The sequence below is a fragment of the Streptomyces sp. NPDC048483 genome (assembly GCF_040651455.1).
Classification (GTDB): domain Bacteria; phylum Actinomycetota; class Actinomycetes; order Streptomycetales; family Streptomycetaceae; genus Streptomyces.
In genome coordinates this window covers 1-57,671 of the sequence record NZ_JBEZJZ010000037.1, presented here as the reverse complement: position 1 = coordinate 57,671, position 57,671 = coordinate 1, and the positions used below count along the sequence as shown (strand labels likewise).

The following is a 57,671-nucleotide window of genomic DNA, read 5'->3' as shown; positions in this document are numbered from 1 at the left end:
GTAGCCGATCGTTTCGCCCACCCAGTAGCCGTTGTTGAGGATGTTGTGGTGGGAGAGGGTGGCGCCCTTGGGGAAGCCGGTGGTGCCGGAGGTGTACTGGATGTTGACCGGGTCGTCGGCGGTCAGGGTCTGCGCGCATTCGGCGAGCCGGGCGGCCGGGACGGCGGCGCCGGTGGCCAGCAGGCCGCCCCAGGACGTCGGGTCGCCGATATAGATGACGTCGCGCAGCGCCGGGCAGTCGGCCCGTACCTGCTCGATCATCCGCCGGTAGTCACTCGTCCTGTGCTGGACCGCGGAGACCAGGACGCCGATACCCGCCTGCCGCAGGACATACGCCAACTCATGGACGCGATAAGCCGGGTTGACGTTCACCAGAATGGCGCCGACCTTGGCCGTGGCGTACTGGACCAGGACCCACTCGGCGCAGTTCGGGGACCAGATACCGACCCGGTCCCCCTTGCCGACCCCCTTGGCGAGCAGGCCGAGCGCCACCTCGTCCACCGCGCGCCCCAGTTCGGCGTACGTCCAGCGGCGGCCGCTCGCCACCTCGACCAGCGCCTCGCGGTCACCGAAGCGCGCGATGGTACGGGCGAGATCGGCGCCGATCGTACGGCCGAGCAGGGGCAGCTCGGCGGCCCCGCTCGCGTACGAGAGCTCCGGCTGATGTGATGCCGCTGTCTCCTGCAGACTGCTCATCGGTGATTCTCCTCGGACGATCGGGGGCCTCCGGCCATGGTGCAGTCTCGCGCCACACCCTCTCTCATCCCTCACGGTGCACCCGCACATTCCCGGTTCCTTCCCGTGTTCGGAGCCGCGCGGGATCATTGACGAAGCGTCGACGGTCCGCTGACTGCGGGGAACGCCTGTTGCACCGCGGCGATCCAGGCATCTACCTCGTCGTGGGAGGTCCGGATGGCGCTGATCAGCTCTTCGATGACATCCAGCTTCGGCTCGCGGACATTCCTGTGGAGCTGCTCCATCGACACCTCTTGGTACGGCACGCTCAACTGCCACCAGAACCGCATGAGAGAGCGGCACTCTTGCTGCTCCTGGTCGTCCGCCAGCCGGTCATGGATCACTGCCTGGACACGCCGTCGCTGATCGACGTCACGAAAGCCCTCGCTGAGGTCCGTCAAAGTCACGGTCGGAACCTACCCCCGCACGCCGGCCACTCGTCGCGGAGGTGCTCGGCCACGTGGTCGCGTACGTCGTCGCGGACGGCTTCGGCGTCCCGCTTGGCGCGGCTCAACGGGTGCATCATGCCGTCCCGGACACCGGCCGTCCTACCCGTCGGCGGGGATCAAGGTGCGCACGCGGCACCGGCGTTGACGCAATCAAGGTCGCACGGCCGGAAAACCGTCCGCCGGCGTGTTCGGCATTCGGCATCTGCCATCGACACAGAGGGAGTGGCGAGAAGCTACGCGACCTGCGAAGGACCGTGATCGGCAAGTCCGTTGAGGACTGAGGGACGGTTGAGAGGGCCGAGCAAGGGCCGGAGTCGGACACAGGATCCGACCACCCATCTCCGCTGCTGAAGCAAGCAGCGTTCTTCACCGAGTCCGTTATGCATACTCCCACCATGACGCCTTTTCCGTCATCCTCGCCTCAGCGGGTTTGAAATGGCAGCCGTCACTCGATTGCGCCCTCCTGCTATGGATCTATTGTCGCCTCCCGACAGCCCTGCATATCGTGAGGGCCGTTGCGCGAATCGATGAGGCAGTTAATGGATTCGCGTATCCGTAAATGCCGCAGCCTGCGAGACGAGAGGAAGAAATAATGTCCGAGGACCTCAAGAACCATAAGTTCCACGCCCTCTTCCAGCTGTTCGACACGACCGGTCAGGGATATCTCACGCAGGACGGGTTCCGCCTTTTCACCGACGCGGTGACGGGGCTGGTACCGAGCGACGACATCGAGAACGCGGCAGCGATGCGGCAGGCATTTGAGAGGTGGTGGGGGCTGCTTCTGCCGTCCGCCGACACCGACGGTGACGGGCGGATCGACCGGCAGGAATTCGTCAGCGCCATGCGGTCCCGTGTCATTTCTCCGGGAAATCTGGAGGCGGCCGTACTGGAAATCGCCGATTCTTTGATGCGGGCCTGGGACACAAACAAGGACGGGGTTCTGAGCAAGGACGAGTATCTCCGCATCTGCACCCAGGTCGGTCTCGATGCCGCACTTTCCAGCGACGCATTCAGCAGGCTCGACAGGGATGGCGACGGCGTCATCAGCCACGACGAGTTTCGTACCGCGGTGACGGAGTTCTATCTGAGCGATGACGAAACCGCGCCGGGAAACTGGCTGCTGGGGCCATTGCTGTCGGCCGGCCAGTAGAGATCCCCGTCCGACTTCTCGTGAGGCACCCGCCGGATATCCCCGGCGGGTGCCCGCAAGCGGCCTCGCGTACGGGGCCGCGGTCAGTTGACTCCCCGGTCGAGGTCGGACCAGTACGGCCGGCGGAGCTTGAACTTCTGGATCTTGCCGGTGGCCGTGCGGGGGATGGCGTCGCGGAACTCGACGGACGTGGGTGCCTTGTAGCCCGCCATGCGCTGCTTGCAGTGGGCGATGATGTCGGACTCCAGCGCCGTGGCTCCCTCGGCGAGGACCACAAGGGCCTTGACCGTCTCGCCCCACTTCTCGTGCGGCACCCCGATGACGGCGACCTCGGCGACCGCCGGGTGACTGAAGATCGTGTCCTCCACCTCGATCGACGACACGTTCTCGCCCCCGGTGATGATCACGTCCTTCTTCCGGTCCGAGATCGTCAAGTGGCCGTCTGCGTCATCGATGGTGCCGCCGTCGCCCGTGTGGAACCAGCCTTCCTCAAGGGCCTCCGATGTCTCCTCCGGCTTGTCCCAGTAGCCGTCGAGCACCGTGTTCGAGCGGGCCAGGACCTCGCCGGACCCGGAGACCTTCAGCTTGACCCCGAGTGCGGGCAGCCCCGCGCGGGACAGTTTGCGCGCCCGCTCCTCGGCGGGCAGTTCCGCGTCGGCGGGCCGGGTCCGGTTGAAGGTGAGCAGCGGCGAGGTCTCGGTCAGGCCGTAGATCTGGGTGAACTCCCAGCCCAGTTCCTCTCCCACGCGCTGGATCGTCCTGCTCGGCGGCGGGGCTCCCGCGCAGACGATCCGCACGCGATCGCGTCCCGGGATCTCGCCGTCCCACTTCGCCGCCGCGTCCAGCACCGCGTTCCATACCGCGGGCGCACCGCACATGAGCGTGACGCCGTGTTCTTCGACGCGGCGGAGGATTTCCGCGCCGTCGACCTTGCGCAGCACCACCTGTTTGACGCCGAGTCCGGCCATCACGTACGGCATTCCCCAGCCGTTGCAGTGGAACATCGGCAGCGTGTGCAGGTAGACGTCGCGCTCCCACACGCGCGTGTGCAGACCGAAGGTCAGGCCGTTGACCCAGATGTTGCGGTGGGTCAGCTCTACGCCCTTGGGCCGGGCCGTTGTTCCCGACGTGTAGTTGATCGTGGCGGTGGCGTCCTCGTCCGGGTTCGACCACGGGCGCGGCTCGACGCCGAACCGCATCAGCCCGGTCTCGGTCTGCTCGCCGAGAACGAACCGGTGGCGTGCCGTGACGCCGGACAGCGCGTCATCCAGTTCCGGGTCGATGAGCAGGACCGAGGCGCCGCTCTGCTGCACCACGTATGCGACCTCTTCGGGCTTGAGTCGGAAGTTCACCGGAACGCAGATCCGGCCGCTCATCGGCACCGCGAACAGCAGCTCCAGCAGCCGCGCGGAGTTGTGGCTGGCCACCGCCACCCGTTCGCCCTCGCCGACCCCGAGCGCATCCAGCCCCGCCTGCCAGGCCCGAACGCGTTCGCCCAACCGCCCGTACGTCAACTCGGGCACCGGCGGGCCGGGCTGATACGGCTCGTCGACCACCCCCGGACTGGTGCGGAAGCCCATCTCGGCACGGTCGAGGAAGTCCGCAATCGTCATCGGTGTCCGCATCGCTCTCGTTCTCGCTCTCTCTCGCATGTGGACGCCGACGAGTGGACGCCGGCAGATGAGCGTCGGCGGATGAATGTCGGCGGATGAAGCGGCAGCAGACGGAGCGCCGGCTTCCGCAGCTTCCGCAACGGTAGCGATCAAGCGGCCAAGACGTCAGGGGCAGGTCGTCCGTTGCAACGGCTCGCTGTCGTCGGACGGGGCGCCGGTGACCGGGGCCGGGGAGGGCGGGGGCACTGCCGTAGCGCCCCCGCCCGCCCTGCCTACTTGTCAGCGGTCAGCTTGCCCGCCGCGCCCCAGCTGTCGGCGGGCACCTCCTGAATCCAGACCTGCACACTCTCGGCAGGAATCTTGTACGAGTCCACGAACGCGTCGGTGATCTGCTTGACCAGCTCCCGCTTGAGCTCGACGCTGCGCGGGCCCTGCTGGACGGTGACGATCGGCATGGCTGAACTCCCTTGTCAGTGACTGCGATGGGGATGAATCCCGTCCCGGCTCTCGGGCTTTTGGGCGCCGGCTCCGGGTGGCTCACCGGCGTGGGAACAGTCCATCGCGTACAGGCCAGGCAACCAAGAAGCGGTTCGTGCACGCTGCGATCACTGATGGAGATGGGTGGGCGGGGGCGGGAGCAGCGGTCGGGGGGGCAGCAGTGGTCGCGGTCCGGATCATCGCTCTAGCGACGTGCCGCGCATGCCTGCAGCAGCAGATCGACGCCCGCGGGCGGGGCGGTGCGCTGGACGGCGAGGGACGTGGTGAGTTCCATGCCCGGGTTGCGGAACGGAAGGTAGTCCACCCTTGGGGTGCTGAGGCGCTGGGCGTGGGCGGCGTAGACGACGGTCCACAGGGCGTCGGACGGGCCGCAGGCGCCGATTGCGGTGAGGGTGTTGTCCAGGCTGCCGGGTTGCGGGCCCGGTACGGGGGCGAAGCCGGCGTCGTGGCAGGCGGAGACGACCAGGTCGACGAGGGGACGGTTGTTGCGGCGTGCGGTCAGGACCAGGGGGACGTCCGCGAGGTCGGCGAGGGCGACGGTGCCGGGCGAGGAGGCGAGGGGGTGGCGGGCGGGGACAGCCGCCACCAAGGGGTCCTGCCACAGCGGTACGAAGGTGAGGCCCGCGCGGCCCTCCCCTCTTGCCTTGACGGCAGGAGAGGAACCCCCGTCCTCCGCATCGCCCCGTACGAACGCCGCGTCCAGTTCGCCGGCCGCGACCCGTTCGAGGCGTTCCCGGGCCGGGGCGGCGACCAGTTCGACGCGGATCTCCGGGGCGAGTTCGGCGAGCGCGTCCAGTACGCGGTCCAGGTGGGCGCCCAGGCCCGTACTCGTCCCCACCCGCAGGACCCCCGCGCGGGTGGCGGCCAGGTCCGCGACGACGGCACGGGCCCGCTCCTCGGCGGCGAGCAGCGCCCGCGCCTCGGGCAGGAACCGCTCGCCGACGGGCGTCAGCCGCACCTGGCGCGCCGACCGGTCGAACAGGTCGGCCTTCAACTCCCGCTCCAGCCGACGGACTTGCTGACTGACCGCCGACTGCACAATGTGCAGCCGGTCCGCCGCCCGCCCGAAGTGCAGCTCCTGCGCGACCATGACGAAATACCGCACCTGCCTGAGTTCCATGCCCTCCCCCGTCCTGGTCGGTTCCCGGTGGATTCTCGCTTGGTTCCGCTTGCTTGCTTCCGCTGGGTTCGCTTGGTTCCGCGTGATGTCCGATGGCGCGGCGTCCGCCACCCGGACATCATCTTCCCAAGCCGGCTGCCGCTTCGTCGTCGTGCCTGGTGAACGGCGGCCGGGCCGGCTCTCGTGGCCCACCCGGACGACGGGCCACTCCCGCGGCGCGCTCGACGACAACAAGGCCGACCGCCCCGAACCCCGCAGCCGGGCGCCGCTCAGTGGTCACCGCCGATGGGCGCAGGCACCGCTCAGTCGTCATCCCCCGTGGCCGGCAGCCACTCCGTCTCCAGGGCCGCGTCCAGGCGACGGGCCGCGCCGGGGGTGTGTTCGGTGGCCAGGCCGGCGCGCACGAGGTCCCGTAGCCGGGTGCCGCCCAGGTAGCAGGCGGCCAGCTCCCGTGCGTCCAGGGTGATGTCGGGTGCGGAGGTGGTGGGTGTGCAGTGGGCGCCGTCCGGGGTGGCGGTCAGGTGGAGGCGGCCCGCGTTGGCGGGGAGTTCGGTGTCCCGGACGTCGAGGACGAGGTCGACGGGGGCCGCCCAGGAGCGGGCCGTGAGGGCGGCGGGGACATCGACCAGGCGGAGCCAGAGGCAGGGGACGGTGCCGGTGATGCGTACCCGGTCGCGGTCGGCGGCCAGGTGGAACAGGGGGTCGTCGGCCGGGCGGGCGCCGGCCCGGACCGTTGTCGTCAGGTCTATGCCGGCGAGGTAGGACCACAGCGCGGCGGCGGCCGGTGCGTCGTCCGCCTCCAGTTCGCGTACGGAGACCGCGCCGGGCGCCCCGCTGCCCTCCTGGAAGCCGCGGGTGCGGTAGACGGCGTAGCCGCCGGGGGTCTCGCCCGGGGCGCCGAGCACCACGACCCGCGGGGCGCCGAATCCCTCAGCGGCGTCGTCGTCGGCGTCCAGGGCCAGGACCGAGGTGCGCCACCGGCGCTCGTCGCGGCGGAACCGTCCGGCGCGGCGGGCGCGGCTGGCTTCGTAGAGGGGGTCGAGCACGGCGGGCGCGTCGGCCGGGTCGATCAGGCGCAGCGGGCGGGGGTCGGGGGCGATGCGGAGGTCGAGGGGGCGGGTGGCGTCGATCTCGATGCGGTCGGCCTCGGTGGCGGACGCGAAGCCGTAGCGGCCGTAGATGGCGCTCTCCGAGGCCCAGAGGCTGGCCAGCGGCTGTCCGGCGGCGGCGCAGCGGCTCCAGAAGGCGCCGATCATCGCGGTGAGCAGTCCGCGCCGCCGGTGGGTGGGGGCGACGGAAACGAAGTCGAGGACGGCGCAGGGGAGTTCGCCGCCGGGGAGGGAGAGGGTGAAGGGGTGCGCTGCCACCAGCCCGACCAGTTGGTCATCCTCGTACGCGCCGATCCTGGTGCATTTCGCGAGCAGGGCGCGATGGTATGCACGGGTCTTGGCCGGGGGCTTGAGGTGGTGGGCGAGGTAGGTCAGGTCGAGGGCCTGGTCGAGGTGGGACTCGGGGATGTCCCGGATATCGGTGGTGGGGGGCTCCACCGCGGTCGCGCTCGTGGTCGTGCCGGTCGTCGCGGTCGTCGTGGTCGTGGTCGTGGTCACCGGGGGACGCTAACTTGGCCGGCTCCCACCGGCATCTGTATTTCCGGCGGAGCGCTACGACGCCGCCCCCGCCGGGCGCCCGGCGACCTGCCCGTAGCGGATGTCGTACGCGGCCTCCGGCGCCGTCATCCGCAGCACCCCGCTCGCCTCCTCCTCGACCGCCGTGCGCTCGGCGCGGGTGAGCGGGGCGAACGGCTCGACGGTCAACTGGGCGGTACCGGAGCCCAGTTGGATGCTCCACAGACCGCGGATGGTGCCGTCGAGGAGGAGGGCGCGGTAGGCGGTGTTACGTGCCCAGGTGCGGCCCTGGTGTTCGGGGGCGATGATCCGGGTGCGGTCGGCGTGCGAGAGGGCGACGTTGTCGAACTCGGGGAGGAAGCGGACGGGGGCCTCGGTGTCGCGGTCGGGGCGGGGCGCGTCGGGCAGGTCGAAGAGTTCGGTGCCGTTCTCGTCGCGGAAGGTGCGCAGGCGGGGGCGCAGCGGGTCGACGACCTCGCGGAGCCGGGTCAGGCCACACCAGGTCTGCATGTCTTTTACGGAGGCCGGGCCGAAGGCCGCCAGGTAGCGGAGGAGGACGGCCGGGAGAGAGTCCTGCACATCCGGGGCCGGATCCTGGCAGCCGGGGCCGTCGACGGCGCCCTCCCCCAGCCAGGCCTCCAGGGTGGTGTGCGCGGCCTGCCCGCTGCGGCCCCACAGGGCGCGCGGAGTGACCTGCACCAGCGGCAACAGCTGACGGGCCGCCATCGACAGCGGCCAACGCTCGTGTTCCGGCCACTGTTCCTGGAGCCGCTCCCCCAGCTCCTTGAACGTCATCGGCCGTTCCTCGACGAGCGTATGGGCCGCCTCGGCGAGCCGGTCGAGGTCGACGCCGGCCAGCTGTTTGCCGAAGCTGCCGCGCAGGCCGCGGTCGTGCACCGGGCGGGTGAGCGGCCGCAGCAGCCGGGCGTCGCGGGCGCTGAGCAGGTGGAGGGTGGAGCGCATCGCGGAGATCCGTACGGCCTGCCGGGTCTCCAGGAGTGCGGACAGCTCCTGCGGGCGGAAGCCGGCGAGGCGGGCGGCGAGCGCATAGTAGGGCGGGCGCGGCGACTGGGCCTGGAGTCCGAGGAGCCGCTCCACGGCTTCCAGTGCGGTCAACTCGGCCCGTTCCAGGAGGAGTTGACGGGCCAGGGTGGCGCGTCCGAGGGCGCGGGCGGTGAGGAGTGGAGCGGCGGCGGGTGCGGTGGTGGATCGCTGCGTCATGCGGCGAGAGTAGGGGGCGTTGCGGACAGGTTCGGTCCGCAACAGCAGCGATGGCGTTCACCCCGGAGAACCGGAGAACCGGAGAGCCAGAGAGCCGGACAGCCGGACAGCCGGACAGCCAAATGGTGCGGGCGCGGTCCCCATCGGGTTCCGCGCCCGCACCCGGGCGGCCGTGCGTGCCGCCCGCCTTCAGGACCGGCGGTTTCAGGGTCCGCCGGCCCCGTAGGAACAGATGCCCTTACAGCCCCTACAGCCCCTACAGCCCGTGCCGCCCCCTACGCCACCGACCCGATCCGCCCGACCGTCCGGGCCGCCGCGTCGTGGTGGATGGGCGTATGGGCGCCGGTCAGCGGGGTGCCGGTGCCGCCGCGGCGGTTGGCGACGATTTCGGCGGCGATGGACAGGGCGGTCTCTTCGGGGGTGCGGGCGCCGAGGTCGAGGCCGATGGGCGAGCGCAGCCTGTTGAGTTCGAGTTCGGTCAGGCCGACGTCGCGCAGGCGCTGCTGGCGGTCGAGGTGGGTGCGGCGCGAGCCCATGGCGCCGACGTAGGCGACCGGGAGCTTGAGCGCGCGCTCCAGCAGGGGGACGTCGAACTTGGCGTCATGGGTCAGCACGCACAGGACCGTACGCGAGTCCAGCTCCTGGGAGTCGAGGTAGCGGTGCGGCCAGTCGACGACGATCTCGTCGGCGTCCGGGAAACGGGTTTTGGTGGCGAAGACGGGGCGTGCGTCGCAGACGGTGACGTGGTAGTTGAGGAATTTGCCGACCCGGACGAGCGCGGAGGCGAAGTCGATGGCGCCGAAGACGATCATGCGGGGGGCGGGGACGGAGGATTCGACGAGGAGGACGACGGGCCGGCCGCACTGCGAGCCGTCGGCGCCGATCTCCATCGTCGTCGTACGTCCGGCGTCCAGCAGGGCGCGGGTCTCCTCGACGGCCGTACGGTCGAGGGCCGGGTGGCCGCCCAGGGTGCCGGTGTGGCTGCCGTCGGGGCGGACGAGCAGGGCGCGGCCGACCAGTTCGGCCGGGCCCTCGATGATCCGCGCGACAGCCGCCGCCTCCCCAAAGGCAGCGGCGGCCAGCGCGGCGGCGAGCGTCTCGGCAGTGCTGTCCACCGGGGCGCCGGCGGATCCGCTGTCGGCGGCGGATCCACGGCCGCTCGTCCGTACCGGGGTGACGAGGATGTCGATGATCCCGCCGCAGGTCAGGCCCACGGCGAAGGCATCCTCGTCGCTGTAGCCGAAGCGTTCGAGGACCGGCTCACCGGTCTCCAGCGCCTCCTGGCACAGCTCGTAGACCGCGCCCTCCACGCATCCGCCGGAGACCGACCCGATCGCCGTGCCGTCGGTGTCGACGGCAAGGGCGGCTCCGGGCTGCCGGGGCGCGCTTCCGTTGGTGGCCACCACGGTGGCCACCGCGAAATCGCGTCCCTGCTCGACCCACCGGTTCAACTCTTCGGCGATGTCCAGCATGTCCAGCTCCTTGTCTGCGGTTGCGCGAAGGGCCACTGCGGTCCTTCGCCCGGGCTCGGTGCCCGGCGCGGGTCAGGGTGTCCCCTAATGCCCGACGTCGATAAAGGCGAAGTTGAAGATGAACACCGCCGTGAGGATCCACATCAGTGGTCCGGGCTCGCGCCACTTGCCCTGCGCGAGCTTGATCGCGCAGTACGAGATGACGCCGGCGGCGACGCCGTTGACGATCGAGTACGTGAACGGCATCAGGACCACGGTCAGGAAGACCGGGATCGCGATGGAGCGGTCCTTCCAGTCCACATGCCGGGCGTTCTGCATCATCATCGAGCCGATGACGACCAGCGCGGCGGATGCGACCTGGGCGGGCACGATCTCGGCGAGCGGGGTGAAGAGCAGCGCCGCGCCGAAGAGCAGACCGGTGACGGTGGCCGACAGGCCCGTACGGGCGCCCTCGCCGACACCGCTGGCGGACTCGATGAAGACGGTCTGGCCGGAGGAGCCGGAGATGCCGCCGATCGCGCCGCCCGCACCGTCGATGAGCAGGGCCTTGTTCAGACCGGGCATCCGGCCGAGGTTGTCGGCGAGCTTGGCCTCCTGGCCGACGGCGATGATGGTGGCCATCGCGTCGAAGAATCCGGCCAGGACGAGGGTGAAGACGACCATGCTGACGGTGGCGGCGCCCAGTTCGGCGAAGCCACCGAACTCGACCTTGCCGAGCAGGCCGAAGTCGGGCTGGGACGTGACGCTGTCGGGGAGCTTGGGGGTGGAAAGACCCCACTGCTTGGCGCCCAGCCCGAAGATCGGGGTGACGACGAGCGAGAAGACGGTACCGATGGCGATACCGATCAGGATCGCACCGGGGATGTTGCGGGCCAGCAGCATGAAGATGGCGATCACGGTGATGCAGAAGGCCAGCACCGGCCAGCCGGCGAGGTGACCGCCGACGCCGAGGGTGACCGGCGCGCCGGGATTGCCGATACCGACGAATCCGGCCTTCACCAGGCCGATCATGGTGACGAACAGTCCGATGCCGATGGTGATGGCGTGCTTGAGGCCCATCGGGATGGCGTTCATGATCTTCTCGCGCAGCCCGCTGACCACCAGGAGCATGATCACGGCGCCGTAGATCACGCACATGCCCATGGCCTGCGGCCAGGTCATCTCCTTGATCACCTGGGTGCCGATCACACCGGACACGCTCAGGCCCGCGGCGAGCGCGAGCGGGACCTTCCCGACCATGCCCATCACCAGGGTGGTCAGCGCGGCCGCGGCCGCGGTGGCCGTGATCACCATGGCGGGGGCGAGCGAGTTGCCCGCCGCATCCTTGCCGCTGAGCAGGACGGGGTTGAGCAGCAGGATGTACGCCATCGCCATGAAGGTGGTGATGCCGCCGCGGAGTTCCCTGCCGAGGGTGGAACCGCGTTCGGATATGTGGAAGTACCGGTCGAGCCAGGAGCGGCCGGCGGGCGGACGCGAGCCGGTGCCCGCGTCTTCCGCCGCCGTCTGCGGCTCAGTGGACTGCTGGGTCATGGTGCCTTACTCCCAAGGTTCACAGGGACACTCGCATCGGATGCGAGATTTGGGATGGATCTGAGGCTGCACGACCCGGGGGACGGCCCGAGACGAACGTGGGGTACTGGCCCGGTGGGGGAACCGGACAGCGACTGCGTAGCGCGGGGTGATGCGGGGTGATGCGGGGTTGAGCTGGGATCCGGGCGGTACGCGGAGGAGGACGGACAGGGACACCCCTGGTCACGCACCGCCCGGAACCGAGGTCTGGGGGTCGCCCCCCAGACGGATCAGGTACCGGTGAGATGCTCGGGGCGTACCGGCGTCTTGTTGAGCTCCAGCCCGGTCGCGTTCCGGATCGCCGCGAGGACGGCCGGAGTGGACGACAGGGTCGGGGCCTCGCCGATGCCCCGCAGCCCGTAGGGGGCCGCTTCGTCGGCGAGTTCGAGCACATCGACCGGGATGGTCGGGGTGTCGAGGATCGTGGGGATCAGGTAGTCCGTGAAGGAGGGGTTGCGCACCTTCGCGGTCTTGGGGTCGACGATGATCTCTTCCATGACCGCCACGCCCAGGCCCTGGGTGGTACCACCCTGGATCTGGCCGACGACGGACAGCGGGTTGAGCGCCTTGCCGACGTCCTGGGCGACGGCCAGCTCGATGACCTTGACCAGGCCGAGCTCGGTGTCCACCTCCACGACCGCGCGGTGGGCCGCGAAGGAGTACTGGACGTGGCCGTTGCCCTGGCCGGTGACCAGGTCGAACGCCTCGGTGGGCCGGTGCCGGAACTCCAGCTCCAGGTCGACCGCCTCGCCCTCCAGGACGTCCGCGATCTCGGCCAGGACCTCGCCGCCGTCGGTGACGACCTTGCCGCCCTCCAGCAGCAGCTCGGCGGTGGCCCACGCGGGGTGGTACGTGCCGAACTTGCGGCGGCCGATCTCCAGGACCTTCTCGCGGACGTTCTCGCAGGTGTTCTTCACCGCGCCGCCGGTCATGTAGGTCTGCCGGGAGGCGGAGGTGGAGCCGGCCGAGCCGACCTGGGTGTCGGCGGGGTGGATGGTGACCTGCTCGACGCCCAGCTCGGTGCGGGCGATCTGGGCGTGCACGGTGATGCCGCCCTGGCCGACCTCCGCCATCGCGGTGTGGACGGTGGCGACCGGCTCGCCGTTGATGACCTCCATCCGCACCCGGGCGGTGGAGTAGTCGTCGAAGCCCTCGGAGAAGCCGACGTTCTTGATGCCGACGGCGTAGCCGATACCGCGGACCACGCCCTCGCCGTGGGTGGTGTTGGACAGACCGCCGGGCAGGGCGCGGACGTCCGCGCCCTCGCCGGCCGCCAGCCACTGCTGCTCCGGGGGAAGCGGCATCGCCTTGATGCGGCGCAGGATTTCGGCGACCGGGGCCGGGGAGTCGACCGGCTGCCCGGTCGGCATGATCGTGCCCTGCTCCATGGCGTTGAGCTGCCGGAAGGCGACCGGGTCCATGCCCAGCTTCTTGGCGAGCTTGTCCATCTGCGCCTCGTAGGCGAAGCACGCCTGGACCGCGCCGAAGCCGCGCATCGCGCCGCAGGGCGGGTTGTTGGAGTAGAGCGCGACGGCCTCGATCTCGACGTCGTCGACGACGTACGGGCCGACCGCCAGGGACGAGGCGTTGCCGACGACGGCCGGGGAGGCGGAGGCGTAGGCGCCGCCGTCCAGCACGATGCGGCACTTCAGGTGTGTGAGCTTGCCGTCCTTGGTGGCGCCGTGCTCGTACCAGAGCTTCGCCGGGTGCCGGTGGACGTGCCCGAAGAAGGACTCGAAGCGGTTGTAGACGATCTTGACGGGCTTGCCGGTGCGCAGCGCCAGGAGGCTGGCGTGGATCTGCATCGAGATGTCTTCGCGGCCGCCGAACGCGCCGCCGACGCCGGAGAGCGTCATGCGCACCTTCTCCTCGGGCAGACCGAGGACCGGGGCGATCTGCTTGAGGTCGGAGTGCAGCCACTGGGTGGCGACGTACAGGTCGACGCCGCCGTCCTCGCCGGGCACCGCCAGGCCGGACTCCGGGCCGAGGAAGGCCTGGTCCTGCATGCCGAAGACATACTCGCCGGAGACGATGACATCGGCCTTCTTGGCGGCCTCGTCGGCGTTGCCGCGGATGATCGGCTGACGGTGGACGATGTTCGGGTGCGGTACGTGGCCCGAGTGGTGGTCGTCGCGGCCCTCGTGGATCAGCGGCGCGCCCTCGGCGGTCGCGGAGGCCTCGTCGGTGACGACCGGCAGCTCGACGTACTCGATCTTGATCTTGGCGGCGGCGCGGCGCGCGGTCTCCGGGTGATCGGCGGCGACGAGCGCGACCGGCTCACCGTGGTGACGCACCTTGCCGTGCGCGAGAACCGGCGTGTCCTGGATCTCCAGGCCGTAGTTCTTCACCTCGGTGGGCAGGTCGTCGTAGGTCAGGACCGAGTAGACACCGGAGGTCGCCAGCGCCTCGGAGATGTCGATCGACTTGATCTCGGCGTGCGCGACGGTGGAGCGGAGCGTGTGGCCCCACAGCATGTCCTCGTGCCACATGTCCGAGGAGTAGGCGAATTCACCGGTCACCTTGAGGGTGCCGTCGGGGCGGAGCGTGGACGCGCCGATTCCGGCGTCGGTCTTGCCGCCCTGGGTGAGATTGGTGGGTGTACGAGTGGCACCAGCCATCGTGATCAGGCCCCCTGTCCGGCGGTCTGGGATGCGCCGCGGGCGGCCGCCAGCCGGACCGCGTCGAGGATCTTCTCGTAGCCCGTGCAGCGGCACAGGTTGCCCGACAGCGCCTCACGGATGTCGCCGTCCGACGGGGAGTCGTTGCGCTCCAGCAGCTCGTCCGCGGCGACCAGCAGGCCCGGGGTGCAGAAACCGCACTGGACCGCGCCGGCGTCGATGAACGCCTGCTGGATCGGGGAGAGGTCGGTGTTCTCGCCGGTCTGCGAGTCGGCGGGCTTGGCCTGCCACTGCTTGGCGGCGTCCACGCTGGTGCCGCAGGCACCGGAGGCACAGCCGCCGTGCTCGGCGCGCTGCTTGGCGAAGTCCGCCAGGCCCTCGACGGTGACGACCTCGCGGCCCTCGACCTGGCCGGCGGCGACGAGGCAGGAACAGACCGGCACGCCGTCCAGGCGGACCGTACAGGAACCGCATTCGCCCTGCTCACAGGCGTTCTTGGAACCCGGCAGGCCCATCCGCTCGCGGAGGACGTACAGCAGGCTCTCGCCTTCCCAGACATCGTCGGCCTCCTGCTGGCGGCCGTTGACGGTGAATGTCACGCGCACTGTGCGCTCCTCTCGTTTCCGCGGTAGGACTCCCAGGTCCAGCCGAGGGTGCGGCGCGCCATGATTCCCACCGCGTGCCGGCGGTACTTGGCGCTGCCGCGCACATCGTCGATCGGGTTGCAGGCGCCGGAGGCGAGCTGCGCGAACTGCTTGGCGACGGACGGCGGGATCGGGGCACCCGACTCCCAGAAGCCGCCGTCCTCCAGCGCCGCGGCGAGGAAGACCTCGGCCTCCTTGGCGCGTACCGGGGTCGGCGCGGCCGAGCCGATGCCGGTGCGGACCGTACGGGTCTCGGGGTGCAGCGCGATACCGAACGCGCAGACGGCGATGACCATGGCGTTACGGGTGCCGACCTTGGAGAACTGCTGCGGGCCGTCGGCCTTGGGCAGATGCACCGAACGGATCAGCTCGTCGGCCTGCAGGGCGTTGCGCTTGACGCCGAGGTAGAACTCGTCGATGGGAATCATCCGACGGCCGCGGACCGACTCGACCTCGACCTCGCAGCCGGAGGCGAGCAGCGCGGGGTGCGCGTCGCCGGCAGGGGAGGCGCAGCCGAGGTTGCCGCCGACGCCGCCGCGGTTGCGGATCTGCGGGGAGGCGACAGTGTGCGACGCCAGGGCCAGGCCCGGGAGTTCGGCCCGCAGATTCTCCATGATCTTGGTGTAGGGAACGGAGGCGCCCAGTCGTACGGTCTTCTCTCCGACCTCCCACTCGCTCAGGTCACCGATACGGTTCAGGTCGAGCAGGTACTCGGGGCGGCGGTGGTCGAAGTTGATCTCGACCATCACGTCCGTGCCGCCCGCGATGGGCACAGCGGTCGGGTGCTCTGCCTTAGCGGCGAGCGCCTCCTCCCAGCTGGCGGGGCGAAGGAAGTCCATGGGTGGCCTCTTCTACGAAATCGGGTCGTTCGCTGCTCATGGTGAGGACCCTGGGCCCTCTTCGCCACGGAGCTTGTTCACGTCTTGTTAACGCGGTTGGGCCAAGTGAACGCTCACTGCACCCACCCGGTGCAGTCACCGAAACCATGAAGCGGTTGGCTGGCCAAGCCACCTGTCTTGTAGATTCGAACGAAAGACGAGGCTCAGAAACCTCGCGGCATTCCACCGGCCACACAAGACAGCAAAGAACGGCGGGCGAGGTCATGCGGCTCCGCGCACTCCTGGAAACCGACACTCTGGGCCTTCGGCTGCTCGGAAACGAGGACGAGCTGGACCGAACGGTACGGGGTGTGATGACGACCGACCTCCGCGACCCCAGCCGATATCTCTCCGGCGGTGAGCTGGTACTGACCGGCCTCGCCTGGCGCCGCGAGCCGGAGGACTCCGAACGGTTCGTACGGATCCTGGCCTCCGCCGGGGTCGCCGGGCTCGCGGCCGGCGAGGCGGAACTCGGCGCGGTCCCCGACGATCTCGTACAGGCCTGTACGCGGCACCGGCTGCCGCTGTTCTCGGTCGTCGAGGACGTGTCGTTCGCCTCCATCACCGAGTACGTCGTGCGCCAGGTCTCCAGCGAGCGGGCCGGTGACCTGGCCGCCGTGGTGGACCGCCACCGGCGCCTGATGACGTCCGGGCCCGCGGGCGGCGGTCCGGAGGTCGTCCTGGACCTGCTGGGCTCGGATCTCGATCTGCGGGCCTGGGTGCTCTCCCCCACCGGCCGCCAGATCGCCGGATCGACGCTGGCGGACTCCGGCCCGGAGCTGCCCGGCGTAATCGGCGCCCGGCTCGCCGGCGAGCACCTGGCCGCCTCCCGCAGCGGCCGCCGCGGCCCGCACCGGGTCACCCTCGCCGGCGTGACGTACTCCCTCTTCCCGATCCGCTACGACGGCCGTGACCTGCGCGAAACGGTGCTCTCGGACTGGCTGCTGGCCGTCGAGGCGGACGCCGGCGACTGGTCCGACGAGCGGCTGGATCTGCTCAACGGCGTCACCCAGCTGATCGCCGTGGAACGCGACCGGCGCGACGCCGCCCGTACGGTGCGCCGACGCCTCGCCCAGGAGGTCCTGGAACTCGTCCAGACCGGCGCCCCGCCCGCCGAGATCGCGGCCCGGCTGCGGGTCGCCGCGCCGGTGCTGCTGCCGGGCCTGGGCAGCGCCCCGCACTGGCAGATCGTGGTGGCCCGGGTCGAGTGGGCCAGCGGCGAGGTCCCCGGCGGGCCGGTGGCGCAGGCGCTGCTGGAGGAGGTGCTGGTCGATCCCGGTACGTTCGGGCCCGAACCGTCGGACCGGATCGCGGTCGCGCACACCGGCGACGAGGCGGTGGCGCTGGTGCCGCTGCCCGCGACGCCGGACGAGTCGGGGGAGACCACCGTCACCGGGCTGCACGCCGATGACCTGCTCACCGTCGTCCAGGAGCCGCTCGGCCGGGGCCTGGCGGACGACGGCCGGCTCACCATCGGTGTCAGCGCCGCCGTGCATTCCGCCGAGGGCCTGCGCGGCGCGCTGGAGGAGGCCCGGCACGCCCGCCGGGTCGCCGCCGCCCGCAACGGCCGGGTCTGCGCCGCCGGGCACGAGGAGCTGGCCTCGCACGTCCTGCTGCTGCCGTTCGTCCCGGACGACGTCCGCCGCGCCTTCACCGCCCGCCTCCTGGACCCGCTGCGCGACTACGACCGCCGCCACCGCGCCGAGCTGATCCCCACGCTGGAGGCGTTCCTGGACTGCGACGGCTCCTGGACCCGCTGCGCCACCCGCCTCCACCTGCACGTCAACACCCTCCGCTACCGGGTCGGCCGCATCGAGCAGCTGACCGGCCGCGATCTGTCGCGCCTCGAGGACAAGCTCGACTTCTTCCTCGCGCTGCGGATGAGCTGAGCGCGCCCGGCGCTGCGGATGAGCTGAGCGCGCCTGCCAGTACGGATGAGCTGAGCGCGCCGCGTGTCACCGCGTCGCGAAGCGACTCGTTCCGGGGTGGTGGCGGGCGACGGGCGGGCGGATCCCGTCGCCCCGCGGCGGGATCCGCCGCTTTTGGGGGCGGCCGGGCGCCGCGGAGCACTCTTCGGGTGAACGCACCGCGCTACGCCATTCGGGGTACCTCGTTCGGGCGTCATGGCGTCAACGGCGTTCCGGCGCGCGGCAGCCGCGCTGATCTGCCGCGCCGCCGATCAGGGCCGCCGTACAGGTCCCGGCCAACCTTTCGGCGATTGTGAAATCATTCACCTACCCCCTTGGCCGCGCCACGGAATTCGTGCTGAGATTCGCCCACTGCATCCGACTTCCAGCTCAATGGCGCGCTCGGGGAGGGCAATGTGGCGGATACCGCCATGCCAGGGTCCGCGGAATCCGCGGATTCCGTTTCGTCCGCAGAACCGGAATCCTCATCGGTTCCTGAATCCACAGCGGTACCGGCCGTCGCACCACTGGTGCCGGCTGTCGCACCACTCGTACCGGCCGCCAGACCGGGCGCGGACGACGACGATCCCCTGGACCGCGCCGTATGGCGGCTGCGCTCCCGCGGCTGCTGGGACGACGCGGCCGCGCTGCTGGAGCCGCACGCCGTCCGGCACGCCTGTGCCGCACTGCGCCGCGCCGCGCTCCTCGTGGAGCGCTGCATGTTCACCGCCACCGGGTGGGCCGCCGCGGAGGACGCCCTGCGCAGCGCCGAGGCGCTCGCGGCCGACGACGACGAGCGGGGCGGCGCGGCCTGCGAGCGCGGGCATCTCGCGTACGCGGCAACGGTGTTGGGCGTACGCGACCGGGCGGACGAGGCCCGTTCGGCGCTCGGCCGGGCCGCCGCGCTGCTGGCCCCCGCCGCGGTGGGGCGGCCGCTGCTGGACTTCCGCCGCGGGCTGATGGCCGAGCATGTCGCCGACAGCCCGGACGCGGCGCGCGCCGCCTACCGCCGCGCGCACGCCGGCGCCACCGCCCAGGGCGACTCCCTGCTGCTGTCCTTCACCTGGCGCCATCTGGCCGGGCTCGCCCTGCGCGACGGCGAGCTGGCCGAGGCCCGGCACGGTTTCGCCGAGTCGCTGCGGATCCGGGAGGAGCTGGGCTTCCTGGTCGGTACGGCGCCCGCGCTGGCCGCGCTGGCCGATGCCGCGCCGGAGGAGGACGCGCCCAGGCTGCGCGCCGAGGCGGCCCGGCTGTTCCGTCTCATGGGGGGCGTGCCCACGTGGCTCGCCGATCACCTCTCGCCGCATCCGGCGGCCACGTAGACCGGGCGGGGCGGGGCGGACGGCCGTTCGTACAGCGCGCGACCGACCGCCCCGTCAACCCCTCGTCGTCAGCCATGCGGGCTACGGCGCCGATTGGCCGAAAATGTGCGGCCACTGCGGCGGATCGGCCGGGGTGCGGTGGCTGTTCCCTTGTGCGAGGCTCGGACGCAGGTGCCGCACCGCTGCCTCATGCGCCCCGAGAATGGCCGCAAGTCGCAGTGCGAGGCGGCAGCTGGGCCTGAATGCTGTTGCGGGACCAGCACCCTTTGGCCGAGCCTTTCAGGAGGCCCACTGTGGCAGCAGGAGTGTCCAACACCACCGCCTCAACCGACTGGGGCAAGGCGGATTTCGAGGCGATCTACAACTGCCCGGATCCGCGTAGGTACTTCACCACTCTGCAACCGCTGGACTACCAGATTCCGCATCACGGCCAGGCGGTCTTCCGCGCCGTGACCGAAGCCCTGCAGCGCCGCCGCAGCGACCGTCCGCCGCTGAGCGTCATCGACCTGTGCTGCTCATACGGGGTGAACGCCGCGCTGCTCAACCACCGGCTGTCCCTCACCGACCTCTACAGCCGCTACACCGGGCTCGCCACCCGAACCCCGGCGACGGCGCAACTCGCTCAGGAGGACCGGACATTCTTCGCCACTCGGCGCCGCCCCGAGGCGGCGCGGGTGATCGGCCTCGACTCGGCGGAAGCGGCCGTCGAGTACGCCGAGTCGGCCGGGCTCCTCGACCGCGGCTTCTCGGAGAACCTGGAACTCGTCGACCCCAGTGAAGAGTTTCGGCAGTCGCTGGCCGGCATCGACCTGATCACCGTCACGGGCGGCGTCGGCTATATCTCCGAGCGCACCTACGCCCGCCTCCTCGACTGCATGTCCTCGCCGCCCTGGGTCGCCTCCTTCGTGCTCCGCACGGTCCCCTACGAACAGATCTCCGCGCTGCTCGCCCGCGCCGGGCTGGTGACGGAGAAGCTCACCACCCGGACCTTCCGCCAGCGCCGGTTCGCCGACGGCGACGAGCGGCGGGCGACGTTCGCCGCGCTGGCCGCGCGCGGGCTGTCCACCGTCGGCAAGGAGGCCGACGGCTTCTACCACGCCGAGCTGTACCTCTCCCGGCCCGCCGCCGATGCCGCGGCGCTGCCGCTGGCGGAGCTGCTGCCCGGCTGAGCCGGCAGGCCCGGCCGGTCAGTGCGGGTGCCGCGTACCCGACAGATGCCCGCGGGCGATGCGCTCGGCGACCCCGTACTCCTGGGCGATCAGTGCGTCCAGCAGCGCCGTGTGCTCGGAGGCGTCCGCCAGCAGCTCGGCGGTGCGCAGCCGGGAGCCGCCGGCCGGCCACTGGGTGCCGCGCAGCAGGTCATCGGTGACCTGGGTCAGCCGGCGGTTTCCGGTGAGTGAGATCAGCGCATGGTGGAAGGCCCGGTCCGCCTCGGCGTAACCGACCCGGTCGCCGTGTGCGGCGGCGCTCACCCCGGCGTCGGCGAGCGGACGCAGCTCCTCCCAGCGCTCCGGCGGCAGCGCCCTGGCCAGCCGGATGATCGCGGGGACCTCGAGCATGGCGCGCACCTCGGCCAGCTCGGCCAGGTCGCGGGAGCTGCGTTCGCAGACCCGGAAACCGCGGTTGGGCACGACCTCGACGGCGCCCTCGCCCGCGAGCTGCTGCATCGCCTCGCGGACCGGGGTCGCGGAGACGCCGTAGCGCCCGGCGAGCACCGGCGCGGAGTAGACCTCGCCCGGCGCCAGCTCCCCGCCGACCAGCGCCTCGCGCAGTGCGGTGAGCACCTGGCCGCGTACGGAGTGGCGCTGCGGCCGGGCCAGCTGCCGGGGCACGGTCGGCTGCGGCACGGCGGAACCGGCGTGCGCGGGCACCCACGCGCGTGCGCGCTGCTCCTGTTCCGCTGTGCCCTGCTCCATGGTGCTTCCCCAAGAATGTGACTGACGGGTTTCCAGCACCATAGGCGCCCGCGGCGCCAGTTCACACCTCAGCGGGCCTGGGTAGGCTCTTCCGATAAGGTAAGCCTTACCTGCTAACGATCGTGATTCGGTGGTCTCCCGATGACGTCAGCCCCCGCCGCCCCGCCGCTCACGCAGCCCGTCGCCGCTGCGTATGCCCGGCTTTTCGAGGTCTTCCCCGGCCTGCGGGTGACCGAGTGGGACGCGGCACCGCCGAGCGGTGACGGCTGGGTGTGTGCGGCCGGTCTCGCGGCCGGCGGTGAGACCCTCGACACGCTCCTCGCCTGGGACGACGCGCAGACCGTCCGGGACTACGGACAGCGCGCCCGCCCCGACGTCATCGCCGGCTTCGCGCTGCACCGCTACGCCTGGCCCGCCTGTCTGCTGATCACTGTCCCCTGGTTCCTGCACCGCCGGGTGCCCCGGCTGCCCGTACAGGACGTCGCCTTCCATCGGGAGCTGGGCCGGATGGCCGTACGGGTCCGCTCGTTCGCGTGCCTTCCCGGCGATCCCGCGGCGGAGCTGTCCGGCGCCCGGGTCGTACCGGACGAGGAGGCGCTGCGCGCCGAGGTACGGGCGGCGGTGGCAGAGCATCTGGAGCCCGTACTGCACGGCTTCCGCGGCCGGATGCGGCGCGGCCCGCGGGCGCTGTGGGGCATGGCGTCCGACGAGATCGTCGAGGGCCTGTGGTATCTCGGGCACCTGCTGGGCGAGGAGCCGCGTGCGGTCGCCGAGCTGGAGAGGCTGCTGCCCGGGGCCACCGCTCCGTACGTCGGCAGCGCGGCCTTCCGTACGCTCACCGGCCCGGACGGCGAGCAGCTGCCCACCCGCGACCGCGCCAGCTGCTGCATGTTCTACACGCTGCGCCCCGACGACACCTGCGTCACCTGCCCCCGCACCTGCGACGCGGAGCGCATCACGCGTCTCACCGCAACCGCCTGACCCACTCTCCATCCGTACAGGGCATCGAAATCGAACTCATGTCACCCTCCCGACAGGAAAGTTCGATGTCCTGTCACACATCTGCCACTCCCGGCACCCCCTTGGCGTTCTCTTGCCTCGAAACCCTCTGGGGGAACGACGAATTCCGCCAGGATGCCTCGCGAAACCGCGTGCTCACGGCACCCCGCGTCCATGGGACGCGCGCACGGCACTCACCGCATTCAAGGCAAGGAATTCCACCATGAGAATGACCGACATATCGCTGGATTGGCTGATTCCGACGGTTCTGCTGATCGCCGGCGGCATCACGGTCGTCGCCCTGATCCTGCGCGACAAACGGGCGGCCGCCCGGTCCGCCGATGTCTCGTGGGAGCGCAGCGAGGAGCGCCGCCGCCGCAAGGAGGCCGTGTTCGCCTCGGCCTCGTATCTGCTGCTCTTCTGCTGCGCGGCGGTCGCCGCCGCGCTGTCCTTCCACGGCCTGGTCGGCTTCGGCGTCCAGAACCTGGGCCTCTACGGAGGCTGGGAGTACCTGGTGCCCTTCGGGCTCGACGGCGCCGCGATGTTCTGCTCCGTACTGGCGGTGCGCGAGGCCAGCCACGGCGATGCGGCGCTCGGCTCCCGGCTGCTGGTGTGGACGTTCGCGGGCGCCGCGGCCTGGTTCAACTGGGTGCATGCGCCCCGCGGGATCGACCATGCGGGCGCGCCGCAGTTCTTCGCCGGGATGTCGCTGTCGGCGGCGGTCCTCTTCGACCGGGCGCTGAAACAGACCCGCCGGGCGGCGCTGCGCGAACAGGGCCTGGTGCCCCGTCCGCTGCCGCAGATCCGGGTCGTCCGCTGGCTGCGGGCCCCCCGCGAGACCTTCGCCGCTTGGTCGCTGATGCTGCTGGAGGGCGTACGGACCCTGGACGAGGCGGTCGAGGAGGTACGGGAGGACCGCCGGCAGACGGAGCAGAGCCGACTGCGCCGGCGCGAGCAGGTCAAGCTCGACCGGGCGCGGCTCAAGGCCATCAACCGTCAGCACCGCTCGTGGGGCATCGGCAGGGGAGGCGGCCGGCTGACCGTCACCCACGCCACCGCGGCGCCGACGGATATGGCCGACCGGGACTCCGCCATATCCAGCGACTATCCGGAGCCGTTGCCCACATCAGATTCGCCGGTGCGCTCCCGCCCGGCCCTCAAGGCCGTGACCGGCACTGATCCCGGTGCCACCGCCGTCGCCGCCGAGCTACGACGGACGGTGGACCTCACCGCCGAGGACGACACCCAGACGCTGCCCCGTCTGGATTCTCTGGAGGAGAAACTCGCGGCGATCGAGCAACGATTCGCCTGACAGGTGGCGGACCGCGTCGAACCGACACCCCCGAACCCGGCTCAGGCCGGTCCGCCGCCCAGCTCGAACCACACGCATTTGCCGACCCCGTGGGAGCGTATGCCCCACGCGTCCGCTAACGAGCGGACCAGCATCAGACCCCGGCCGGATGTCCCGTCGGCGGCTGGTGCCTTCGGCTCGGGGCGTCCGGAGACGAAGTCCCGTACCTCCACCCGCAGCCGGTCGCCGACCGTGGCGGTGACGAGGGCACCGCCCTCCGCGTGGACCAGGGCATTGGTGACCAACTCGCTGGTCAGCAGCGTCGCCACCGCCGTGACCTCGCCGCCGCCGGCACCCGCCCAGCGGCTCAGCAGCTGGGCCAGCTCACGGCGCACCTCCCCGACCGCCCGCAGATCCGCGTGGCGCACCTTCCGTCTGAGCACCCCCGGCGCCCGCGCGGCGATCCCCCCGCCCCGGCTCTCCTCGACCTCTTCGTACCGTCTGTCCCGCTCTTCGCGCCGCACAGGCTGACGCATTTCTCCCCCGCCCCCCACGAACGATCGGCGCTCTCCCTCGAACAGCCTCACGGTCATGCATGCCCATCGGGCCAGGCGCCATGCTTCGCCTGGCGCCTTACCGCGCCGTGCGCCGCCCCGTTCGCCAGTGGGTATGCCTCCGGTAACCGCCCGGACCGTTCCCGGACGCATCCCGTACGAGCGAGAGAAGTGTGAGGAGCCGCCGTGCACGACGACCGACTGCTGGTGGAGGGGCGTCTGGAGCGGGCGCTGGGGCAGTTCATCCGGCCAGCGCAGTACGCGGCACGGGTGCCGTTGGAGCTGGCCGTGTGGCATGCGCCGGGTGAACCAGGGCCGGTGGCGGAGGCGTTGCGGGCCGCCTACGAGCCGTTCGCGGTGGGTGAGGAGTGGGGACCGCCGTGGTCGACGAGCTGGTTCCGGCTGACGGGTGAGGTGCCCGCGGAGTGGGCCGGGCGGCGGGTGGAGGCCGTCATCGATCCCGGATTCAGCGGTGACGGGCCCGGATTCCAGGCGGAGGGGCTGGTCCACGACGCCGACGGCGTACCGCTCAAGGGCATCCACCCGCTCAACCGCCACATCCCGGTCGCCGCCCCGGCGCAGGGCGGCGAGCAGGTGCGGCTGCTGCTGGAGGCGGCCGCGAATCCGGCGGTGCTGCGCGACTTCCGCCCGACGGACCTCGGCGACGTCCGTACCGCGCCCGCGCGGCTCCTGTACCGCTTCGCCTCCGCCGATATCGCCGTCCTCGACGAGGCCGTCTGGCATCTCGTCCTGGACATCGAGGTGCTGACGGAGCTGATGCACGAGCTGCCCCAGGACCGCACCCTCCGCCACGAGATCCTCTACGCCCTGGAGGACATGCTGGATGCGCTGGATCTGCACGATGTCGCGGGAACGGCGGCCGCGGGCCGGGCCGAGCTCGCGGACGTCCTGAGCCGTCCGGCCGCCGTCGGCGCCCATCGCATCTCGGCCGTCGGGCACGCCCATATCGACTCCGCCTGGCTGTGGCCGCTGCGCGAGACCGTGCGCAAGGCCTCCCGCACCTTCGCCAATGTCACCCAACTGGCCACGGAATACCCGGAGTTGGTGTTCGCCTGCTCCCAGGCGCAGCAGTACGCGTGGGTGAAGGAACACCAGCCGCGCATCTGGGAGCGCATCAAGGAAGCCGTACGGCACGGGAACTGGGCGCCGGTCGGGTCGATGTGGGTGGAGTCCGACGCCAATATGCCCGGCGGCGAGGCGCTGGCCCGGCAGATCGTGCACGGCAAGCGCTTCTTCCTTCAGGAGCTGGGCGTGGAGACCGAGGAGATCTGGCTGCCCGACTCCTTCGGCTACACCGCGGCCTTTCCTCAGCTGGCGCGGCTGGCCGGCGCGAAGTGGTTCCTGTCCCAGAAGCTGTCGTGGAACCAGAGCGACAAGATGCCGCACCACACCTTCTGGTGGGAGGGCATCGACGGCACCCGCGTCTTCACCCACTTCCCGCCCGTCGACACCTACAACTCCCGGCTCCACGGCCTCGAACTCGCCCATGCGGAGCGGAACTTCGCCGAGAAGGGGCGGGCCACCCGCTCCCTGGTCCCGTTCGGCTGGGGCGACGGCGGTGGCGGCCCGACCCGCGAGATGCTGGAGCGGGCGCGCCGGCTGCGCGATCTGGAGGGCTCACCGCGCGTCGAGGTCGAGCCGCCGGCCCGGTTCTTCGAGGCGGCGCATGCGGAGTACGGGGCGGCGGCGCCGGTGTGGTCGGGCGAGCTGTATCTCCAGTACCACCGCGGTACGTACACCTCGCAGGCCAAGACCAAGCAGGGCAACCGGCGCAGCGAACACCTGCTGCGGGAGGCGGAGTTGTGGGCGGCCACGGCGGCGGTGCGGACCGGCCACCCGTATCCGTACGAGGCCCTGGACCGGCTCTGGAAGACCGTCCTGCTGCACCAGTTCCACGACATCCTGCCGGGCTCGTCCATCGCCTGGGTGCACCGGGAGGCGCGGGCCACGTACGCGGAGGTGGCGGCGGAGCTGACGGAGATCATCGAGGCGGCGATCGGGGCGCTGGGCGGTGCGGGGGACGGGACGGCCGGGGTGCCGACGGTGTTCAATGCCTCGCCGTACGACCGGGACGAGATCGTCGGGCTGACGGAGGACACCACGGTCGCCGTCCATGTGCCGGCACTGGGCTCGGCGACCGTCCGCCCGCCCGGTCCGCACTCCCCCACCCCGGCGCCCGCGCCCGTACGGTCGGGTACCGACACCGAGGGCACCGTCACCCTCGACAACGGCTTCCTCCGCGTCCGCATCGACGCCGACGGCCTGCTGACCTCCGTACGCGATCTGCACGCCGGCCGCGAGGTCCTGGCCCCCGGCGCCCGTGCCAACCTCCTCCAGCTGCACCCGGACCACCCCGCCAGATACGACGCCTGGGACCTCGACCGGTACTACCGCAACCGGCACACCGATCTGACCGACGCCGAGTCCGTCGAGCTGGTGACCGCCGGGCGGCTGACCGCCACCGTGCGGGTGAGAAGGGCCTTCGGCGCGTCCCGGATCACCCAGGACCTGATCCTGCGCGCGGGCTCCCGCCGCCTCGACATCACCACCGACATCGACTGGCACGAGTCGGAAAAGGTCCTCAAGGCCGCCTTCCCGCTGGATGTGCACGCGGAACGCTCCGCCTCCGAGGTCCAGTTCGGCCATGTGCACCGCCCCACCCACACCAACACCAGCTGGGACGCGGCCCGTTTCGAGATCTGCGCCCACCGCTGGCTACGGGTCGCCGAGCCGGGCTACGGCGTGGCGCTGCTCAACGACTCGACCTACGGCCATGACGTCACCCGGACGCCCCATCCGGACGGCCTGGGCACGACCGTACGGCTGACCCTGCTGCGCGCCCCGCACAGCCCCGACCCGGAGACCGACCAGGGCGCCCACCGCTTCACCTACGCCCTGCTGCCGGGCGCCGAGGTCGGCGACGCGGTCGCCGAGGGCCTGGCCCTCAACCTCCCGCTCCGGACCGTCGCCGCACCGCCCGTCCCGCCGCTGATCCGCGTCGACCACCCGGCCGTCACCGTCGAGTCGGTCAAGCTCGCCGAGGACCGCAGCGGCGATGTGGTGATCCGGCTGTACGAGTCCCGGGGCGGCCGGGCCACCGGCGCCGTCTCCCCCGCCTTCCCGGTCGAACGGGCCACCGTGACCGACCTGCTGGAGCGTCCACTGCGGGAGGAGGAGGCGGGCCCGACGTCCGATGTGGCGGTGGAGCTGCGGCCGTTCCAGATCCTGACGCTACGGTTGCGCCCCCAGCGCCGTCCCCGTAAATGACCCTGGCATCCAGTACCTGGCCCCCGCCGGTCACTGCACCCGCTACCCCCCTACACCCGAGGAATGTTCCGCAGATTCGAGCGCGCCATCTGCACCATCCGCCCGACCCCGCCCTCCAGCACCATCTTCCCGGCCGACAGCGCGAAGCCGGACACCATCTCCGCGCTGATCTTCGGCGGGATCGACAGGGCATGGGGGTCGGTGACGACATCCACCAGCGCCGGACCGCTGTGCCCGAACGCCTCGCGCAGGGCGCCGCGCAGCTGCTTGGGCTTCTCCACCCGTACGCCGTGCGCGCCGGCCGCGCGGGCGATGGCCGCAAAGTCCGGGTTGCGGTTGGTCGTGCCGTACGACGGCAGGCCGGAGACCATCATCTCCAACTCCACCATTCCCAAGGACGAGTTGTTGAACAGCACCACCTTCACCGGCAGGTCGTACTGCACCAGCGTGAGGAAGTCGCCCATGAGCATGGAGAATCCGCCGTCGCCGGACAGGGAGACGACCTGGCGGCGGCGGTCGAGGAACTGGGCGCCGATCGCCTGCGGCAGCGCGTTCGCCATCGAGCCGTGGCTGAACGAACCGATCACCCGGCGCCGGCCGTTGGGGCTGAGATAGCGGGCGGCCCAGACATTGCACATGCCCGTATCGACGGTGAAGACCGCGTCGTCGGCGGCCTCCTCGTCCAGGACGGCGGCGACGTACTCGGGGTGGATCGGGGTGCGCTTCTCCACCTTCCGGGTGTAGGCCTTGACGACCCCTTCCAGCGCATCGGCGTGCTTCTTCAGCATCCGGTCGAGGAAGGTGCGGCTGGGCTTCGGCCGGACCTTCGGCGTCAGACAGCGCAGCGTCTCGCGGACATCGCCCCAGACGGCGAGGTCGAGCTTGCAGCGGCGGCCCAGATGCTCGGGCCGGACATCGATCTGGACGATCGTGACGTCGTCGGGGAGGAACGCGTTGTACGGGAAGTCCGTGCCGAGCAGCACCAGCAGATCGCATTCATGGGTGGCCTCGTACGCCGCGCCGTACCCGAGCAGCCCGCTCATGCCGACGTCGTACGGGTTGTCGTACTGGATCCACTCCTTGCCGCGCAGCGCATGCCCGATCGGGGACTTCACCCGCTCCGCGAACTCCATCACCTCCGCGTGCGCGCCCGCCGTGCCGCTGCCGCAGAACAGCGTGACCTTGCCGGCCTCGTCGATCATCCGGGCCAGCGTGTCGATCTCGGCGTCGCCGGGGCGTACCGACGGCCGCGCGGTGACCAGCGCGTGTTCGATGGCGCGCTCGGGGGCGGGCTCGGCGGCGATATCGCCCGGGAGGGAGACGACCGCGACCCCGCTCTGCCCGATGGCGTGCTGAATGGCCGTCTGCATGACCCGGGGCATCTGCTTGCGGCTCGAAATCAGTTCGCTGTAATGGCTGCATTCGCTGAACAGCCGGTCGGGGTGGGTCTCCTGGAAGAAGCTGGTGCCGATCTCGCTGGAGGGGATGTGGGAGGCCAGGGCGAGGACCGGGGCCATGGAGCGGTGTGCGTCGAAGAGGCCGTTGATGAGGTGCAGATTGCCGGGACCGCAGGAGCCTGCGCAGGCGGCGAGTGTGCCGGTGAGCTGCGCCTCCGCACCAGCGGCGAAGGCGGCCGTCTCCTCGTGCCGGACCTGGATCCACTCGATGGCGGGGTTCCGGCGGATGGCGTCCACCACCGGGTTCAGGCTGTCGCCGACGACTCCGTAGAGCCGCTGGACCCCCGCCCGCACCAGGATGGCCACGAACTGCTCGGCGACGGTCTGCTTGGGCACGGTGGCGGCTCCTCCCGACGGTGCTGCGCCTCAGGTGGCTCTCGGCCCGACTACCCGCCCGGCTACGACTCCCACACCCCCACGGCCGTCCGGTCCTTCGCATGGCCCTGGACACCCCACTGCGCGGCGGACAAGAAGGCGACGAGGCCGGGCGGCGCGGTGCCCCACCGGTCGGCCAGCCGGGCGGCGTACGCGGCGTTGTCGCGCAGCGGCTCCGCCAGGCCCGTACTGCACAGCAGCAGGGTGTCCCCGGCGCGGGCGGTGGCCGGCCGGAAGAGGAACGGCCGGCCGGCCGCCGTGGCGGGCTCCAGGTCCTGCCAGCCGCCGTCGCGCAGCCGGAAGAGGCCACCGCCGCCGACGCCGAAGAAGACCCGGGTACGGCATTCGGGGTCGGCGGGCAGCAGCAGACAGCGCACTGCGGCCGGGTCCTCCTCCGGCGCGGTGCCCCGTTCCGTCGCCCGGCCGCGCAGCTTGCCCCAGCTGCGCTCGGTGAGCCGCTGCAGCCCGGACCGCAGGGCGTCGCGCCGGTCCGTACGGAGGTCCTCGGCCAATCGGGTGCAGCTGCGGCCGACGGCTCCGCCGATCCCGGTGCAGGCGGCACGGGCGGCGTGCGGGCAGCCCTCGGCGCCGGGCGGGCCGGTCGCGACGGCGACCAGGACGAGGGTGTCCCGGCCGGTGCCGAAGCGGGCGGTGAGCAGGGCGTCGCGGCGGGGTTCGCCGTGGTAGCGCGCGAGGTCGCCGCGCAGCGAGGCGGCACGGAGGGTGAACGACCCGTATGCGGCGCCGTCCAGCTCGGTGTCGGGCACCGGCGCATCGAGCGAGGCGGGGTCGGCGGCGGGGAGCGCCACGGGCTCCTGGCCGGGGGACAAGAGGTGCCGGCCGGGGACGGAGGGACGGGCGGGGCGCGGGGGCGAGGGGGTGTCCTGGGCCGGGGCGGCGGGGCCGTCGGCGGGCGGGGGCGGCGGCTGAGGTGGTGTCAGGGACTCCGGCGCCGGGTCCGGCCGCCTCGGCCGCGGGGGACCCACCGTCCGCAGCGCCGAGTCCACCCGGTCATCGAGCGTGTCCGCGGCGTCGGACGGGGACGGCCCGGTTCCGCCGCCGCTGCCCTCGCCGTACAGCCGCCGCCACCACTCGTCCTCCTGGCCGCGCCCTGCCCCCTGCTCGTCCATGGCCCGCATTGTCCCTGGACGCATGCCGGGGAAACAGGGCGCGCAGAGGCGTTCGGCGGCGGGCAGGTGCCGCCGTCGGAGCGCGCGTGGGAGCCGCGTCCGGCAGGCTTGGGCCATGAGAGAGCGCAGTATGGGGGTCCCCTCGGCCGACGTCCCCGGGCTGCCGCTGGGAGGTGCCCCCAGGGGGAGAGCCGTCACATGAGTGTGTGGCAGCTGGTCGCGGTCGGCCTGGTCATCCTGCTCGGTCTGCTCGGGGTCCTGGTGCCCGGCATCCCCGGCCCGCCGATCGTATGGGCCGGGGTGCTGTGGTGGGCGATGACCGAGCGGAGCGGCGTCGCCTGGACGGTCCTGATCTGCGCCACCGTCCTGCTGCTCCTCAACCAGGCCCTCAAATGGCTGCTTCCGGCCCGCAACCTCCGCGCCGCCGGCGCGCCGTACCGCACGCTGTTCCTCGCCGGGGTGGCCGGCATCGTGGGCTTCGTCCTGCTCCCGGTCATCGGCGGCCTGCTGGGCGCCGTCGGCGGTCTCTACGCCCTCGAACGCGTCCGCCTCGGCAGCCACGGCGACGCCTGGGCCTCCACCCGTACGGTCATGCGCGCCATCGGGCTGAGCGTACTGGCCGAGCTGTTCGCCTGCCTGCTGGTGGCCGGGGCGTGGGTGGGGGCGGTGATTGCGGGGTGAGGGGCGGGGGCGTACGGGACGCCGCCCCCGCTCCCTGCCGGGCCCCTGCTACTCCCTCGGCCCCCGCTTCCGTTCCATCATGTGCCGCCCCAGCGCCTGCTTCTGCCTCCAGTCCCGCCGGATCTCCGCCCGCACCCGGGCGTCCGTCTTCGCCACGATGCGCAGGTTCTCGCGCTGCAGCTTCCGGTAGCTCACCAGCCGGCGCTCGGGCAGCGCCCCGTTCTCGACGGCAGCCAGCACCGCGCAGCCGGGCTCCGTCTCATGTGCGCAGTCGTGGAACCGGCACTCGCCGGCCAGCGCCTCGACATCCGAGAACGTCCGCGCCAGCCCGGCCTCCGCGTCCCACATGCCGACGCCGCGCAACCCGGGTGTATCGATCAGCACCCCGCCGCCCGGCAGCGCCAGCAGATCCCGGGTCGTGGTGGTGTGCCGCCCCTTGCCGTCCCGGTCACGGATGGCCTGCACATCCTGTACGTACTCCCCCACCAGCGCATTGGCCAGCGTGGACTTGCCCGCACCGGACCGCCCCAGCAGCACCGACGTGCCCCCCGCCAGTACCGCGGCCAGCACCTCGACCCCGCCCCCCGTGGCCGAGCTGACCGCCAGCACCTGGACCCCCGGGGCCGCCGTCTCCGCATCCGCGACCAGATGCGCCAGCCCCTCCGGATCCGGGGCCAGATCGGCCTTGGTCAGCGCCACCAGCGGCTGCGCGCCACTCTCCCAGGCGAGCGACACGAACCGCTCGATGCGCCCCAGATCGAGCTCTTCCGCCAGCGACACAGCGATCACCGCATGATCGACATTTGCCGCGAGGATCTGCCCCTCGGACCGCTTGGACGAGGCGGACCGTACGAATGCCGTACGCCGTGGGAGCAACGCCCGTACGACACCGTCGACATGGTCACCGACCCGCCCGTTCTCCAGGTCGATCACGGCCCAGTCGCCGGTGCACGGCACCCGCATCGGGTCGCTCGTCGCCACCAGCGCGGTATCCGCCAGAACGGTCCGGACGCCGTCGCCGTCAGCCACCACGGCATCCAGCCGCCCGCGATCCACGCGGACGATACGGCCGGGCACAAACCCCTGCCCGGCATAGGGGGTGAAACGCTCCGCGAACCCGTCGTCCCAGCCATAGGCGGTCAACGCAGGCGCAGCAGAGTTATCGAGGTCGAACAACGGGATGACCCTTCAGGAAAGAGCGGTCCCGGCAGCGCGCGCAACGCGCGAGAGAAGGAGAAGTCGAGTCAGCCGGAGACCACAGAGGTGAGAGGGATGAACTTCTGAATGCGGGCAGCGCCCATCACCACGACAGCCATCACTGCTCACCTCCTGAATCCTCAACAGCCAACGACGGCGGCTTCCGCCCCGTCCGGAACATCGCCGACGGTAGACCAGGCCCACACGGCGGCACCAACCATTTTTCCGGGCCGACCTCGCCGGCGCCCCGGAACGGCACGTCCATGACGCAGCGCACCGCGGAGGACAGGAAGGACGCACATTGCATGATCATGCGTGAGGATGCATACTCTTCCTATGTCTAAGGTTCTCACCTCCTTGCCCACCGGCGAGCGCGTCGGCATCGCCTTCTCCGGCGGCCTCGACACCTCCGTCGCGGTCGCGTGGATGCGCGACAAGGGTGCCGTCCCGTGCACCTACACCGCCGACATCGGCCAGTACGACGAGCCCGACATCGCGTCGGTGCCCGGCCGTGCGTCGGCGTACGGCGCCGAGCTCGCGCGTCTGGTCGACTGCCGCGCGGCGCTGGTCGAGGAGGGCCTGGCCGCGCTCACCTGCGGCGCGTTCCACATCCGCTCGGGCGGGCGCTCCTACTTCAACACGACGCCGCTCGGCCGTGCCGTCACCGGCACCCTGCTGGTCCGGGCGATGCTCGAGGACGACGTGCAGATCTGGGGCGACGGCTCGACGTTCAAGGGCAATGACATCGAGCGGTTCTACCGCTACGGGCTGCTCGCCAACCCGCACCTGCGCATCTACAAGCCGTGGCTCGACGCGGACTTCGTGACCGAGCTCGGCGGCCGCAAGGAGATGTCGGAGTGGCTGCTCGCCCACGACCTCCCCTACCGCGACAGCACCGAGAAGGCCTACTCCACCGACGCCAACATCTGGGGCGCCACCCACGAGGCCAAGACCCTGGAGCACCTGGACACCGGCGTCGAGACCGTCGAGCCGATCATGGGTGTGAAGTTCTGGGACCCGTCGGTCGAGATCGCCACCGAGGACGTGACGATCGGCTTCGAGCAGGGCCGCCCCGTGACGGTCAACGGCAAGGAGTTCGCCTCCGCCGTCGATCTGGTGATGGAGGCCAACGCCATCGGCGGCCGCCACGGCATGGGCATGTCGGACCAGATCGAGAACCGGATCATCGAGGCCAAGAGCCGCGGCATCTACGAGGCGCCCGGCATGGCCCTGCTGCACGCGGCGTACGAGCGCCTGGTCAACGCGATCCACAACGAGGACACCCTCGCCCAGTACCACAACGAGGGCCGGCGCCTCGGTCGCCTCATGTACGAGGGCCGCTGGCTGGACCCGCAGGCGCTGATGGTGCGCGAGTCGCTGCAGCGCTGGGTCGGCGCGGCCGTCACCGGCGAGGTGACGCTGCGGCTGCGGCGCGGCGAGGACTACTCGATCCTCGACACCACGGGCCCGGCGTTCAGCTACCACCCGGACAAGCTGTCCATGGAGCGCACCGAGGACTCGGCGTTCGGCCCGGTGGACCGGATCGGCCAGCTCACCATGCGCAACCTCGACATCGCCGACTCCCGCGCCAAGCTGGAGCAGTACGCCGGACTCGGCCTGATCGGCACCGGCAGCCCCGCCATCGGTGCCGCCCAGGCGGCCGCGACCGGCCTGATCGGCACCATGCCGGAGGGCGGCGCCGACGCCATCGCCTCCCGCGGCGAGGTCTCCGGCGACGACGCGGCGCTGGACCGCGCCGCGATGGAGTCCGGCACCGACTGACCGGGGAACCGGTGCCTGTACCGGGCCCGCCCGACGGGCCGGCCCGGTACAGGTGCCAGGTCCGCCCGACGGGCCGGGTACCTCGCCGGTACCCGCGCCCCCGTCGTCAGAGGAGCGGCCCCCCAAGGCTCTGCTCCGCCCAGATGATCTTGCCTTCCGGGGTGTAGCGGGTGCCCCAGTGCTGGGCGAGTTGGGAGACGAGGAAGAGGCCGCGGCCCCCTTCGTCCTCGGCGGCGGCGTAGCGCAGGTGGGGGGAGGTGCTGCTGGTGTCGGAGACCTCGCAGATCAGGGTGCGGTCGTACAGGAGACGTACGCGGATGGGGCCGGTGGCGTGGCGGATGGCGTTGGTGATCAGTTCGCTGAGGATGAGTTCGCTGGTGAAGACCGTTTCGTCCAGGCCCCAGCCCGTCAGTTGGCGGGAGATGTCCGCCCGCGCGTCGGCCACGGCCGCCGGGTCGGAGGGGACCTCCCAGTCGGCGATGCGGTCGGGGTCCAGTCGGCGGGTGCGCGCGGCGAGCAGGGCGATGTCGTCGCGCTGACGGTCGGGGAGCAGAGCGGCGAGTACGGCCTCACAGGTCTCGTGCGGCGTGCGGCCGGGGTACGCCAGCGCCGTGGCGAGGGTCCGCATTCCGGTATCGATGTCCCGGTTGCGGTCCTCGACGAGGCCGTCGGTGTAGAGGACGAGGCTGCTGCCCTCGGGCAGGTGCAGGTCCATCGCCTCGAACGGCAGGCCGCCGAGGCCGAGCGGCGGGCCGGCGGGGAGTTCGGGGAACTCCACGGTGCCGTCGGGGCGGACGAGTGCCGGCGGGAGATGGCCGGCGCGGGACAGGGTGCACATGCCGCTGGCGGGGTCGTAGATCGCGTACAGGCAGGTGGCGCCCGCGACCACGGCGTCCTCGTTCGCCGCGGCCGCCTCCTGGTCGATGCGGTTGATCAACTCGTCGAGATAGCTGAGGAGTTCGTCGGGTGGCAGGTCGAGAGTGGAGAAGTTCTGCACCGCGGTGCGCAGGCGGCCCATCGTGGCGGCGGCGTGGAGTCCGTGGCCGACCACGTCGCCGATGACCAGGGCGACGCGGGCGCCGGGCAGCGGGATGACGTCGAACCAGTCGCCGCCCACCCCGGTCTGCGCGGGCAGGTAGCGGTGGGCGATGTCGAGGGCGTTCTGTTCGGGCAGGCCGCGGGGCAGCAGACTGTGCTGCAGGGTGACGGCCATGGCGTGCTCGCGGGTGAAGCGGCGCGCATTGTCGATGCACACGGCGGCCCGGGCGGCCATCTCCTCCGCCAGGGACAGGTCGCCCTCCTCGAACGGAGGCCGTTCCCGGGTGCGCCAGAAGTTGGTGACCCCCAGGAGGACGCCGCGCGCCTGGAGGGGGACGGTGACGAGTGACCGGCATCCGTGCTCCACGACCCGCCGGAAGCGTTCGGGGTCCTCGGCGCGCCAGTCGTCCATGGTCCGCAGATCGGTGACGAGTACGGGCCGTCCGGTGACGAAGCCCGTGGCCATCGGAGCGGTCGCGGGGTACGTGTGGAGCTCACCCGCCTGGTAGAGGGGGTGGTCCTCGCGCACGCCGGCGAGCGCCACCCGGCGCAGTTCCGGCGCCTCGCGGTACGACCCCGCGGGTGGCTCGCCGCCGCTCAGGACGGGCTCGGCGAGGTCGACCGTGACGTAGTCGGCGAACCAGGTGGCGGCGACCTGGGTCAGCTCCTCGGCGGTGCGCTGCACATCGAGGGTGGTGCCGATGGCCACGCTCGCCTCGTACAGCAACCGCAGCCGGCTCTGGGCGGATTCCGCCTTTCCCGCGAGGGCGAGCAGTTCGGTGGAGTCGCGCAGCGTGGCGACGCTGCCGGGCGGTCCTCCCCGGCGGTCCGTGAGCCGGTTGTTCACCGCCAGCAGCCGGTCCCCGACCGGGAGCACCTCGTCGGTGGCCACGCGCCCGGAGCCCAGCAGTTCGGCCGTCCGGGGGGCGAGTCCGAGGTCGGCGACGCGGCGTCCCTCCACGTCCGCGGCCAGGCCGAGGAGCCGGCGCGCCTCGTCGTTCGCCAGCACGACGCGCCGGTCCGCGTCGACGATGACCACGCCCTCGCGCACGGCATGCAGCACCGCGTCGTGGTGCTCGTACATCCGGGTCATCTCCGCCGGGCCGAGCCCGTGGGTCTGGCGCAGGAGCCGCCGGCTCGCCAGTGCCGAGCCGGCCGTGGCCAGCGCGAGCCCGGCGGCCCCCGCGCCGAGGACAACCGGCAGCTGGCGGTCGATCGCGCTGCTGACGCGGGTGACCTTCAAGCCGGACGACACCATGCCGACGACCTTGCCCTTGGCGTCCATGACCGGGACGACCGCCTGCACCTCACGGCCGAGCGGGCCGAGGACGCTCTCGATGGTGACGCGGCCGGCGAGCGAAGGCGCGATGGTGCCGACGAAATGCTTCCCGATCCGGCCGGGCTGGGGGTGCGTATAGCGGATGCCGGCCCGGTTCATGACGACGATGAAGTCGACGCCCCCCTGCTTGCGGGCGGCCTCGGTCAGCGGCTGGAGCACCGCGGACGGGTGGGGGCCGCGCATGACATCCACCAGGCCGGGGCTGTGGGCGAAGGCCTCGGCCGCGGCGAGCGAACGATCGCGCGCCCCCTGGAAGCGGTCGCTGCGGGACTGGATCAGCAGGGTGGTGACCGCGGCCACGATGAGCAGCAGCACGATCAGGACCTGCAGGGCGAACATCTGCCCGGCGACGCTGTGGATGCTCGCCACCGACGGCGGGCGCGGCGACGAGGGCTTCGGCGCGCCGTCACGCCGCTCACGCCGGTTGCTGCGGCCCGGGCGCCGACCGGTGAACCAGCGCCCCGAGGGAGGCCACGGAAAGTGGCCGGAGTTTCGGGCCATACCTCATATGTACCTTGCGCCCCATCGGTCCTATGCACACCACGCCGGGGTATCGCATGGCTGTACGACGGGCCCTGGGGCCGGACGGCCTCTACAGCCGCCATTCGCGGTTGCCGGCCACCCAGGCCCATGCCCCGGTCAGGAAACGGCCGAGCGCCGGTGAGCCGGTGAGCCGAGGTGCCGGTGAGGGCGGCCGCCTCCGACGGGGAGTACTCCTCCTCGCGGGCGATCGACATGTACACGTCCGGCATCGAAGTGTCACCGCCGGATCGTCCGGACCGCCCGGACCGCCCACCCGGCCCCGAGGCCCCCAGCCCGGTCCGGCCGTCCGACGGGCGGCGTCCGCTGCTGCCGTCCGTCGGGCCCGCCGCACCGGACGCCACCACCACCGGGGCGGCGGTCCGCAGCATGGGAGTACGGGCCTGTGACGTCCCCAGCTCCGGCGGGCCCTGGAGGAGCCGGCACCTCGCCCCCTCGCTCAACTGCGGGCGAACGACCGGCTGTTGGGCTGGGAGGTTCGGGGGCGGAGGGGCCGCACCCGCGGGCCGGGACAGCAGGGCGGCCAGCAGGCGCGCCAGGTCATGAGCGGCCGCCGGCGCGGCCAGGCGGTTGTCGACCAGCTCGTGCCCCTGGTGCTCGCGCAACGCCTCGACCGTGAGGCGGAGTTGCTCGCCGAGCTGGTCCATCGGGGCGTCCCCGCGCACCCTCCCCCACGTCGGTGGTCGCCTCGGAGTGGCGGGCAGTGCTAGATATGGGGCATGACGGGACAATTCGGGCGACCGAACGCCGGGCGAGCGGGCGTCGGGACCCACGCGTCGCCGCCGCCCCCTCCGGAACAGCGCCCTCACTCCCCCGGCCGACAGCTGCGTTCACTGCTGAGCGTGCACAGCGTCGCAGGCCAGGTGTTCGTGCTGCAGCTGGGGCTGGTGGTGCTGCTTGTGATCGCGGCCGTCGCCGCGCTGGTCGTCCAGGCGCGGGGCGGGAGCCTGAACGAGGCCCGTCAGCGGTCCCTCGTCGGCGCCGAGACCTTCGCCCATGCACCGGGGACGCTGGCCGCAATGCAGTCCGACCGTCCCAGCGCGCTGCTGCAACCGCAGGCCGAGGCGGCCCGCAAGGCGTCCGGGGTGGACCTCATCGTCGCGTACAGCCCGCAGGGGATCCGCTGGACGCATCGGGACCCGCGCCTGATCGGCAAGCACCTCCCCGGCCATGTCTCGGTACCCAGCGGCGGGACCCGCACCGAAACGTTCACCACCGTCCTCGGCCCCGCCGTCAACACCACCGTCCCCGTCAAGGACGCAAGCGGCAAGCTCGTCGGGCTGGTCACGGTCTCGATCACGGTCCACCACACCAATCAGCGGGTGATGGGGCAACTGCCGCTGCTGCTCGGCTCGGCCGCCGGGGTGCTGCTGCTGGGCGCGGGCGGGGTGGCACTGGTGAGCCGCCGGCTGCGGCGCCAGACGCACGGCCTGGACCCGGCCGAGTTGACGCGGATGTACGACCACCATGACGCGGTGCTGCATGCCGTACGGGAGGGCGTGCTCATCATCGGGAGTGACGGGCGGCTGCTGCTGAGCAACGACGAGGCGCGGCGGCTGCTGGACCTGCCCGCGGACGCCGAAGGGCAGCACATCGTCGACCTGGGCCTGGAAACGCAGATGGCCGCCCTGCTGGTCTCCGGGCGGACGGTCACCGACGAGGTGCACCGGGCGGGCGACCGGCTGCTGGCGGTCAATGTGCGCGCGACCGCCCCGTACGGAGGACCGCCCGGAACCGCCGTCACCCTGCGGGACTCCACCGAGCTGCGGGCACTGGCGGGCAAGGCGGAGGTGGCCCAGGAGCGGCTCAAGCTGCTCTACGACACCGGGGTGCGGATCGGCACCTCGCTGGATGTGACGCGGACCGCCGAGGAGCTGGCCGATGTCGCGGTGCCCCGGTTCGCCGATGTCGTCACCGTGGAGCTGCTGGAGCCGGTGCTGCGGGGCGCCGAGCCGCCGTGGGGCACGGCGGCGCTGCGGCGGATGGCCGTCAGCGGGGCGGCCCGGCAGGACATGCCCCGCCACCCGGCCACCGAGCCGATCACTTCGCTGCCGACCGCGTCCATGGCGGCGGAGGAGGCGAGCGACCCCTCGCTCCCCCACGACCGCCTCCCGGCCGCCCCCGGCACCGGCCACCCGGCCCCCGCGGACCACTCCGGCCACCGGGCCCCCGACCTCGGCCCCTCCCGGATCAACCGCTCCGTCCTCGAACGCGATCTGCGCACGGCGGACGACTGGCGGGCGCAGGACCCCGAGCGGACCCAGCGGATCCTGGACCACGGCATCCGCTCCCTCATCACCGTCCCGCTACGGGCACGGGGCGTCGTCCTGGGCCTGGCCACCTTCTGGCGCGGCGGGGCCTCGGGGCCGTTCGAGGAGGAGGACCTGTCCTTCTCCGAGGAGCTGGCCGCACGGGCCGCGGTCTCCATCGACAACGCCCGCCGCTACACCCGCGAGCACCACACCGCCGTCGCCCTGCAGCGCCGGCTGCTGCCGCAGGCCCTGCCCGAGCAGTCCGCCCTGGACGTGGCGTTCCGCTATCTGCCCGCGCGGGCCGGGGTCGGCGGCGACTGGTTCGACCTCATCCCGCTGCCCGGCGCCCGGGTCGCCGTCGTCGTCGGCGATGTCGTCGGGCACGGCCTGCACGCCGCCGCCACCATGGGCCGGCTGCGCACCGCCGTCCACAACTTCTCCGCCCTCGACCTGCCGCCCGACGAACTTCTCGGCCACCTCGACGAGCTGGTCAGCCATATCGACACCGAGGAGGTACAAAGCCCCACCGACCCCACCCGCGAGCCCGACAACGGTGCCGGCATCACCGGCGCCACCTGTCTGTACGCCATCTACGACCCGATCACCGGCCGGGCCACCCTGGCACGGGCCGGCCACCCCGGGCCCGCCCTGGTCCTCCCCGACGGCACCGTCTCCTTCCCCGACGTCCCCGTCTCCCCGCCGCTGGGCCTCGGCGGCACCGTTCCCGTGGAGACCGCGGAGCTGGTGCTCCCCGAGGGCTCCCGGCTGGTGCTGTACACCGACGGCCTCATCGAGGACCGCGACCGCGACATCGACACCGGCCTGGCACTGCTGCGCGGAGCCCTGGGCACCGGCGCGGACCGCACCCCGGAGGGGACCTGCGCGGCCGTCTTCGACGCGGTGGTGCCCGAGCACCCCAGCGACGACGTCGCCCTGCTGGTGGCCCGCACCCGGCTCCTGCCGCCCGACCGGATCGCCGAGTGGGACGTCCCCTCCGACCCCGCCGCCGTCGCCCCCGTACGCTCCGAATGCACCCGCACGCTGGAGACCTGGGGCCTGGCGGACATCGGCTTCACCACCGAACTGATCCTCAGCGAACTGATCACCAACGCCATCCGCTACGGCACCCAGCCCATCCGCGTCCGCCTCCTGCACGACCGCTCGCTGATCTGCGAGGTCTCCGACGGCACCAACGCCTCCCCGCATCTGCGCCGCGCCACGACCACCGACGAGGGCGGCCGCGGCCTGTTCCTCGTCGCCCAGTTCGCCCAGCGCTGGGGCACCCGCTACACCCCCGGCGGCAAAGTCATCTGGACCGAACAGTCCCTGAACAACGGGGATCAGGAGCCCGGCCCCGACCTCACCGACGCGCTCCTGGACCAGTGGGACGAATCCGCCGTTTGACGTCCCGCGGTCATCCGCCGCGCGGCAGGCTCTTGAGCCGCTCCGTCTGCTCCTCCTGAACCTCGCGAGCCGTGTCCAGGAAATCGACGATCAGGGCGAGCTGTTGCGCGTCGTAGCGCCGCAGCGCCCGCCGGCCCGCCTCGCCGACCGGCAGATGCACCTCGCGCTCGGCCTCGCGGGCTGCGTCGGTGGCGGTCACCAGGACGCGGCGCCGGTTGGCGGCATCCCGGGTACGGGTGACGAAGCCGGCCCGTTCCAGGCGGTCGATGGCCGTCGTGGTTGCCGCCGGGCTGAGCTTGGCCGCGGCGGTGAGCTCGCCCGCCGACAGCGAGTCCGCGGCCAGCACCAGATCCAGGCACCGCAGGTCGGTGCGGTTCAGCCCCAGCACCGCCGCGGCCGCCTCGTCGAAGGCGTCGAAGCTCTGCTGGAGGCGCCGCATCCGCATGGCCACGTCCTGCGGCGAACCGGCTGCCGTCGCCGCATCACTCGTCACTACATCTTTCGACATTCGAAGCTTTCCGCTAGCGTATGTTTCGACAATCGAAATGATACCTCAACTCCCCCTCTTGGAGGGCACGATGACCACCGCTGCCGACGAAGACCGGATCAGGTCGCTGTTCGCCCGCTTCCTGCAGGCCTGGACCGACAACGACGCCACCGCCTTCGGCGCCTGCTTCACCGACGACGCCGACTACGTCTCGTACGACGGCACCCGCGCCACCGGCCGACCGGCCCTCCAGGACAACCACGACCGGCTCTTCCGCGGCGTGCTGGCCGGTTCGGCCCTGGTGGGTGAGCTGGAATCGGTCCGGCATGTCACCACGGATGTCGCCGTCCTGCACGGCACCGCATCGGTGCTGATGCCCTGGCGCTCCGAACTGCCCAGGCGACGCCTGTCCCGGCAGACCCTGGTGGTCGTCCGGACAGCGGAGGCAGGCTGGCGGATTTCCGCCCTGCACAACGGGCGCGTACGGCCGGTCACCCTCCCGGCGCCGGACGCATTCCCGTCCCGGATGTCGCGGGCGATGAGCCGGACGGCGCGACGGCTCGGCATCGGGCAACGGCCCGCGGACGCAGGGACGTTGAAGCCCACGTAGTACGGTTCGCCCCCTTCCGCCGCACGCCGGGAAGCGCACCGCCTACGGCTTTGGCCCGCGCGAGGTCTGTGGTGGGATGGATGATCGTCGTCACGAAGGGGGCAGGACGGATGACCATCGACTATGGGCGGTTCGCCGAGCGGCTGACCGCTCCGTGGCCGCAGCGGCGACAGCTGGTGGAGGAAGTGCAGCGGGAGTTCGGCTACGAAGCCGTCGTGGGGACGGAGAAGAAGGCGGACGTCCTTCTCGAGGTTTCGGACGTCCCTGAGGCGCTCGCCGCCTGGACGGCCTCGCCTGTCAACTCGTTCTTCGCCCATCGGGGGCTGTACGAGACCTCCCTGCAGTGGCCGCCGGAGCAGGCGGGCGAGCACTCCGTCTTCATGACGGAGTACGAGGGGTGCTGCTTCTGGGGCTACCGGACGGCCGATGCCCCTCTGCCGGACCCCGCGGTGTGGATCGGATACCCCGATGACGAGGACGGCCCCTGGGAGCCGCTCAGCCGTTCCGTCACCGAATGGCTGGTGCAGATGGCCGTGGTGCGTGTGCTGCCGGAGTACGCGTTCAACGGCGGGGTGCGGACGTTCGGCACCGACGAGGACGTGCAGGGACGTGCCGTACGGGCGGCGCTGCCGGAGCTGGGGCTGCTGCCCTGGCCCGAGACGGGCAACACCTTCCACTTCTTCGGTGCGCGGGACGCGATCGTCGTGTGGATGTCCGAGCACGACGCGTGGGAGTGCGGCGATCTGGAGATCTACGGGCGTACCGAGGACGCGGTACGGGAGGCCGCCGGCCTGCTGGGGGTCGCGCTCGACCGCGATGAGGTCCGGGAGCCGCGGCGGGGCACCCTGACGAGCAGAGTGCCCCGCGCCCCTCACCTGGGCACCCTCTCCGGGTAGAACTCGCGCGGCCGGCCGCTCTTGTCCTTGAGCCGGCCCAGCAGACTCGCCGGATACTCGATCAGCCAGTAGCTGGCCGCCGCCACGGGAACGGCCACCAGCAGGACGATCACGATGGCCGGCAGGAAGCTCCCCGGGCCGGTGGGCAGCAGTCCGGCGTGGTGCAGCTGGAGCATGACCGGCTCGTGCCAGATGAACAGGCTGTAGCTGACCAGTCCGGCGGCGGCCAGCCAGCGCGCCGTCAACAGGCGGTTCCAGAAGGTGTGTTGGCGGATGTGGAGGGTGCCGAAGAGCAGCACGATCCACAGCGCGGCGGCGAGCGGGTGGTAGAAGGTGAAGGCGAAGTTCTCCGGGGCGGAGAACAGGGAGAGGCAGTAGAGGCCGGCGAGGGCCAGCGCGCAGAGCGGGAGCGCCGCGCGCGGGGTGAGCCGGCCCCGTTTGCCGAGGGCGACGGTCAGTACGGCCAGGCCCATACCGGCCGCGAAGCCGCCGAAGCGGGCCTGCGGGCCGAAGTAGACGGCCCAGTCGGTGTACGGGACGCCGACGGAGTAGTGCGCGGCGGCGATCCAGGCGAGCGGCGCGGCGTACAGGAGGACACAGCCGCTCGCGCACAGGGCCACCCGGGAGCCGCGGCGCTTCAGCGGGCGGCAGGCCCGTGCGGCGAGGGGGCCGAGCGCGACGAGGACGACGTAGAACAGCACCTCCAGGGACAGGGACCAGGTCGGGCCCAGGGTGTAGAAGATCCGCTGCCCGTCGAAGACATGGGTGAAGGTGAGGTGCTCGACGAGATCCTGCCAGTTGCCCGGCAGGGTGGGATTACGGCCGGCCCAGACGACCAGGACCGCCAGGACGTACAGCGGCAGGATCCGGATCGCGCGCCGGAAGAGGAACACCTTGGCCGGGCGGGTGGAGCGGCCGTCGATGGCGGCCCGCGCGTACGACAGGGTCAGCAGGTAGGCGGAGAGGACGAAGAAGAGGTCGATGACCTCGAAGGAGAAGACGGCCCCGAGGTAGGGGTTGTCGACCGGCGGGTGGCTGCCGTGGGCGTCGTAGCGGAAGTACTGCTGCCAGACGTGGAAGATGACCGTGCTGAGCGCGGCGAGCCCGCGGAAGCCGTCGATGTCGCGGGCGCGGCGGCGGGCGGGCGGCCCGTCCGGCGCCACAGCAAGGGGTGGCGCCCCGCGCCGGATTGCGCTGTCCACACCCGCACTCATCGGCGTGCCACCGCCTTTGCCGCGGCCCGCGGGGTGACCCGCCACTGCCGGTCGCCCAGCGCCTCCTTCAGATGGGCCTGCCGGGCCACCATGTTCTTGAAGTGGCTGTAGAAGAAGGTCGATACGAAGAAGTACGACCAGAACCAGCGGCTGCGGGTGCGCAGTTCGGGAACGGCCAGGCGCCAGGCGAAGAGGGCCTGGATCGGACCGGCCGCCAGGGTGAAGACCATCGCCAGGACGCACACCGGCACCGCCCAGTCGAGCCGGTCGAAGCCGCCGGTGCGCCAGGCCGAGTACAGCAGGATGGGCAGGATCTGCAGCGTCAGCCAGGGCTGCACCTCGCGCCAGCCGAGCAGTACCAGCAGGCCGAGTTTCTGACGGGCCGTGAAGACCGGCGAACGCAGGCCGTGCCACAGGTGCTTGAGCGAGACCTGGAGCCAGCCCTGCGCCCAGCGGGAACGCTGGTTCCACAAGGCCTTGAGGGTGGTGGGGGCCAGTTCGCGGGAGATGAGGGTGCGGTCGACGGCGAAGCGGGCGCCCTCGTTCAGGGCGCGCAGGGTCGAGTCGATGTCCTCGGTCAGCATCGAGCCGTGCATACGGGTACGGGCGAGCAGGTCGGTGCGCCAGAAGCCGTTGGAGCCGCCGAAGACGCCGAAGCCGTACAGCCGGGTGCGGCCGGGGTGGCTGACCGCGTAGATCGCCTCGAACTCGACCGCCACCAGCTTGGCGACGCGGGAGCTGTCGCCGTTGCGGATCACGCAGTGGCCCTGGACGACGTCATAGCCGTTGGACAGCCAGTGCCAGGCGTCCTGGAAGGCGGTCGGGGCCGGGTGGTGGTCGGCGTCGAAGATGCCGACGAACTCGCCGCGGATGCGGGTGACGGCGGCATTGATGTTCTGCGCCTTGGAGGTGGAGCCGGCGACCGGGAGCAGCACCAGACGGGGGTCGCGGCCCGCCATCTCACGGAGGGTGTCCTCGACGGGCAGCGGGTGCGGGGTGTTGTACGCGAGGACGATCTCGAGTTCGCCCGGGTAGTCGAGGCGGAGGAAGGACTCGACGGTGTCGACGATGGTCGCGGCCTCATTGGGGAGGTACGCGGCGATGACGGCGCTGGCGGCCGGGTACGGTGCGCCGGGCTTTTCGGGCCGGCTGGTGGAGTCGAGCGAGTAGAGGCACTCCAGGACGATGAGGAGGGCGGACAGGACCAGGCCCGCCACCACCACCCAGTACATGGCCGAGCCCAGGTCCCAGCCCAGTTCGTATGTCTGCTGGTAGAGCACGAACGGGACGCCGATGCCGAGCAGCAGCGCCAGGACCGGGGAGAGCGAGGCGAGGGCGGGGCGGATCAGGGAGCTGAGCGGGCGTCGCCGGTGGCGGTGCGGCGCGGGGCGCATCCAGGATGCGTAGCGGACCGGGCGCAGGTCCCGGTGACGGAGCGCTTCGACCGACGCGTCGTGGGCCTTGTCGAGGGCCTGGGTGCCGTCCGCGCACCCGGTCAGCGGGAGCCAGCCGATGGCCGGGGTGAGGCGGACGTTCTCGTCGGCGACGATGAAGCGGGTGCCGGCGACGGTGGTGGCGAACTTCTGCAGGCTCTGCCGGGCCGTCTCCTCGTCGACGCCGGGCAGCAGCATCAGCAGATGGCCGTCGTCGTTCCATCCGAGCCGGTCGCAGAAGCTGCCCAGCCGTTCCGCGACGCCGGCCAGCCGCTCGGCGACCTCGCGGCGCACCCGCGGGCCCAGCCGGGCCTCCAGGGCGCTCATCTCGGCGACCGCGACGACGGCGAGGCCGCCGCCGCGCCTGCTGCCTTCGGGGCGCTGGAGTTCGCGGTCGAGTTCGTCCAGGAAGTGCGGGTGGGAGTAGAGGCCGGTGCGCGGGTCCTGGAGGAGGTTTTCGACCGGGACGGGGACGCGGCGCAGTTTGGCCTCGATACGGGCGGAGAGTTCGACCGGGTCGGAGGCCTCGGGAATGCAGTCGTCGGCGCCCTGGCGCAGCATGTCGACGACGCCGGCGGGCTCGGGGGTGGCGGTGACCATCAGGAGGGGCAGCGCCTGTCCGGCGGGGACGGTGCGGACCTCGCGGATGACGTCGAGTCCGGAGCGGCGGGCGGACCGTTCACCTCCTTCGGCCGGTTCGTGCCGTTCGTCGAGGGCGACGATGGCGTCCGGGGGCGCCTGGCCGACGCGGCGGTTGACCTCGCCGGGCGGGGCGTGGCTGACGTCGTGTCCGGTGGCGCGCAGGGTCCGGGTGAGCCGCTCCAGTCGTGGTCCTGGAGTGCCGACGACCAGCACATGGCCGCCGGGCCGGGGTATCGCCCCGGGTTCGGCGGTGGTGGGGGTGGGGACGGTGCCGTCGGAGTCGCCGAGCAGGGCCGTGGGTGAGCCCTGGGGACTTGTGGGGTGCGAAGTGAGCACCTGGTGAGGTCCTTTCTTGCAACGAGGCATGCCGAAGCCGGTCCGGGCGCGCAGCAGGCGGCAGTCCGGACCGGTGTGGCAAGGGGCGCGATAACGTCGATGACGCGGGCGGGGCCGCGGCCATGGCGGGGCGCCGGGGGATGTGGGGGATCACCCGGGCGGTTACCAGAGGGCGCGCGGTGGCGCGGGCGTCATGAGGGGAGAGCGCCGGGCAGCGACGCCACACCTGCCAGATACATGACAAGTACAGCTTTCGCGTGCGCCGTCAGCGACTGTCTCTCCGCGGGTCGGCCTGTCTCGTCAGGACGTACGGCTATGGAGCCAGAGGCTGTTGAGCCGGGGAATGCGCGGGCGCATTCCAGCTGTGATCGCATATGAAGGGTCCCATCCTGATCGGATTGTGGGGGAGGACCGGATTTCAGTTGTGCCAAAGGATGCCGCTTGGCGGGCCTGTCGGCAACGCCAGCCTCGGTGATCACTGTGACGCCGCACCGTCATCCACGTAACGCTCTTATTACGTCCCGCAGTCTTACCGGTCTCGATGAGCGCTACCGCCCGGTACGCACCACTGCATCGGCTATACACGGTAAGGAAGTTGATGAGCGATATCGGACGATAAAGCACATCTCCTCCCCCATCCCTCGCCCGTCCCTCCGCCGCGCCCCGCAACCGCCCCTGACGCCTTCACATCGAAGGGGATCTGGAGATTCGTACGTCCGAACCATCTGTTAATCTGCCCGCTCCTGGATGTTCTGCCATATCCCGCCCACCTCTCCCGATCATCTCCCGCTCCCAAGCACCCCTCTGCTTCGCCGGGTGCAGCGAGGTGTCCCGCACGTGTACAGCACTCCGTTCTCCCCTTCCGAAGCCCGTACGGCGCGGGCCCGGGTGGGCCTGACCACCGCTCAGGTCGCCCAGTCCATGACGGCGTGCGGCGCTCCGGCCCGCCCCGAGCTGGTCGAGGCCTGGGAGTACGGCTCCCAAGTGCCGACGGAGCCGCAGCTCTTCGCGCTGGCCGACGTCCTGTGGTGCGCACCGACGGTCCTGATGGGCCTCGAGCCCCGGACCCTGGCCGAGCACCGGATGGCCCGGCAGCTGAGCGCGGAGCGGCTGGCGCAGCTGATCGGCATGGACCCGGGCGTCTACCGGCTGGCGGAGACGGAGCAGCGCTGGACCGGCGACTACCGCCAGACCAAGGCGCTGGTGGATGCCCTGGGGTTGTCGCTGCGGAAGCTGATCGGCGTGATGGGCCAGGTCGACGAGCTGGCCGGGCATCTGCGTGCGGCCATCGACGGGCGCTGGAAGACGCATGTCTCTCCGGTCATGGAGATCACCACGCTGAACAAGACCCGGGTCAGCGACGCGCTGCGCACGATGCACGGGGAGTTCGCGGAGTTCGCCGAGCGCTACATGGGGCATGTGGTGGCCCGTAACGACGACGCCCGGCTCAAGGAGGTGGCGGCCGAGCGCTCGGCGTATCTGCGGCGGCTCGTCGACCACTTCTGGGAGCTGATCGGCGAGGCCGGTGAGGCGCCGCCGTTCCACTCGGTGTCGCACTGAGCAGCGCCGCGGCGTACTGAACGCCTCGGACACGGGCGCCTGGGCGGCCCGCGTCCGAGGCGTGACTCAGTGCGCGGGGAAGCCTGTGGGCGGACCCTGCGGCTGCGCCGGCTCGTCGTCCTCGATGTCGTCCCAGTCGATCTCCATCGACTTGCGGCGGGTGAAGACATTGAAGAACAGGTTGAGCAGAATGGCGGTCAGACCGCCCAGCGTGATCCCGCTGTCGAGGATCGCCTTCACATCGTCCGGCATCCGGTCGAAGAACGGCGCGACGGCGGAGGGCAGCAGCCCGGCACCCAGACTGACGGCCAGGATCAGGGCGTTGCGCTCCTCGCGCAGGTCCACCTTGCCCAGGATCTGGATGCCGACCGTGGCGACCATGCCGAACATCGAGATGGCCGCGCCGCCGAGCACCGGGTGCGGGATCACGGCGACCACACTGCCGACCTTGGGCAGCAGCCCCAGGGCAATCATGAAGACACCGGCCGCGACCACCACGAAACGGCTCATCACCCTGGACATCCGCACCAGGCCGATGTTTTCGGCGAATGCCACGTACGGGAAGGAGTTGAGCAACCCGCCGAGAACGGTGGCGACACCGTCGGCGCGCAGGGCGTTGGCAACAGTGGTGTTGTCGACCTTTTTGCGGGTGATTTCCCCGATCGCGTACACATCTCCGGTGGTTTCCACCATCGTGATGAGCATGACGACCACCATGGCGATGATCGGGAGCAGCTCGAACTTCGGCATTCCGTAATGGAACGGGGTGCTGACGCCGAACCAGTCGGCATTGCCCACCGCGCTGAAATCGACATCGCCGAAGCACCAGGCGACCGCGGTGCCGCCGACCAGCCCCAGCAGGACGGCCAGGCTGCTCAGATACGGCTTTCCGAGCCGGACCACGGCCAGGATGAACAGGAGGGTGCCCAGCGCGTAGGCGAGATTCTTGGTGGAGCCGAATTCCGGGTGCCCGATCAACTGGGCGCCGCCGGCGGCGTCCTGGAGGCCCTGAGGTATGAGGGTGAGGCCGATGATGGTGAGGATCGTGCCGATGACGACCGGCGGGAAATACTTCACCAGCTTGCTGAAGAAAGGCGCGAACAGGAATGCCGCGATGCCCGCGGTGATGACCGCGCCGTAGACGACGAGCAGTCCGGCGACACCGCCGCCCGCGCCCGTGCCGATGGCAATCATCGGGGAGACCGCGGTGAAGGTGACGCCCTGTACGAGCGGCAGCCGGGCGCCGATCTTCCAGATGCCGAAGGCCTGGATGATGGAGGCGATACCGCAGGTCAGCAGGTCCGCATTGATCAGGTAGACGAGTTCCTCGTGGGTCAGGCCCAGGGCATTGCCGACGAGAATCGGAACGATGACGGCCGCGGCATAGAAGGCGAGGACGTGCTGAAAACCGTAAAGCGTGAGTTTGCCGACGGGGAGCACCTCGTCGACGGGGTGCGTCCTCTTGCCGGAGAACTGCGGGGAGGATTGTCGGGAGGATCGTGCCATCTCTGCCTTGCCTTCACGAGGTAGGTGAATAAGAAGGGAACCGGCTCCGGCATGTCCGGTGGCATGACGGGACCGGCCGGGTCCTGCAAAGCCGACGTTGAGCGGTGTTGCCGACACCACGTAGCCCTGCGCTGCGCATTGTGTCCCGGTTCGACAGGACTTCCTTCGATCGGCCGGGCAAATTCCGGTATTTCCTTGGAAATTGCAGGTGGGGCCAATCGGAGCGCTCACCTTAGTTGACCTGGGGTATTTCTCGCGAGTAACCGGCGGCGACCCACCGTCGGCCACGTGACGAGCGCGCGAGTGCACCGTGCGCGAGCCGGGCGCACACCTGGCTCCCGCGGTCCGCCTGCGACCTCGACGCCAACGCCATCTCAGTAGCGTGACCTGCGGTTTTGCGTGATTGGCCGGTCCTTGCGAACAGGCGGGGACCTGCCCTTCGCCGTAAAATCCAGGTATGGCCAAGCGCCCGGGTGCCAGCGCGCCGGAACTCCTTGTCGAGGCCGACGGCGGCACCGTGATGATGGATCCGCACCGCGTCTACCACGTGGGCCGCGACCCCGCTGGTGAAGTCGTCCTCAAGGACGCGCGGGTCTCCTGGCACCACGCGGTGCTGCGGACCACCGACGGCCACTGGATGGTCGAGGACGAGCACAGCACCAACGGCACATACGCCGACGGGCGGCGGGTGGATCACTGCGATGTCGGGCCGGGCAGCGTGATCCGGTTCGGCAATCCGGCCGACGGACCGTGCGCGGTGCTCAGCGGGGCGCCGCTGCCCCGCGAGGACTCCCGGCGGCCGTCCGCGGTCTCCCACCCGGCCGGTACCCACACCTTCCGGCAGCCCAGTTCCGTACGGCCGCTGCCCGCCGCCGCCCGCACCACCCGGATCGGCCGCGCAGCCGGCAACGACCTGGTCGTCGACGACCTCGCCGTCTCCCGCCGGCACGCGGAACTGCGGGCCGGACCGGACGGCTACGAGATCGTCGACCTGGGCAGCCACAACGGCACCTACCTCAACGGCCAGCCGGTCACCGACGCCCTGGTCGTCCCCGGCGACATCATCGGTATCGGCCACTCCGCGTTCGCACTCGTCGGCGAGGAGCTGCAGGAGTTCATCGACACCGGCGAGGTCTCGCTGGACGTCCAGGACCTGGCCGTACGGGTCGACAAGGGCCGAAAGACGCTGCTGGACCATGTGTCCTTCCCCGTCGGCGAGAAGTCGCTGCTGGCGGTGGTCGGACCGAGCGGGTCGGGCAAGTCGACGCTGCTCAACGCGCTGACCGGACTGCGGCCCGCGGACGACGGCACGGTGCTCTACGACGGCCGGGACCTCTACCGCGACTACGCCGAGCTGCGCCAGCGCATCGGGCTGGTGCCGCAGGACGACATCCTGCACTCCCAGCTGACCGTGCGCCGGGCCCTGGGCTACGCCGCCCAACTGCGCTTCCCGGAGGACACCGCGAAGGCCGAACGGCAGGCCCGGGTCAACGAGGTCATCCATGAACTGGGCCTCGACCAGCGGGTCGACCAGCCGATCCACAGCCTCTCGGGCGGCCAGCGCAAGCGGGTGAGCGTCGCCCTCGAGCTGCTGACCAAGCCGTCGCTGCTCTTCCTCGACGAGCCGACCTCCGGGCTCGACCCCGGCATGGACCGCTCGGTGATGCATATGCTGCGCAGCCTCGCCGACGACGGCCGTACCGTCATCGTCGTCACCCACAGCGTGCTGAGCCTGGACGTGTGCGACCGGCTGCTGGTCCTCGCGCCCGGTGGGAAGATCGCGTACTACGGGCCGCCGGGCGATGCGCTGCGGTACTTCGGGTTCACACAGTGGCCGGAGGCATTCGAGGCGTTCGAGATGGACACCGTGCGGGACTGGGCGGGGCAGTACCGCGCCTCGCCACTGCACCGGCACTACATCGCGGCCGACTCCCAGCAGCCGCGGCACGCCCCTGAGGCTCCGCGGGGTCCGGTGGCCGCGCCCACGGCCCAGAGCTGGGGCGGGCAGCTGCGCACCCTGGTGCGGCGGTATGCGGCGGCGCTCAGCGCGGACCGCACCTTCCTGATCATCATGGTCGCGCTGCCGTTCGTCATGGGGGCGATGGCGCATGCCCTGGCGGGCAGCACCCTCACCAGCGACTCGGCGCTCAACGCGCTGCTGATCCTGTGCGTCGGCGCGGTGCTGACCGGCGCCGCCAATGCCGTACGTGAACTGGTCAAGGAACGGACGATCTATCAGCGGGAGAGAGCCGTCGGCCTGTCCCGCTCGGCGTATCTGATGTCCAAGGTGCTGGTGCTGGGGACCGTGACGGTCGTACAGGCCGTGGTGCTGACCATGGTCGGCCTGTTCGGAGTCAAGATCAACTCCCCTGGCGGCAAAGGGGTGTTGATGCCGCCCCTTGTCGAAATCACCCTTGCCGTGGCGCTGTTGGCGTTCACGGCGATGATGCTTGGCCTCTTCGTGTCCGCCCTGGTGCGCAAGGAGGAGGTCACCATGCCGCTGCTGGTCCTCCTCGCCATCGTGCAGGTCGTCTTCTGCGGTGCGCTGCTGAAACTGCACGGGGTGCCGGGGCTGGAGCAGCTGTCGTGGCTGGTGCCGTCCCGGTGGGCGCTCGGCGCGATGGCGGGCACCATCGATCTGCACCGGATCGTCCCGCTGGAGATCACCGCGGACCCACTGTTCCGGCACGCGCCGGGGATCTGGCTGCTCAACATGGGCATGCTGATCGTGCTGTCCCTCGTCCTCGGGTACCTGGTCACCAAGCTGCTGCGGCGGCGTGAGCCCGAGATCATGCGCAAGTAGTGCCGAGGAGCCGCCTGTGACCGCGCCCGTCTTCCTCCCCAGCCACGTCGTCCCGCGGGACGGCATGGCGGCCTGGTCCGCGCCGGACGCCGGCCGGCCGACGGTGCCGCTCGACCCGCTGCTGCCCGTCCAGCTCCTCGACCGGCGGGGGGACTGGGCGCTGGTGCTGTGTTCCAACGGCTGGTCGGCCTGGGTGGACGGCCGGCTGCTGCTGGCGGTCCCGCACGGCCCGCCCGCCGCCGGCCGGCCGGCCGCCCGGACCGCCGACCCCCGCCCGCTGCTGGGTGCGGTCGAGAGCGAGCTCGGCCGCTACCGCCAGTTGGTCGAGGAACTGGCCGCGGGACGGCTGGACGGCGAGTCGTTCGGGCAGCGGACCCGGGGCGTACGGGTGGGGGTGGTCGTGGACGGCGACGCGGTGTGGCTGTACGACGCACGGCACGAGCGGTGGTGTTACTGCGACGGGACATCGCTGGAGACCTACGCCGTGACGGCGGAGCCGTCACGTCAGGAGGGGGTGACTGCGGGGCCGTCGACGCGGGGCGGGGAGGGGGAGTCATCGGGGCCTCCGGGATCTTCGGGGTCTCCGGTTTCCCCGGCCCAGCCGTACGGGGCAGACGCGGCGGACGCGGCAGGTGGGGCCGCGGACGGGCCGCCCCCCTCCCCCACCCGCCTGGGGTGACTTCCGGTGACCGCCGAGGGCTCCGGCCCCGACGAGCGCGCGAGAGCGCACCAGCCCTCCGGACTGCGCGGGCGCCGGATCGCCGAGTACCTCCTCCAGGAGGAGATCGGGCGCGGCGGCATGGCGGTCGTCTACCGGGCGGAGGACCTGCGGCTCGGCCGCACCGTGGCCGTCAAGGTACTGGCGCCCGAACTGGCCCGTAACGACACCTTCCGGAAACGGTTCGTCCAGGAGTCGCGGGTGGCCGCGGCCATCGACCATCCGCACATCGTGCCGGTCTTCGAGGCCGGCGAGAACGAGGGCGTGCTCTATATCGCGATGCGCTACGTCAAGGGGCGGGACCTGCGCGCGCTGCTCGACCGCGACGGGCCGCTGCCCCTGGAAACCGCGTGCCGGATCGCCCTCCAGGTGGCCTCCGCCCTGGACGCCGCCCACGACCACGACCTGGTGCACCGGGACGTCAAACCGGGCAACATCCTGATCGCCGAGGGCACCGACAGCGACCGCCCCGAGCATGCCTATCTGACCGACTTCGGACTCACGAAGAAGTCGCTGTCGCTGACCGGCTTCACCAGCGTCGGACAGTTCGTCGGCACCCTGGACTATGTGGCACCCGAGCAGATCTCGGGCCGCCCGGTGGACGGCCGCTGCGATGTCTACAGCCTGGCCTGCGTCCTCTTCGAGATGCTGACCGGAGCGCCCCCCTTCCGCCGCGACGACGACATGGCACTCCTGTGGGCGCACCAGTACGACCCCCCGCCGACGCTGACCGACCATCGCCCGGACCTCCCCCCGCCCGTCAACGCCGTCCTCACCCGCTCACTGGCCAAAACCCCCGACGAGCGCTACGACACCTGCCGCGAATCCGTCACCGCACTCCGCGCAGCCGGACGCGGCGGCACATCGGGCGCCACCGGCGGACACCACGGCCCCACGGGTCCCGACAACGGCGACCCGCACGGCACCGCTCCCCCACCGCCCCCGAGCTGGGCCATTCCGGTGTTTCCGGGCCGCTGACAAGGCGACCGGCCACCCCCTGCCCCGGCGGTCCCGGCCTTCTCAGGCCTGCGGTCCGGGTCCCCGGACCTCGCCCGGATGGCGGACGCGCCGTGCCAGCAGGGCGCCGAGGAACCCCGTGACCAGCCCCCATACCGCGCCCGCGGCCACCAGGCGCGGCAGTTGCGGCTGCAGGACGACCTCGCCGCCCAGGTTGCCGCCCAGGTCGCCGACGCCCATCAGGGACAGGCCGTAGTGGGCGGAGATCCGAGTGAGCAGGCCGATGAGGAGCAGGGTGACGGCGAGGGCCACGGCCAGCTCGAGGGCGTGCCGCCAGGCGGGCATTCCGGCCGGGGAGCGGACCGCGGCGGTGAAGGCGGCGGCGAGGAGGACCAGGGCGGCCAGCGCGACCAGCACCCAGGCGCGGCCGTCCTGGGCGGCGAGGGAGCCGAGGTCGAGGGTGCGTTGCCCGTGGCGGGTGCGCAGGACGTCGTCGAGCAGCTGCGGCATGGGCAGGCCGATGGCCTTGTCGACGTGGCCCGTCCAGGCGCCGCCGGTGCCGATGCCCAGCGCCATCCAGGCCAGGTTCGGCAGCCCCAGGAAGATGACGGCGAGGGTCTCGGCCGGATGCCCCTGGGTGATCAGCACGACCACGCCGGTGATCAGCCCGATCGCCGCGTAGCCGAGCAGCACCAGCAGCATCGCGAAGGCGGGCGGGCGCACGGAGTTCTGCAGGTGCAGCAGCGGGGAGGACAGCGGGGCCCGGCGGGAGACGAAGAAAGTGAGCACGAGCACCGCGAGCACCCACAGCAGTCCGACGCCGAGGGTGGCCGGCACATCGGCGCGGAAGCCGACGGTGGGGGTGGCGCCGAGTTCCGCGCCGATCTCGTCGGCGAGGTCGTTGCCCACGGAGATAGTGAAGCTGTGGCGCGCGACGAGGGTGAGGATCAGCAGGAACAGCAGCCAGCAGGCGGCCGTACGGGCGACCCGGGCGAACAGTTCATGGCCGGTGGCCACCGCCCGGTGCCGTAGCGGGCGCAGGAAGACGGCGGCGGTGACCAGGGCACCGGCGAGCGTCACCGACAGCGGTACGACATCCAGGGCTGCGTCCGCCTGGGCGATGACCCCGGCGTCACCCGTCAGCTCGATCGAGCCGCCCGCCGCGGTGACGACGGCGGCCGCCACGACGTGCGGGAACGCGCCGCCGGGCAGGTCGCCGGCGCCCGCGGCCCACAGGCCGAGCGCGGCGACCACGTACATGGCGACGATGCCCGCCGCGGCCGCGGCCAGGGCTTCCCGCCAGACGCGGAGGGTGCCGGGTGATGTGGGGCCGCGCAGCTGGCTCACGCTCTCTCCTGCCGGACGCCGGACCGGGTGGGGAACCTCCCCACCGTAAGCACGGGCAGGCCACCCCGCTTGCGAACAAAGCCGATCACCGACACACAATGGCACCCATAGAGTCATGTATCGGACATGAACCAGGACGCCAGGACGCAGATCAGGGCATGGATCCGGGCATATTTCGGCGTGGTGCGCCGCGCCTGATGGCCCGCCACGCGCCGGAAGAGGGACCCGTGACATCTCCACCGCCGCCCGACAGCCACCCGACCGGCCCGCCGTCGGGCCCGCTCGCCGGCCCCTCGTCGGGCCCCGGGTCCGGCTCCGCGGCCGAGCCGACGCGGGCGGGCGCGCCGCCGACCGAGGTGGACCGGCCACGCGGACCGGGCGGCGGGGGCCCAGGGGACGGAGGGTCCGGTGGCGGAGGGGGAGGCGGAGGGGGAGGGAGCGGGCGCGCCGGAGGCGGCCCGGCCGGCGGTGCGCCCTGGTGGCGGTCCACGCCCCGTATCGCGATCATCGCGGCCGCCCTGGTGGCGGCCGTCGCGCTGACCGTCGTCCTCACCCGTCCGAGCGGCGGCGCGGGCGAGGTGTTCCTCCAGCCGGCCGCCGCGGCAGGCCCCGATCCGTTCACCAAGTCGACGGCCAAGAAGTCCGCCCCACCACCGTCGCCGACCCCATCGCCCGGCTCGGCGACCGGCAACCCCACCCTCCGGGGCTCCGATCCCGGCCTGTACGGCGGCAGCCGCAACGCCGCCAGCTGCGACGTCGAGCAGCAGATCGCGTACCTGGAGAACGACCAGGCCAAGGCCAAAGCGTTCGCCGACGCCGCGGGCATCGACGTCGGCGCCCTCCCGTCATTCCTCCGCTCGCTGACCCCCGTACAGCTGCTCAGGGACACCCGCGTCACCAACCACGGCTTCAAGGACGGCAAGGCCACCCCCTTCCAGTCGGTGCTGCAGGCCGGCACCGCCGTCCTCGTCGACTCGCACGGACTGCCGCGGGTGCGCTGCGCCTGCGGCAATCCGCTCCGGCCGCCGACGGCCCTCAGGAGCGATGCGAAGCCGGTGGGCACGGCATGGCCCGGTTACCGCGCCTCGAACACGGTGGCCGTGCGGGCGTCGAGCACCGAGGTGAAGGCCTTCGTCCTCTACGACCCGGAAACCGGCGAGTACTTCCGGCGCCCCGAGGGCAGTGAGGGCAGCTCGGACACCTGGTCACCGCCCCCGACCAAGGCATCCCCCACCGCGCCCCCGTCGACCACCGAGTCCTCGTCCTCGGAGTCCTCCGAGCCCCCGTCCACCACGGAGTCCTCGTCCTCGGAGTCCTCCCCCCCACCGGAATCGTCCTCCACCGGCACCTCGGGTCCGACCGGGGAGACGCCGACCACCGAGTCCCAGCCCCCGCCGGCCTCCACGGGCGGCGAGTCGGGACAGGTCTCGCCGTGACGTCACCGGGTCCGGGGGCGGCGGAACGCGGGGGCAGCAGGTCCCCGTACCCGCTCTCCGGACAGCGAACCGTGTCATAGATCACTGATCCCCCAGACAACCTCCTAAACAGACAAACCCTCTGCAGAGGTGGCGGGTGCCCCGCTGTCAGTTGTCTGTTCTGGAGGACCTTCGTGCATGCCGCGCCACGTCGCCACCCTGCCCGGTTTCTGCCCGCCCTGCTGGCGACGGCCACGCTGCTGACCGCCTGCGGGGGGACTGCCGAAGGCTCGTCGAAGTCGGACGGGTCGGCGGCCAAGGTGACCGTCACCCCGGCCGCGGGCAGCAAGTCGGCCGGGCTCGGCTCGCCCATATCCGTACGGGCCGCCGGCGGCAAGCTCACCTCGGTCGAGGTCCGGGACGACGAGGGCGCCAAGGTCGACGGGCAGCTGGGCGCTGACGGTACGTCATGGAAGTCGGCCGGGAAGGTGCGGCCGAAGACCACGTACACCGTGAAGACCCGGGCGAAGTCGACGGACGGCAAGGAATCCGCCGCCACCTCGGTCTTCACCACGGAGCAGGCCGACAAGGTCAACAAGCTCACCAACACCCCGGGCGGCGGGCAGACCGTCGGCACCGGCATGCCGATATCGGTCCTCTTCGACAACCCGATAGCCAAGGACAAGCGCGCCGAGATCGAGAAGGCGCTGAAGGTCACCACCCAGCCGAAGGTCGAGGGCGCCTGGGGCTGGGTCAAGGACTACTCCGGCAAGGACCGCATCGACTGGCGTCCCAAGGACTACTGGCCGGCCGGCACCAAGGTCTCCGTGAAGGGCGCGCTGGGCGGTATCAACTCCGGGACCGGCGGCGGCTGGTTCGCCCGCGACTACAACTACGGCTTCTCCATAGGCGCCGACCACAAGGCCGTCATCGATGTGCCCTCGCACACCCTGACCATGTACGAGAACGGCAAGAACGTCGGCAGCGTCATCGGCTCCGCGGGCTCCCCCCAGGACCCGACCCGGGGCGGCGTGCACACCGTACGCAGCAAGAACGCGGCCGAGACGATGGACTCCTCCACCATCGGCCACGGCAGCGAATGGATGCTGGACTCGAAGTGGGTCACCCACCTCACCGCCTCGGGCACCTTCCTGCACTCCGCACCCTGGAACAAGCAGCTCGGCGTGGCCAACTCCAGCCACGGCTGCTTCGGGATGAGCACCAGCGACGCCAAGAAGGTCTATGACTTCCTGACGATCGGCTCCACGGTCGAGGTCAAGGGCACCAGCAACCCCAACAAGACCGAGGTCGGCAACGGCCTCGAGGTCTGGCAGGAGACCTGGCAGCAGTGGCAGCAGCGTTCCGCGCTGCGGTGACGGTTCGCTGCGCTTTGCCTGAGCCCCACGTTGTCGGCTGTCCCGCCGTTGCGCCTGCGGCGAGCCCGTCCGCTGCGCTATGCCTGAGCCGACGTGTCGGACTGTCCCGCCGATGCTCCCCCACTGCCTAAAGGGCGTGGGAGGTACCCCCAGCGGCAGGCGGTTGCCGCTGCGCGGGGCTGTTCGGCTGCGGCACCGGGCCTCCGGACTCCGTCCTGCGGCCCGGCGCCTCCCCGTTGGGGGTGGTGGAGACTGGTGGGGGCGTACGTACGTGGTCAAGTGCAGCTCCGCGACCCAGCGAAGGCGC

The 57,671-nt window shown here is 71.4% G+C and carries 41 protein-coding genes and 1 pseudogene (1 of these 42 running past the window's edge); 18 read left to right on the top strand and 24 right to left on the bottom strand.

The window, feature by feature from the left end; genetic code table 11:
• Together AB0D04_RS20320 and AB0D04_RS20315 are read right to left on the bottom strand one after the other, a co-directional pair.
• A protein-coding gene (locus AB0D04_RS20320) for an AMP-binding protein (RefSeq protein WP_362704987.1) crosses the window boundary here: on the bottom strand, nucleotides 1–696 show its 5' end (the start). The gene continues 966 nt to the left of window position 1, outside the view; 696 of the gene's 1,662 nt are visible here — the first part of the coding sequence; it begins with the start codon at nucleotides 694–696; its stop codon lies off the left edge, out of view.
• A 125-nt stretch (nucleotides 697–821) separates the two neighbouring features.
• Complete coding sequence (locus AB0D04_RS20315; protein WP_362704985.1) at nucleotides 822–1,142, bottom strand: hypothetical protein; 321 nt, start codon at nucleotides 1,140–1,142, stop codon at nucleotides 822–824.
• A 634-nt stretch (nucleotides 1,143–1,776) separates the two neighbouring features.
• Between AB0D04_RS20315 and AB0D04_RS20310 the strand changes: the two genes are divergently transcribed.
• Nucleotides 1,777–2,334, top strand: a complete 558-nt coding sequence (locus AB0D04_RS20310) for an EF-hand domain-containing protein (protein ID WP_362704982.1) — start codon at nucleotides 1,777–1,779, stop codon at nucleotides 2,332–2,334.
• A gap of 83 nt (nucleotides 2,335–2,417) precedes the next feature.
• Here the strand turns inward: AB0D04_RS20310 and AB0D04_RS20305 are convergent, their stop codons facing one another.
• From AB0D04_RS20305 to AB0D04_RS20260, 10 genes are all read right to left on the bottom strand, one after another.
• Nucleotides 2,418–3,959 carry an AMP-binding protein gene (locus tag AB0D04_RS20305; protein ID WP_362704980.1) on the bottom strand — a complete coding sequence of 514 codons (1,542 nt, stop codon included), beginning with the start codon at nucleotides 3,957–3,959 and terminating at the stop codon, nucleotides 2,418–2,420.
• Nucleotides 3,960–4,219: 260 nt separating this feature from the next.
• On the bottom strand, nucleotides 4,220–4,402 hold the full coding sequence (gene dmpI, locus AB0D04_RS20300) for a 4-oxalocrotonate tautomerase DmpI (protein ID WP_362704977.1): 183 nt from the start codon (nucleotides 4,400–4,402) through the stop codon (nucleotides 4,220–4,222).
• 227 nt (nucleotides 4,403–4,629) lie between these two features.
• A complete protein-coding gene (locus AB0D04_RS20295; protein WP_362704974.1) occupies nucleotides 4,630–5,565 on the bottom strand; it encodes a LysR family transcriptional regulator in 936 nt (311 codons plus the stop codon).
• A gap of 302 nt (nucleotides 5,566–5,867) precedes the next feature.
• Nucleotides 5,868–7,112: a GNAT family N-acetyltransferase gene (locus tag AB0D04_RS20290; protein ID WP_362705013.1), complete on the bottom strand. Its 1,245-nt coding sequence runs from the start codon at nucleotides 7,110–7,112 to the stop codon at nucleotides 5,868–5,870.
• A 114-nt stretch (nucleotides 7,113–7,226) separates the two neighbouring features.
• Nucleotides 7,227–8,411 carry a winged helix DNA-binding domain-containing protein gene (locus AB0D04_RS20285; protein WP_362704972.1) on the bottom strand — a complete coding sequence of 395 codons (1,185 nt, stop codon included), beginning with the start codon at nucleotides 8,409–8,411 and terminating at the stop codon, nucleotides 7,227–7,229.
• A gap of 275 nt (nucleotides 8,412–8,686) precedes the next feature.
• The gene (locus AB0D04_RS20280; protein WP_362705010.1) at nucleotides 8,687–9,883 is read right to left on the bottom strand and encodes an XdhC/CoxI family protein; all 1,197 of its coding nucleotides are present in this window, start codon (nucleotides 9,881–9,883) and stop codon (nucleotides 8,687–8,689) included.
• Nucleotides 9,884–9,967: 84 nt separating this feature from the next.
• The gene (locus AB0D04_RS20275) at nucleotides 9,968–11,413 is read right to left on the bottom strand and encodes an NCS2 family permease (protein ID WP_362704970.1); all 1,446 of its coding nucleotides are present in this window, start codon (nucleotides 11,411–11,413) and stop codon (nucleotides 9,968–9,970) included.
• A 269-nt stretch (nucleotides 11,414–11,682) separates the two neighbouring features.
• On the bottom strand, nucleotides 11,683–14,070 hold the full coding sequence (locus AB0D04_RS20270) for a molybdopterin cofactor-binding domain-containing protein (protein WP_362704968.1): 2,388 nt from the start codon (nucleotides 14,068–14,070) through the stop codon (nucleotides 11,683–11,685).
• A gap of 5 nt (nucleotides 14,071–14,075) precedes the next feature.
• Nucleotides 14,076–14,675 (bottom strand): (2Fe-2S)-binding protein, encoded by a 600-nt coding sequence (locus tag AB0D04_RS20265; protein WP_362704967.1) that lies wholly within the window; start codon nucleotides 14,673–14,675, stop codon nucleotides 14,076–14,078.
• Nucleotides 14,666–15,553: a xanthine dehydrogenase family protein subunit M gene (locus tag AB0D04_RS20260; RefSeq protein WP_362704964.1), complete on the bottom strand. Its 888-nt coding sequence runs from the start codon at nucleotides 15,551–15,553 to the stop codon at nucleotides 14,666–14,668. Before AB0D04_RS20260 ends, AB0D04_RS20265 begins: the two co-directional genes overlap by 10 nt.
• A 263-nt stretch (nucleotides 15,554–15,816) precedes the next feature.
• On the opposite strand from AB0D04_RS20260, the gene AB0D04_RS20255 reads away from it, so the two are divergent.
• From AB0D04_RS20255 to AB0D04_RS20245, 3 genes are all read left to right on the top strand, one after another.
• Complete coding sequence (locus AB0D04_RS20255; RefSeq protein WP_362704961.1) at nucleotides 15,817–17,481, top strand: PucR family transcriptional regulator ligand-binding domain-containing protein; 1,665 nt, start codon at nucleotides 15,817–15,819, stop codon at nucleotides 17,479–17,481.
• A gap of 434 nt (nucleotides 17,482–17,915) precedes the next feature.
• Nucleotides 17,916–18,821 (top strand): hypothetical protein, encoded by a 906-nt coding sequence (locus tag AB0D04_RS20250; RefSeq protein WP_362704958.1) that lies wholly within the window; start codon nucleotides 17,916–17,918, stop codon nucleotides 18,819–18,821.
• A gap of 293 nt (nucleotides 18,822–19,114) precedes the next feature.
• Entirely contained in the window at nucleotides 19,115–19,990 is an 876-nt protein-coding gene (locus AB0D04_RS20245) for a hypothetical protein (RefSeq protein ID WP_362704955.1), read from the top strand.
• An 18-nt stretch (nucleotides 19,991–20,008) separates the two neighbouring features.
• Here the strand turns inward: AB0D04_RS20245 and AB0D04_RS20240 are convergent, their stop codons facing one another.
• Nucleotides 20,009–20,737, bottom strand: coding sequence for a GntR family transcriptional regulator (locus AB0D04_RS20240; RefSeq protein ID WP_362704952.1), 729 nt, complete (start codon nucleotides 20,735–20,737; stop codon nucleotides 20,009–20,011).
• Nucleotides 20,738–20,878: 141 nt separating this feature from the next.
• Between AB0D04_RS20240 and AB0D04_RS20235 the strand changes: the two genes are divergently transcribed.
• Both AB0D04_RS20235 and AB0D04_RS20230 read left to right on the top strand, forming a co-directional pair.
• A complete protein-coding gene (locus AB0D04_RS20235; protein ID WP_362704950.1) occupies nucleotides 20,879–21,718 on the top strand; it encodes a (2Fe-2S)-binding protein in 840 nt (279 codons plus the stop codon).
• A 241-nt stretch (nucleotides 21,719–21,959) separates the two neighbouring features.
• Nucleotides 21,960–23,048 carry a DUF2637 domain-containing protein gene (locus tag AB0D04_RS20230; RefSeq protein ID WP_362704947.1) on the top strand — a complete coding sequence of 363 codons (1,089 nt, stop codon included), beginning with the start codon at nucleotides 21,960–21,962 and terminating at the stop codon, nucleotides 23,046–23,048.
• A 41-nt stretch (nucleotides 23,049–23,089) separates the two neighbouring features.
• Here the strand turns inward: AB0D04_RS20230 and AB0D04_RS20225 are convergent, their stop codons facing one another.
• Nucleotides 23,090–23,470, bottom strand: coding sequence for an ATP-binding protein (locus AB0D04_RS20225; RefSeq protein ID WP_362705007.1), 381 nt, complete (start codon nucleotides 23,468–23,470; stop codon nucleotides 23,090–23,092).
• Between the two features lie 297 nt (nucleotides 23,471–23,767).
• Between AB0D04_RS20225 and AB0D04_RS20220 the strand changes: the two genes are divergently transcribed.
• Entirely contained in the window at nucleotides 23,768–26,869 is a 3,102-nt protein-coding gene (locus tag AB0D04_RS20220; RefSeq protein ID WP_362704945.1) for a glycoside hydrolase family 38 C-terminal domain-containing protein, read from the top strand.
• A 50-nt stretch (nucleotides 26,870–26,919) separates the two neighbouring features.
• Here the strand turns inward: AB0D04_RS20220 and AB0D04_RS20215 are convergent, their stop codons facing one another.
• Nucleotides 26,920–28,662 (bottom strand): pyruvate dehydrogenase, encoded by a 1,743-nt coding sequence (locus tag AB0D04_RS20215; RefSeq protein ID WP_362704943.1) that lies wholly within the window; start codon nucleotides 28,660–28,662, stop codon nucleotides 26,920–26,922.
• A 62-nt stretch (nucleotides 28,663–28,724) separates the two neighbouring features.
• Nucleotides 28,725–29,831 (bottom strand): protein phosphatase 2C domain-containing protein, encoded by a 1,107-nt coding sequence (locus AB0D04_RS20210; protein WP_362704941.1) that lies wholly within the window; start codon nucleotides 29,829–29,831, stop codon nucleotides 28,725–28,727.
• Between the two features lie 198 nt (nucleotides 29,832–30,029).
• Between AB0D04_RS20210 and AB0D04_RS20205 the strand changes: the two genes are divergently transcribed.
• Entirely contained in the window at nucleotides 30,030–30,512 is a 483-nt protein-coding gene (locus tag AB0D04_RS20205) for a DUF456 domain-containing protein (RefSeq protein ID WP_362704938.1), read from the top strand.
• A 48-nt stretch (nucleotides 30,513–30,560) separates the two neighbouring features.
• On the opposite strand, the gene rsgA is transcribed toward AB0D04_RS20205, so the two are convergent.
• Nucleotides 30,561–31,688, bottom strand: coding sequence for a ribosome small subunit-dependent GTPase A (gene rsgA / locus AB0D04_RS20200; RefSeq protein ID WP_362704935.1), 1,128 nt, complete (start codon nucleotides 31,686–31,688; stop codon nucleotides 30,561–30,563).
• 357 nt (nucleotides 31,689–32,045) lie between these two features.
• Between rsgA and argG the strand changes: the two genes are divergently transcribed.
• Complete coding sequence (gene argG, locus AB0D04_RS20195) at nucleotides 32,046–33,491, top strand: argininosuccinate synthase (protein WP_362704933.1); 1,446 nt, start codon at nucleotides 32,046–32,048, stop codon at nucleotides 33,489–33,491.
• Nucleotides 33,492–33,597: 106 nt separating this feature from the next.
• Here the strand turns inward: argG and AB0D04_RS20190 are convergent, their stop codons facing one another.
• Both AB0D04_RS20190 and AB0D04_RS20185 read right to left on the bottom strand, forming a co-directional pair.
• Entirely contained in the window at nucleotides 33,598–36,207 is a 2,610-nt protein-coding gene (locus AB0D04_RS20190) for a SpoIIE family protein phosphatase (protein ID WP_362704931.1), read from the bottom strand.
• Between the two features lie 767 nt (nucleotides 36,208–36,974).
• Nucleotides 36,975–37,058, bottom strand: a pseudogene (locus AB0D04_RS20185) (hypothetical protein); the annotation flags it as partial.
• Nucleotides 37,059–37,241: 183 nt separating this feature from the next.
• Between AB0D04_RS20185 and AB0D04_RS20180 the strand changes: the two are divergent.
• Nucleotides 37,242–40,064, top strand: coding sequence for a SpoIIE family protein phosphatase (locus AB0D04_RS20180; protein WP_362705005.1), 2,823 nt, complete (start codon nucleotides 37,242–37,244; stop codon nucleotides 40,062–40,064).
• A 10-nt stretch (nucleotides 40,065–40,074) separates the two neighbouring features.
• Here AB0D04_RS20180 and AB0D04_RS20175 read toward each other — a convergent pair whose 3' ends face one another.
• Nucleotides 40,075–40,572, bottom strand: coding sequence for a MarR family transcriptional regulator (locus AB0D04_RS20175; protein WP_362704928.1), 498 nt, complete (start codon nucleotides 40,570–40,572; stop codon nucleotides 40,075–40,077).
• Nucleotides 40,573–40,642: 70 nt separating this feature from the next.
• On the opposite strand from AB0D04_RS20175, the gene AB0D04_RS20170 reads away from it, so the two are divergent.
• Entirely contained in the window at nucleotides 40,643–41,161 is a 519-nt protein-coding gene (locus AB0D04_RS20170; RefSeq protein WP_362704926.1) for an SgcJ/EcaC family oxidoreductase, read from the top strand.
• 110 nt (nucleotides 41,162–41,271) lie between these two features.
• Complete coding sequence (locus tag AB0D04_RS20165; protein WP_362704925.1) at nucleotides 41,272–42,057, top strand: hypothetical protein; 786 nt, start codon at nucleotides 41,272–41,274, stop codon at nucleotides 42,055–42,057.
• Here the strand turns inward: AB0D04_RS20165 and AB0D04_RS20160 are convergent.
• Together AB0D04_RS20160 and AB0D04_RS20155 are read right to left on the bottom strand one after the other, a co-directional pair.
• On the bottom strand, nucleotides 42,033–43,259 hold the full coding sequence (locus AB0D04_RS20160; RefSeq protein WP_362704923.1) for an acyltransferase: 1,227 nt from the start codon (nucleotides 43,257–43,259) through the stop codon (nucleotides 42,033–42,035). The genes AB0D04_RS20165 and AB0D04_RS20160 overlap by 25 nt on opposite strands.
• Nucleotides 43,260–43,267: 8 nt before the next feature.
• A complete protein-coding gene (locus AB0D04_RS20155; RefSeq protein WP_362704920.1) occupies nucleotides 43,268–45,682 on the bottom strand; it encodes a glycosyltransferase in 2,415 nt (804 codons plus the stop codon).
• An 837-nt stretch (nucleotides 45,683–46,519) separates the two neighbouring features.
• Here AB0D04_RS20155 and AB0D04_RS20150 point away from each other — a divergent pair.
• Nucleotides 46,520–47,242, top strand: a complete 723-nt coding sequence (locus AB0D04_RS20150) for a transcriptional regulator (protein WP_362704917.1) — start codon at nucleotides 46,520–46,522, stop codon at nucleotides 47,240–47,242.
• 66 nt (nucleotides 47,243–47,308) lie between these two features.
• Here AB0D04_RS20150 and AB0D04_RS20145 read toward each other — a convergent pair whose 3' ends face one another.
• Nucleotides 47,309–48,748 (bottom strand): nucleobase:cation symporter-2 family protein, encoded by a 1,440-nt coding sequence (locus AB0D04_RS20145; protein ID WP_362704914.1) that lies wholly within the window; start codon nucleotides 48,746–48,748, stop codon nucleotides 47,309–47,311.
• Between the two features lie 457 nt (nucleotides 48,749–49,205).
• Between AB0D04_RS20145 and AB0D04_RS20140 the strand changes: the two genes are divergently transcribed.
• The 3 genes from AB0D04_RS20140 to AB0D04_RS20130 are packed head-to-tail and all read left to right on the top strand — an operon-like array spanning nucleotide 49,206 to nucleotide 53,247.
• Nucleotides 49,206–51,551 (top strand): FHA domain-containing protein, encoded by a 2,346-nt coding sequence (locus AB0D04_RS20140; protein ID WP_362704911.1) that lies wholly within the window; start codon nucleotides 49,206–49,208, stop codon nucleotides 51,549–51,551.
• 16 nt (nucleotides 51,552–51,567) lie between these two features.
• The gene (locus AB0D04_RS20135) at nucleotides 51,568–52,230 is read left to right on the top strand and encodes a hypothetical protein (RefSeq protein WP_362704909.1); all 663 of its coding nucleotides are present in this window, start codon (nucleotides 51,568–51,570) and stop codon (nucleotides 52,228–52,230) included.
• A gap of 6 nt (nucleotides 52,231–52,236) precedes the next feature.
• A complete protein-coding gene (locus AB0D04_RS20130) occupies nucleotides 52,237–53,247 on the top strand; it encodes a serine/threonine-protein kinase (RefSeq protein ID WP_362704907.1) in 1,011 nt (336 codons plus the stop codon).
• Nucleotides 53,248–53,289: 42 nt separating this feature from the next.
• Here the strand turns inward: AB0D04_RS20130 and AB0D04_RS20125 are convergent, their stop codons facing one another.
• The gene (locus AB0D04_RS20125; protein WP_362705002.1) at nucleotides 53,290–54,564 is read right to left on the bottom strand and encodes a streptophobe family protein; all 1,275 of its coding nucleotides are present in this window, start codon (nucleotides 54,562–54,564) and stop codon (nucleotides 53,290–53,292) included.
• A 236-nt stretch (nucleotides 54,565–54,800) separates the two neighbouring features.
• On the opposite strand from AB0D04_RS20125, the gene AB0D04_RS20120 reads away from it, so the two are divergent.
• Complete coding sequence (locus tag AB0D04_RS20120) at nucleotides 54,801–56,009, top strand: DUF6777 domain-containing protein (protein WP_362704904.1); 1,209 nt, start codon at nucleotides 54,801–54,803, stop codon at nucleotides 56,007–56,009.
• A 173-nt stretch (nucleotides 56,010–56,182) separates the two neighbouring features.
• Entirely contained in the window at nucleotides 56,183–57,364 is a 1,182-nt protein-coding gene (locus AB0D04_RS20115) for an Ig-like domain-containing protein (protein WP_362704902.1), read from the top strand.
• Nucleotides 57,365–57,671: the final 307 nt, after the last annotated feature.

What these genes read in the sequence shown, in the direction of transcription:
- AB0D04_RS20310 (WP_362704982.1), top strand. Translation starts at nt 1,777, where the DNA reads ATGTCCGAGGACCTCAAGAACCATAAGTTCCACGCCCTCTTCCAGCTG.
- AB0D04_RS20305 (WP_362704980.1), bottom strand. Translation starts at nt 3,959, where the DNA reads ATGCGGACACCGATGACGATTGCGGACTTCCTCGACCGTGCCGAGATG.
- dmpI (WP_362704977.1), bottom strand. Translation starts at nt 4,402, where the DNA reads ATGCCGATCGTCACCGTCCAGCAGGGCCCGCGCAGCGTCGAGCTCAAG.
- AB0D04_RS20295 (WP_362704974.1), bottom strand. Translation starts at nt 5,565, where the DNA reads ATGGAACTCAGGCAGGTGCGGTATTTCGTCATGGTCGCGCAGGAGCTG.
- AB0D04_RS20285 (WP_362704972.1), bottom strand. Translation starts at nt 8,411, where the DNA reads ATGACGCAGCGATCCACCACCGCACCCGCCGCCGCTCCACTCCTCACC.
- AB0D04_RS20280 (WP_362705010.1), bottom strand. Translation starts at nt 9,883, where the DNA reads ATGCTGGACATCGCCGAAGAGTTGAACCGGTGGGTCGAGCAGGGACGC.
- AB0D04_RS20275 (WP_362704970.1), bottom strand. Translation starts at nt 11,413, where the DNA reads ATGACCCAGCAGTCCACTGAGCCGCAGACGGCGGCGGAAGACGCGGGC.
- AB0D04_RS20270 (WP_362704968.1), bottom strand. Translation starts at nt 14,070, where the DNA reads ATGGCTGGTGCCACTCGTACACCCACCAATCTCACCCAGGGCGGCAAG.
- AB0D04_RS20260 (WP_362704964.1), bottom strand. Translation starts at nt 15,553, where the DNA reads ATGGACTTCCTTCGCCCCGCCAGCTGGGAGGAGGCGCTCGCCGCTAAG.
- AB0D04_RS20255 (WP_362704961.1), top strand. Translation starts at nt 15,817, where the DNA reads ATGCGGCTCCGCGCACTCCTGGAAACCGACACTCTGGGCCTTCGGCTG.
- AB0D04_RS20240 (WP_362704952.1), bottom strand. Translation starts at nt 20,737, where the DNA reads ATGGAGCAGGGCACAGCGGAACAGGAGCAGCGCGCACGCGCGTGGGTG.
- AB0D04_RS20235 (WP_362704950.1), top strand. Translation starts at nt 20,879, where the DNA reads ATGACGTCAGCCCCCGCCGCCCCGCCGCTCACGCAGCCCGTCGCCGCT.
- AB0D04_RS20230 (WP_362704947.1), top strand. Translation starts at nt 21,960, where the DNA reads ATGAGAATGACCGACATATCGCTGGATTGGCTGATTCCGACGGTTCTG.
- AB0D04_RS20210 (WP_362704941.1), bottom strand. Translation starts at nt 29,831, where the DNA reads ATGGACGAGCAGGGGGCAGGGCGCGGCCAGGAGGACGAGTGGTGGCGG.
- AB0D04_RS20205 (WP_362704938.1), top strand. Translation starts at nt 30,030, where the DNA reads ATGAGTGTGTGGCAGCTGGTCGCGGTCGGCCTGGTCATCCTGCTCGGT.
- argG (WP_362704933.1), top strand. Translation starts at nt 32,046, where the DNA reads ATGTCTAAGGTTCTCACCTCCTTGCCCACCGGCGAGCGCGTCGGCATC.
- AB0D04_RS20190 (WP_362704931.1), bottom strand. Translation starts at nt 36,207, where the DNA reads ATGTTCGCCCTGCAGGTCCTGATCGTGCTGCTGCTCATCGTGGCCGCG.
- AB0D04_RS20175 (WP_362704928.1), bottom strand. Translation starts at nt 40,572, where the DNA reads ATGTCGAAAGATGTAGTGACGAGTGATGCGGCGACGGCAGCCGGTTCG.
- AB0D04_RS20170 (WP_362704926.1), top strand. Translation starts at nt 40,643, where the DNA reads ATGACCACCGCTGCCGACGAAGACCGGATCAGGTCGCTGTTCGCCCGC.
- AB0D04_RS20165 (WP_362704925.1), top strand. Translation starts at nt 41,272, where the DNA reads ATGACCATCGACTATGGGCGGTTCGCCGAGCGGCTGACCGCTCCGTGG.
- AB0D04_RS20145 (WP_362704914.1), bottom strand. Translation starts at nt 48,748, where the DNA reads ATGGCACGATCCTCCCGACAATCCTCCCCGCAGTTCTCCGGCAAGAGG.
- AB0D04_RS20140 (WP_362704911.1), top strand. Translation starts at nt 49,206, where the DNA reads ATGGCCAAGCGCCCGGGTGCCAGCGCGCCGGAACTCCTTGTCGAGGCC.